Source organism: Streptomyces sp. NPDC046887 (assembly GCF_040644755.1).
Classification (GTDB): Bacteria; Actinomycetota; Actinomycetes; order Streptomycetales; family Streptomycetaceae; genus Streptomyces; species Streptomyces lichenis.
On sequence record NZ_JBEYXH010000034.1, the window covers coordinates 26864 to 79550 of the forward strand.

The 52687-nt window shown below is 73.8% G+C and carries 51 protein-coding genes and 1 tRNA gene; 26 read left to right on the forward strand and 26 right to left on the reverse strand.

Features of this window, described 5'->3' with window-relative positions; genetic code table 11:
• Window positions 1-245: 245 nt before the first annotated feature.
• A complete protein-coding gene (locus ABZ945_RS25625) occupies window positions 246-1331 on the reverse strand; it encodes a magnesium and cobalt transport protein CorA (RefSeq protein WP_361273925.1) in 1086 nt (361 codons plus the stop codon).
• 875 nt (window positions 1332-2206) lie between these two features.
• On the reverse strand, window positions 2207-2629 hold the full coding sequence (locus ABZ945_RS25630) for a YjbQ family protein (RefSeq protein ID WP_361273826.1): 423 nt from the start codon (window positions 2627-2629) through the stop codon (window positions 2207-2209).
• A gap of 79 nt (window positions 2630-2708) precedes the next feature.
• On the opposite strand from ABZ945_RS25630, the gene ABZ945_RS25635 reads away from it, so the two are divergent.
• Complete coding sequence (locus ABZ945_RS25635; RefSeq protein ID WP_361273928.1) at window positions 2709-3782, forward strand: NAD(P)-binding domain-containing protein; 1074 nt, start codon at window positions 2709-2711, stop codon at window positions 3780-3782.
• A 26-nt stretch (window positions 3783-3808) separates the two neighbouring features.
• On the opposite strand, the gene mltG is transcribed toward ABZ945_RS25635, so the two are convergent.
• Both mltG and ABZ945_RS25645 read right to left on the reverse strand, forming a co-directional pair.
• Window positions 3809-4669: an endolytic transglycosylase MltG gene (gene mltG, locus ABZ945_RS25640; protein ID WP_361273829.1), complete on the reverse strand. Its 861-nt coding sequence runs from the start codon at window positions 4667-4669 to the stop codon at window positions 3809-3811.
• Between the two features lie 404 nt (window positions 4670-5073).
• Window positions 5074-6885, reverse strand: coding sequence for an ABC transporter ATP-binding protein (locus tag ABZ945_RS25645; RefSeq protein ID WP_361273832.1), 1812 nt, complete (start codon window positions 6883-6885; stop codon window positions 5074-5076).
• A gap of 184 nt (window positions 6886-7069) precedes the next feature.
• Here ABZ945_RS25645 and ABZ945_RS25650 point away from each other — a divergent pair, with 184 nt between their 5' ends.
• From ABZ945_RS25650 to ABZ945_RS25660, 3 genes are all read left to right on the forward strand, one after another.
• Window positions 7070-7528 carry a MarR family transcriptional regulator gene (locus tag ABZ945_RS25650; protein WP_361273931.1) on the forward strand — a complete coding sequence of 153 codons (459 nt, stop codon included), beginning with the start codon at window positions 7070-7072 and terminating at the stop codon, window positions 7526-7528.
• Between the two features lie 106 nt (window positions 7529-7634).
• Window positions 7635-9506 (forward strand): ABC transporter ATP-binding protein, encoded by a 1872-nt coding sequence (locus tag ABZ945_RS25655; RefSeq protein ID WP_361273835.1) that lies wholly within the window; start codon window positions 7635-7637, stop codon window positions 9504-9506.
• 5 nt (window positions 9507-9511) lie between these two features.
• Entirely contained in the window at window positions 9512-11293 is a 1782-nt protein-coding gene (locus ABZ945_RS25660; protein WP_361273934.1) for an ABC transporter ATP-binding protein, read from the forward strand.
• Window positions 11294-11508: 215 nt separating this feature from the next.
• On the opposite strand, the gene ABZ945_RS25665 is transcribed toward ABZ945_RS25660, so the two are convergent.
• Window positions 11509-12300: a metal-dependent hydrolase gene (locus tag ABZ945_RS25665; RefSeq protein WP_361273837.1), complete on the reverse strand. Its 792-nt coding sequence runs from the start codon at window positions 12298-12300 to the stop codon at window positions 11509-11511.
• A gap of 371 nt (window positions 12301-12671) precedes the next feature.
• Here ABZ945_RS25665 and ABZ945_RS25670 point away from each other — a divergent pair, with 371 nt between their 5' ends.
• Both ABZ945_RS25670 and ABZ945_RS25675 read left to right on the forward strand, forming a co-directional pair.
• The gene (locus ABZ945_RS25670; RefSeq protein ID WP_361273840.1) at window positions 12672-15245 is read left to right on the forward strand and encodes a DUF3516 domain-containing protein; all 2574 of its coding nucleotides are present in this window, start codon (window positions 12672-12674) and stop codon (window positions 15243-15245) included.
• Between the two features lie 30 nt (window positions 15246-15275).
• Window positions 15276-16142 (forward strand): acyl-CoA thioesterase II, encoded by an 867-nt coding sequence (locus ABZ945_RS25675; protein WP_361273843.1) that lies wholly within the window; start codon window positions 15276-15278, stop codon window positions 16140-16142.
• Between the two features lie 10 nt (window positions 16143-16152).
• Here ABZ945_RS25675 and ABZ945_RS25680 read toward each other — a convergent pair whose 3' ends face one another.
• Complete coding sequence (locus ABZ945_RS25680) at window positions 16153-16365, reverse strand: DUF6011 domain-containing protein (protein WP_361273936.1); 213 nt, start codon at window positions 16363-16365, stop codon at window positions 16153-16155.
• A 91-nt stretch (window positions 16366-16456) separates the two neighbouring features.
• Here ABZ945_RS25680 and ABZ945_RS25685 point away from each other — a divergent pair, with 91 nt between their 5' ends.
• Window positions 16457-16945 carry a glutathione peroxidase gene (locus ABZ945_RS25685; protein WP_361273845.1) on the forward strand — a complete coding sequence of 163 codons (489 nt, stop codon included), beginning with the start codon at window positions 16457-16459 and terminating at the stop codon, window positions 16943-16945.
• A gap of 50 nt (window positions 16946-16995) precedes the next feature.
• Here ABZ945_RS25685 and ABZ945_RS25690 read toward each other — a convergent pair whose 3' ends face one another.
• On the reverse strand, window positions 16996-18222 hold the full coding sequence (locus tag ABZ945_RS25690) for an acyl-CoA dehydrogenase family protein (RefSeq protein ID WP_361273848.1): 1227 nt from the start codon (window positions 18220-18222) through the stop codon (window positions 16996-16998).
• 209 nt (window positions 18223-18431) lie between these two features.
• Between ABZ945_RS25690 and ABZ945_RS25695 the strand changes: the two genes are divergently transcribed.
• Window positions 18432-19103, forward strand: a complete 672-nt coding sequence (locus tag ABZ945_RS25695; protein WP_361273850.1) for a TetR family transcriptional regulator — start codon at window positions 18432-18434, stop codon at window positions 19101-19103.
• A gap of 156 nt (window positions 19104-19259) precedes the next feature.
• Here the strand turns inward: ABZ945_RS25695 and def are convergent, their stop codons facing one another.
• Window positions 19260-19808: a peptide deformylase gene (def, locus tag ABZ945_RS25700; protein ID WP_361273852.1), complete on the reverse strand. Its 549-nt coding sequence runs from the start codon at window positions 19806-19808 to the stop codon at window positions 19260-19262.
• Window positions 19809-19940: 132 nt separating this feature from the next.
• On the opposite strand from def, the gene ABZ945_RS25705 reads away from it, so the two are divergent.
• The 5 genes from ABZ945_RS25705 (at window position 19941) to ABZ945_RS25725 (ending at window position 24535) form a co-directional block, all read left to right on the forward strand.
• Entirely contained in the window at window positions 19941-21188 is a 1248-nt protein-coding gene (locus tag ABZ945_RS25705) for a MurT ligase domain-containing protein (RefSeq protein WP_248634236.1), read from the forward strand.
• 23 nt (window positions 21189-21211) lie between these two features.
• Entirely contained in the window at window positions 21212-21940 is a 729-nt protein-coding gene (locus ABZ945_RS25710; RefSeq protein WP_248634235.1) for a glutamine amidotransferase, read from the forward strand.
• Window positions 21941-22133: 193 nt separating this feature from the next.
• Complete coding sequence (locus ABZ945_RS25715; protein WP_361273856.1) at window positions 22134-23159, forward strand: 6-phosphofructokinase; 1026 nt, start codon at window positions 22134-22136, stop codon at window positions 23157-23159.
• A gap of 145 nt (window positions 23160-23304) precedes the next feature.
• Window positions 23305-24264, forward strand: coding sequence for a cytochrome c oxidase assembly protein (locus ABZ945_RS25720; RefSeq protein WP_361273859.1), 960 nt, complete (start codon window positions 23305-23307; stop codon window positions 24262-24264).
• 112 nt (window positions 24265-24376) lie between these two features.
• The gene (locus ABZ945_RS25725; protein ID WP_248634232.1) at window positions 24377-24535 is read left to right on the forward strand and encodes a hypothetical protein; all 159 of its coding nucleotides are present in this window, start codon (window positions 24377-24379) and stop codon (window positions 24533-24535) included.
• A 61-nt stretch (window positions 24536-24596) separates the two neighbouring features.
• On the opposite strand, the gene ABZ945_RS25730 is transcribed toward ABZ945_RS25725, so the two are convergent.
• Window positions 24597-25031, reverse strand: coding sequence for an SSI family serine proteinase inhibitor (locus tag ABZ945_RS25730; RefSeq protein ID WP_361273862.1), 435 nt, complete (start codon window positions 25029-25031; stop codon window positions 24597-24599).
• 427 nt (window positions 25032-25458) lie between these two features.
• On the opposite strand from ABZ945_RS25730, the gene ABZ945_RS25735 reads away from it, so the two are divergent.
• Window positions 25459-26067, forward strand: a complete 609-nt coding sequence (locus ABZ945_RS25735) for a response regulator transcription factor (protein ID WP_361273865.1) — start codon at window positions 25459-25461, stop codon at window positions 26065-26067.
• Here the strand turns inward: ABZ945_RS25735 and ABZ945_RS25740 are convergent.
• From ABZ945_RS25740 to ABZ945_RS25760, 5 genes are all read right to left on the reverse strand, one after another.
• The gene (locus ABZ945_RS25740) at window positions 26042-27904 is read right to left on the reverse strand and encodes an ABC transporter ATP-binding protein (RefSeq protein WP_361273867.1); all 1863 of its coding nucleotides are present in this window, start codon (window positions 27902-27904) and stop codon (window positions 26042-26044) included. The genes ABZ945_RS25735 and ABZ945_RS25740 overlap by 26 nt on opposite strands.
• Entirely contained in the window at window positions 27901-29703 is a 1803-nt protein-coding gene (locus ABZ945_RS25745; protein WP_361273870.1) for an ABC transporter ATP-binding protein, read from the reverse strand. The genes ABZ945_RS25740 and ABZ945_RS25745 overlap by 4 nt, the downstream gene beginning before the upstream one ends.
• A 201-nt stretch (window positions 29704-29904) precedes the next feature.
• Window positions 29905-30033, reverse strand: a complete 129-nt coding sequence (locus tag ABZ945_RS25750; RefSeq protein ID WP_248634227.1) for a SapB/AmfS family lanthipeptide — start codon at window positions 30031-30033, stop codon at window positions 29905-29907.
• Window positions 30034-30091: 58 nt separating this feature from the next.
• Window positions 30092-32704, reverse strand: coding sequence for a class III lanthionine synthetase LanKC (gene lanKC, locus ABZ945_RS25755; protein WP_361273938.1), 2613 nt, complete (start codon window positions 32702-32704; stop codon window positions 30092-30094).
• 323 nt (window positions 32705-33027) lie between these two features.
• A complete protein-coding gene (locus ABZ945_RS25760) occupies window positions 33028-33423 on the reverse strand; it encodes a VOC family protein (protein ID WP_361273872.1) in 396 nt (131 codons plus the stop codon).
• Between the two features lie 84 nt (window positions 33424-33507).
• Between ABZ945_RS25760 and ABZ945_RS25765 the strand changes: the two genes are divergently transcribed.
• The gene (locus ABZ945_RS25765) at window positions 33508-33996 is read left to right on the forward strand and encodes an MSMEG_6728 family protein (RefSeq protein WP_361273874.1); all 489 of its coding nucleotides are present in this window, start codon (window positions 33508-33510) and stop codon (window positions 33994-33996) included.
• A 15-nt stretch (window positions 33997-34011) separates the two neighbouring features.
• Here ABZ945_RS25765 and ABZ945_RS25770 read toward each other — a convergent pair whose 3' ends face one another.
• A complete protein-coding gene (locus ABZ945_RS25770) occupies window positions 34012-34380 on the reverse strand; it encodes an STAS domain-containing protein (RefSeq protein ID WP_361273876.1) in 369 nt (122 codons plus the stop codon).
• A gap of 344 nt (window positions 34381-34724) precedes the next feature.
• On the opposite strand from ABZ945_RS25770, the gene ABZ945_RS25775 reads away from it, so the two are divergent.
• From ABZ945_RS25775 to ABZ945_RS25785, 3 genes are all read left to right on the forward strand, one after another.
• Entirely contained in the window at window positions 34725-35174 is a 450-nt protein-coding gene (locus ABZ945_RS25775; protein ID WP_361273878.1) for a peptidoglycan-binding domain-containing protein, read from the forward strand.
• 367 nt (window positions 35175-35541) lie between these two features.
• A complete protein-coding gene (locus ABZ945_RS25780) occupies window positions 35542-36288 on the forward strand; it encodes a lysophospholipid acyltransferase family protein (protein ID WP_361273881.1) in 747 nt (248 codons plus the stop codon).
• A 262-nt stretch (window positions 36289-36550) separates the two neighbouring features.
• Window positions 36551-36844, forward strand: a complete 294-nt coding sequence (locus ABZ945_RS25785; protein WP_361273884.1) for a DUF4190 domain-containing protein — start codon at window positions 36551-36553, stop codon at window positions 36842-36844.
• Here the strand turns inward: ABZ945_RS25785 and ABZ945_RS25790 are convergent.
• The 8 genes from ABZ945_RS25790 to ABZ945_RS25825 form a co-directional block, all read right to left on the reverse strand.
• Window positions 36806-37618, reverse strand: a complete 813-nt coding sequence (locus ABZ945_RS25790) for an urease accessory protein UreD (protein ID WP_361273887.1) — start codon at window positions 37616-37618, stop codon at window positions 36806-36808. The two genes, ABZ945_RS25785 and ABZ945_RS25790, sit on opposite strands and share 39 nt — an antisense overlap.
• The gene (gene ureG, locus ABZ945_RS25795; RefSeq protein WP_361273889.1) at window positions 37615-38292 is read right to left on the reverse strand and encodes an urease accessory protein UreG; all 678 of its coding nucleotides are present in this window, start codon (window positions 38290-38292) and stop codon (window positions 37615-37617) included. Before ureG ends, ABZ945_RS25790 begins: the two co-directional genes overlap by 4 nt.
• A gap of 57 nt (window positions 38293-38349) precedes the next feature.
• Window positions 38350-39012, reverse strand: a complete 663-nt coding sequence (locus ABZ945_RS25800; protein WP_361273892.1) for an urease accessory UreF family protein — start codon at window positions 39010-39012, stop codon at window positions 38350-38352.
• Window positions 39013-39026: 14 nt separating this feature from the next.
• Window positions 39027-40802: an urease subunit alpha gene (locus ABZ945_RS25805; RefSeq protein ID WP_361273894.1), complete on the reverse strand. Its 1776-nt coding sequence runs from the start codon at window positions 40800-40802 to the stop codon at window positions 39027-39029.
• 28 nt (window positions 40803-40830) lie between these two features.
• On the reverse strand, window positions 40831-41142 hold the full coding sequence (locus tag ABZ945_RS25810) for an urease subunit beta (RefSeq protein WP_361273941.1): 312 nt from the start codon (window positions 41140-41142) through the stop codon (window positions 40831-40833).
• A gap of 16 nt (window positions 41143-41158) precedes the next feature.
• Complete coding sequence (locus ABZ945_RS25815; protein WP_361273897.1) at window positions 41159-41461, reverse strand: urease subunit gamma; 303 nt, start codon at window positions 41459-41461, stop codon at window positions 41159-41161.
• Window positions 41462-41743: 282 nt separating this feature from the next.
• Window positions 41744-41818 (reverse strand) — tRNA-Ala (locus ABZ945_RS25820).
• A 72-nt stretch (window positions 41819-41890) separates the two neighbouring features.
• Window positions 41891-42148, reverse strand: a complete 258-nt coding sequence (locus tag ABZ945_RS25825) for a type II toxin-antitoxin system prevent-host-death family antitoxin (protein ID WP_361273943.1) — start codon at window positions 42146-42148, stop codon at window positions 41891-41893.
• On the opposite strand from ABZ945_RS25825, the gene ABZ945_RS25830 reads away from it, so the two are divergent.
• From ABZ945_RS25830 to ABZ945_RS25840, 3 genes are all read left to right on the forward strand, one after another.
• Entirely contained in the window at window positions 42141-42773 is a 633-nt protein-coding gene (locus ABZ945_RS25830; protein ID WP_361273900.1) for an ATP-dependent Clp protease proteolytic subunit, read from the forward strand. The genes ABZ945_RS25825 and ABZ945_RS25830 overlap by 8 nt on opposite strands.
• A gap of 36 nt (window positions 42774-42809) precedes the next feature.
• Window positions 42810-43094 (forward strand): hypothetical protein, encoded by a 285-nt coding sequence (locus ABZ945_RS25835; RefSeq protein WP_361273945.1) that lies wholly within the window; start codon window positions 42810-42812, stop codon window positions 43092-43094.
• Window positions 43095-43672: 578 nt separating this feature from the next.
• Window positions 43673-44149 carry a C40 family peptidase gene (locus tag ABZ945_RS25840; protein ID WP_248634212.1) on the forward strand — a complete coding sequence of 159 codons (477 nt, stop codon included), beginning with the start codon at window positions 43673-43675 and terminating at the stop codon, window positions 44147-44149.
• Window positions 44150-44181: 32 nt separating this feature from the next.
• Here ABZ945_RS25840 and ABZ945_RS25845 read toward each other — a convergent pair whose 3' ends face one another.
• Both ABZ945_RS25845 and ABZ945_RS25850 read right to left on the reverse strand, forming a co-directional pair.
• The gene (locus tag ABZ945_RS25845) at window positions 44182-44613 is read right to left on the reverse strand and encodes an ATP-binding protein (protein ID WP_361273903.1); all 432 of its coding nucleotides are present in this window, start codon (window positions 44611-44613) and stop codon (window positions 44182-44184) included.
• A 199-nt stretch (window positions 44614-44812) separates the two neighbouring features.
• The gene (locus ABZ945_RS25850; protein WP_361273906.1) at window positions 44813-46063 is read right to left on the reverse strand and encodes an 8-amino-7-oxononanoate synthase; all 1251 of its coding nucleotides are present in this window, start codon (window positions 46061-46063) and stop codon (window positions 44813-44815) included.
• 228 nt (window positions 46064-46291) lie between these two features.
• Between ABZ945_RS25850 and bioB the strand changes: the two genes are divergently transcribed.
• The 4 genes from bioB to ABZ945_RS25870 all read left to right on the forward strand — a co-directional run bounded on the left by bioB (window position 46292) and on the right by ABZ945_RS25870 (window position 50025).
• Entirely contained in the window at window positions 46292-47593 is a 1302-nt protein-coding gene (gene bioB / locus ABZ945_RS25855; RefSeq protein WP_361273909.1) for a biotin synthase BioB, read from the forward strand.
• A 115-nt stretch (window positions 47594-47708) separates the two neighbouring features.
• Complete coding sequence (locus ABZ945_RS25860) at window positions 47709-48929, forward strand: adenosylmethionine--8-amino-7-oxononanoate transaminase (RefSeq protein WP_361273948.1); 1221 nt, start codon at window positions 47709-47711, stop codon at window positions 48927-48929.
• A 20-nt stretch (window positions 48930-48949) separates the two neighbouring features.
• Window positions 48950-49669 carry a dethiobiotin synthase gene (gene bioD / locus ABZ945_RS25865; protein ID WP_361273912.1) on the forward strand — a complete coding sequence of 240 codons (720 nt, stop codon included), beginning with the start codon at window positions 48950-48952 and terminating at the stop codon, window positions 49667-49669.
• An 11-nt stretch (window positions 49670-49680) separates the two neighbouring features.
• A complete protein-coding gene (locus ABZ945_RS25870) occupies window positions 49681-50025 on the forward strand; it encodes a VOC family protein (protein WP_361273950.1) in 345 nt (114 codons plus the stop codon).
• Window positions 50026-50936: 911 nt separating this feature from the next.
• On the opposite strand, the gene ABZ945_RS25875 is transcribed toward ABZ945_RS25870, so the two are convergent.
• Window positions 50937-51713 carry an SDR family oxidoreductase gene (locus ABZ945_RS25875; protein WP_361273915.1) on the reverse strand — a complete coding sequence of 259 codons (777 nt, stop codon included), beginning with the start codon at window positions 51711-51713 and terminating at the stop codon, window positions 50937-50939.
• 250 nt (window positions 51714-51963) lie between these two features.
• On the opposite strand from ABZ945_RS25875, the gene ABZ945_RS25880 reads away from it, so the two are divergent.
• Window positions 51964-52614, forward strand: coding sequence for a class I SAM-dependent methyltransferase (locus ABZ945_RS25880; RefSeq protein WP_361273918.1), 651 nt, complete (start codon window positions 51964-51966; stop codon window positions 52612-52614).
• Window positions 52615-52687: the final 73 nt, after the last annotated feature.

Below are 52687 nucleotides of genomic sequence, written 5' to 3' on the forward strand. Positions count from 1 at the left end.
CACCCCGCGCCGTCGTCCCGGTGGTCCGCGGGGCATGGCGGCTCGCGCCATCCCGGTGGATCGCGGTCGGGCACCGTTCCTCCCGCCGTCCGGTCCATCTCACCTGCCCTTCGCTGCCATTCCATCAAGCCGTCGGGGGCGGCGCGCGCCGAGCCGCCCCCGGCCCCGGCACCGGCCCCGACACGACCGTCCGGCACCGGCGGTGAGTCGGCCCCCAGGCCGCCCAGGCCGGACAGGCGGCCCGCTCAAAGCCAGCCGTTGCGCCGAAACGCCCGATGCACGAAAGCACAGACGGTGACGATCGCCACCAGGACCAGGGGGTAGCCGTACGTCCACCGGAGTTCGGGCATGTGCTCGAAGTTCATTCCGTACACGCCGCACACCATCGTAGGCACCGCGATGATCGCGGCCCACGCGGTGATCTTGCGCATGTCCTCGTTCTGGGCCACGGTGACCTGCGCGAGGTGCGCCTGCAGAATCGAGTCGAGCAGCGCGTCGTACGAGGCGAGCTGCTCGGTCGTACGCAGGAGATGGTCGGCCACGTCGCGGAAGTAGGCGCGGATGTCCTCCGGCACGAGCGTCGTCTGCCGCTCGACCAGCCGCTGTAAGGGGCGGTCGAGGGGTGCGGCCGCTCGCTTCAGTTCCATCAGCTTACGCTTGAGCTGGTAGATGCGGCCGGCCTCGTGGCGTCCGGAGGCCACGCTGAACACCGCGGTCTCGACATCGTCCACATCGCCTCGTACCGCGTCCGTGACCGAGAGGTACTCGTCCACCACCCAGTCCGCGATGGCGTGCAGGACCGCGGCAGGCCCCTTCGCCAAGTGCGCCGGGTCGCTCTCCAGTTCCTCCCGGAGCGGGCCCAGGGAGCCGTGCCCGCCGTGCCGGATGGTGATGACGAAGTCGGCGCCGACGAACACCATCAGCTCTCCGGTGGCCACGACCTCACTGCTCGCGGTGAACTCGGAGTGCTCGACATAACGGACCGTCTTGAAGACGGCGAACAGGGTGTCCCCGTACTCCTCCACCTTGGGCCGCTGGTGGGCGTGGACCGCGTCTTCCACGGCCAGCGGATGCAGACGGAACAACCCGGCCAGCTCGGCCAGCTCGCCGTCATGCGGCTCGTGCAGACCGATCCAGACGAAACCCGCGCCCTCCTTGCGCACCCTCGCCAGGGCCTTCGCGGCGCCGCGGGAGTCCTCCAGCCGCTTTCCGCCCTTCCCGTACGCCACGCAGTTGACGACCGCGCTGCCCAGCGGCGACCGGGCCGGATGGCTCAGATCGACGGGTCGCGGGCGGCCGCGTCGGACGGCGCCGCGAAGGCTGGACAGCATCGACACTCGGGGCCTCCTCGGCCGCAGGAGCGGTCAGTCTGCCATCGATGGATTGCCGCCAGATCACCGGTGGCCCACCGGTCTCCCCGAAGGCAGCAACCCCCGCCGCCCGGCCCCGCGCCTCCTGAGCGACCCCCCTCACCCCAGGAAGCTCACCCGCACCGTCCGCTCCGAGTTGTCCCGGTTCATGTCCGCCAACCTCCCCAAGGACACCCTCAGCGCAGCGGCCCCCACAACGACCGAACCCGAGCGCTGCAATACTGGCCGCTGTGGAGCCTGCCCCAGGCTAGATGCCCCCGGAGGACACGATGCAAGTGAACGAAATCGAGCCCACACTCAACTAGAGCCGCAGCTCAACAAGTGTCGGCCCCGCACCCGCGGGGGTGTTCCCACCGAGAACGAGGAGGCAGCCGTGATCAACGGGTCGGCCCCGCACCCGCGGGGGTGTTCCCTCCTGACCCCGGCACCCGCCCGGCAGCTCGCCGTCGGCCCCGCACCCGCGGGGGTGTTCCGAGCTCACCGAGGCCCGCTGACCCGCCCGCCAGGTCGGCCCCGCACCCGCGGGGGTCTTCCGTTGATCAGCTCGCCGTCCAGGTCGTTGACGGTGTCGGCCCCGCACCCACGGGGGTCTTCCCCGCCAGCTCGTGTCCGCGGAGTACGCGGTGCAGTCGGCCCCGCACCCGCGGGGCTTTTCCGGCGATGACCAGGGGTGCCAATGGCCCCGGCGACGTCGGCCCCGCGCCCGCGGGGGTGTTCCGTGGCCCACTTCCACACCGGTAAGAGTCTGGGTATCGGGCCCGCACCTGCGGGAATGTTTCACGCGCCGCCGCCACCGCCAGCACCGGGTCGGCCCCGCGCCTCCTGAGCGGCCCCCCTCAGCCCAGGAAGCTCAGCCGTACCTGCCGATCCACATTATCGACGTTGGTGTCGACCAGGCAGACCGACTGCCAGGTGCCCAGGGCCAGTTCGCCGCCTACGACGGGGAGGGTGGCGTGTGGGGGGATGAGGGCGGGGAGGACGTGGTCGCGGCCGTGGCCGGGGCTGCCGTGGCGGTGCTGCCAGCGGTCGTCGGCGGGGAGGAGGGTGTGCAGGGCGGCGAGGAGGTCGTCGTCGCTGCCGGCGCCGGTCTCCAGGACGGCGACGCCCGTGGTGGCGTGCGGGGCGAAGACGTTGAGGAGGCCGTCGCGGCCGGCGGCGGCCTCGCGGAGGAAGGCGGTGCAGTCGGCGGTGAGGTCGTGGACGGTCTCGGCGTTGCCGGTGGTGATGTGCAGTACGCGGGTGGTGAAGGCGTCGCTCATGGCTCCATGGTGGCACCGCGGGGAGGGGAGGGGCGGGAAGAGCGGCGGGGGCGGTGTGGTTGGGGTGGGCGTGGATGAGATGACGGCGATGGACGTGGTGGTCGTGGGGGCCGGGCAGGCCGGGTTGTCGGCGGCGTACCACCTGCGGCGGGCCGGCCTGCGGCCCGATACGGACTTCGTGGTGCTGGACCATGCGCCGCGGGCCGGTGGGGCGTGGCAGTTCCGGTGGCCGTCGCTGACCTACGACCGGGTGCACGGGATGCACGCGCTGCCGGGGATGGAGCTGGGCGAGGCGGACGGCGCGCGGCCCTCGTCGGAGGTGATCGGGGAGTACTTCACCCGGTACGAGGAGGCGTTCGGGCTGCGGGTGCACCGGCCGGTGCATGTGGACGCGGTGCGGGAGGGGGACGGGGGGCGGCTGCGGGTGGAGTCGTCGGAGGGGGTGTACGGGACGAGGGTGCTGGTCAGCGCCACGGGGACGTGGGACCGGCCGTTCTGGCCGCGGTATCCGGGGCAGGACCGCTTCGGCGGGTGGCAGCTGCACACGGCACGGTATCCGGGGCCGGAGGCGTTCGCCGGGCTGCGGGTCGTGGTGGTGGGCGGCGGGGCGTCGGGCACCCAGCATCTGATGGAGATCGCGGAGGTGGCGGCGGAGACCACCTGGGTGACCCGGCGGGAGCCGGTGTGGCGGGAGGGCGACTTCGGGGAGGCCGAGGGGCGGGCGGCGGTGGCGCTGGTGGAGGAGCGGGTACGCAAGGGGCTGCCGCCGATGAGCGTGGTCAGCGTGACCGGGCTGCCGCTGAACGAGCGGACCCGGCGGGCCCGGGCGGAGGGGGTGCTGGAGCGGCTGCCGATGTTCGACCGGGTCACGGAGACGGGGGTGGCCTGGGACGACGGGCGGGTGGTGGAGGCGGATGTGATCCTCTGGGCGACCGGGTTCCGGGCGGCGGTGGACCATCTGACGCCGCTCCGGCTGCGGGAGCCGGGCGGCGGTATCCGGATGGTGGGGACGCGGGCGGCTCGGGACGAGCGGGTGCATCTGCTGGGGTACGGGCCGTCGGCGTCCACGATCGGCGCCAACCGGGCGGGGCGCGCGGCGGTGCGGGATGTGATGCGGTTGCTGGGGCGGGTGCCGGTGGGGACGGCCACCTGAGCGGGGGGGGAGGCGGGGCGGACGCGTCAGCTGGTGGTGGTGCGGCGGCGGGTGTTGAACTCCTCGACGTTGGCCAGGTGCTCCTGGTAGTCGGCGGTGAAGCGGGTGTCGCCGGGCGCCACGGAGACGAAGTACAGCCAGTCGCCGGGGGTGGGCTGGGTGGCCGCCCGCATGGCCTCCTCGCCGGGGTTGGCGATGGGGGTGGGCGGCAGCCCGGGGCGGTTGTAGGTGTTGTACGGGTTCTCGATACGGGTGTCCTCGTGGGTGGTGTCCACGGTGTTGCGGTCCAGGGCGTAGTTGAGGGTGGAGTCCATCTGGAGGGCCATGCCCTGGGCCAGCCGGTTGCGGACGACCCGGGCCACCTTGCCCATGTCCGCGGCGGTGTCGGCCTCGGCCTGCACGATGCTGGCGATGGTCACCGCCTCGTAGAGGCCGCCGGTGGGACTGCTGGCGGAGGTGTTCGGGGAGCCGGCGGTGGTGCCGCCCGCGCCGAAGCGGCGGTCCGCGGTGGTCACCATGTAGCGCAGCAGGCTCTCCGGGGTGGTGGTGGAGGTGACCGGGTACGTCGCGGGGAACAAGAATCCCTCGGGGTTGCCCCGGGCAGCGGCCGGCAGCTTGAGGCCGGCCCGGGCCGCGGCGCCGCGGGTGGTGCCGGCGGGGACCGCGAGGGCCTTGTCCATGGCCGCGTAGACCTGCCCGGACCGCCAGCCCTCGGGGATGACCAGCATCCGGGGCTTCTCGGGGGACGGGGCCTGCCTCAGGAGTACCAGCGGTACCAGTACGGCGGTCGCTACGGCGACGGCGAGGCAGCCGACCAGCACCAGTACGCCTCGGCGGGTCATCCGCACCCTTCGCCGCTGACCGTTTTGAGGTGATGTGTTCCACATGGGGGCAAAGTAACCCGCAGGGGGGCGGGAGGAAGGGAGCCTGGGGCGCGGGACACGTCCGATAAGCACACGAACGTGTTGTCGGATGTTCGCCGGATGGTGTGATCCGCGGCGGTTCCGCTGTCCGGTCACCGAGAGGCGCGGGATGCTGACGGTGCGCAAGTGACGGGCTGCAGACCGGAGTTGCGCGAGTCCCACACATGCATCACGCCCAAGGAGAACGCAACACCATGAACCTCATCACCGACCTGCTCGCCGGCGCCTTCCACTTCCTCGGCTGGCTCGTCTGACGGTCGCCCATCCGATGACCGTCGATGTGGCGGTCCTCGGCTGACGACTGGTTCGTCCCGCGTCGCCGCCACCCCGTCCCAGGGTGGCGGCGACGCCTTTTTTGCCAGGGAGGATCAGGGGGAGGCGGCGGGGATGAGGGCGGTGTCGCCGCGGACCAGGGCGGCGTAGCGGCCGTCCTTGGCCAGCAGCTCGTCGTGGGTGCCGCGCTCGGCTATGTGCCCGGAGTCCAGGACCACGATCTCGTCGGCGTCCCGGACGGTGGAGAGCCGGTGGGCGATGGTGATGGTGGTGCGGCCCGCGGAGAGGGCGTCGATGGCCTCCTGCACCGCGTGCTCGGTGTGGGTGTCCAGGGCGCTGGTGGCCTCGTCGAGGATGAGCACCGGCGGGTCGCGCAGGATGGTGCGGGCGATGGCGAGGCGCTGCTTCTCGCCGCCAGAGAAGCGGTATCCGCGCTCGCCGACCAGGGTGTCGTAGCCGTCGGGGAGGGAGGCTATGTGCTCGTGGATCTGGGCGGCCCTGGCGGCGGCCTCGATCTCCTCGTCGGTGGCGTCCGGCCGGGCGAAGCGGAGGTTGTCGGCGACGGAGGCGTGGAAGAGGTAGATCTCCTGGGAGACCACGCCCACGGCCTGGGCCAGGGTGTCGAAGTCCAGGTCGCGGACGTCCACCCCGTCGAGGGTGACCCGGCCCCCGGTGACGTCGTACAGCCGCGGCACCAGATAGCTGAGCGTGGACTTGCCGGAGCCGGTGGGGCCGACGACGGCGAGGCTGCCGCCGGCCGGGACGGTCAGCTCGATGCCGTCGAGCGCGGGGGCGCCCTTGTCGTCGTAGCGGAAGCGCACGCCCTCGAAGCGGATCTCGCCGCGGACGGAGGGGAGGGGGACCGGCCGGGCGGGCTCGGTGATCTCGACCGGAAGGTCCAGGTACTCGAAGATGCGGCGGAAGAGGGCCAGGGAGGTCTGGAGGTCGACGCCGGTGGAGAGCAGGCTGACGGCGGGCCGGAACAGGCCCTGCTGGAGCGAGACGAAGGCGACCAGGGTGCCGATGGAAACCGCGGGTCCGCCGGACTGGAGGGCGAGGCCGGCGGCCCAGTAGAGCAGGGCGGGCAGGGCGGCCATCACCATGCCGATGGTGGACATCCGCCACCGTCCGGCCATGGAGGCGCGCACTTCGAGGCCGGCCAGCCGCTCGGACTCGGCGGCGAAGGAGCGGGTGAGCGAGTCGGCGCGGCCCATGGTGCGGCCGAGCAGGATGCCGCTCACCGACAGCGACTCGGTGACGGTCGCCGCCATGGCCGCCATCTGCTTCTGCCGCTGGGTGGTGATCTTCTCGCGCTCCCGGCCGACCCTCCGGCTGATCCAGACGAAGACGGGCATCAGCAGCAGCGAGACGACCGTCAGCCGCCAGTCGAGCGCCAGCATGGCGACGACGGTGGCGGTGACCGCGGTGAGGTTGGAGACCAGCGAGGTGGCCGTGGAGGTGACCGTCGCCTGCATGCCGCCGATGTCGTTGGCGATCCGCGACTGCACCTCACCGGTCCGGGTGCGGGTGAAGAAGGCCAGCGGCATGCGCTGGAGCTGCCCGTAGACGGCGGTGCGCAGATCGTGCATCACGCGCTGGCCGACCGTCGTGGAGATGAGCGTCTGCAGCACGTTGAAGACGCTGGTCACCACGGCGGTGAGGATCATGCCGAACGCGAGCAGCGTGAGGAGACCGGTGCGGCCCTGCGGGATGGCGGTGTCCAGGATCTCGCGGAGCAGGAACGGAGAGACGACGGAGACCAGCGAGGAGGCGCCGACCAGCAGCCCTACCACGGCGAGCCGGCCGCGGTAGGGGCGGAACAGGCGCAGGATGCGCCGGACCTCCACCGGCGGCTGGTCGGGGTCCGGCGGCGGTGGTGTCCATCGGGGCTTCTCGGGGCGGGGCATGGGCTCCTTCGGGGGAGGGCGGGAGAGGGTGATCGGGAGCAGGGCGGGGCGGTGATCTTTGCAGAGCTTAGCTCACTGTTACCCTACTTCACAATGAGCGTGGTCCTGATAGTATTCCGTCATGGACTCCCCCGCCTCCGGTTTCCCCTCCGCCGCCGGTCATGAGCCCCCCGCCTCCACCCCGCTGCCGGCGCCCGATCCGGACGGGGTGCTGGCCGAGCAGCTGCTGCGGCTGACCCGGCGTATCCACCGCAGCCAGAAGCGGCAGCTGGAGTCCGCCGAGGTGGCGATCACCCCGGCACAGTCCCGGCTGCTGCGCGCGGTGGCCCACCACGAGGGGGCGCCCAGGATGGCGGACCTGGCGGCGCGGCTGGAGGTGGTGCCCCGCGCGATCACCAGCCTGGTGGACGGGCTGGAGGCGAGTGGCCGGGTGCGCCGGGTGGCCGACCCGGCGAACCGGCGGGTGGTGCGGATCGAGCTCACCGAGGCCGGCCGGGAGACCCTGCGCACCCTGCGCGGCGCCCGCCGGGCGGCGGCGGAGGATGTGCTCGCCCCACTGACCAAGGAGCAGCGCGAGGTGCTGGGCGGTCTGCTGTCCACCCTGGTGGACGGAATCGACGGGGTGCCGGAGCGCGGCTGCTGAACCGGGGCCGACCCGGGCCCAGGCGCGGTAAATCGGTTGCCGTCGGATGTCGCCGGGCGGGAGCCTTGCAGGTCTGGACCTGTGCCCGCCGAGACCCTGGGACGTCATGCAGATTCACCACCTCCCCTACCAGGACCCCGGCGTTCCGGACGTCCGGTCGGGGACCCGGTTCCTGGTCTGGCTCGGACGCAACCAGCTCGGCGGGCAGCTGCGTTCCCTGTGCTGGGGGCTGCTGCACTTCGCCGGACTGGCCGCGCTGCCCCTGGGCGTCGGACTGGCCGTGCAGGCGGTCGTCGACCGCTCGGGCAGCGCGCTGGGCTGGTCGGCGGCGCTGATCGCGGCCCTGGGCGGGGCGATCGCGCTCGGCGACACCATGCTGCACCGGACCGCGGTCACCAACTGGATCACCGCGGCCGCCCGGGTGCAGCAGCTGCTGGCCCGCCGGACGGCCGCGCTCGGCTCGGTGCTGACCCAGCGGGTCGCGGCGGGCGAGGTGGTCGCGGTGTCCACCGGGGACGTGGAGAAGATCGGCTGGTTCGTGGAGGCGCTGTCGCGGTTCGTCGCCGCGGCGCTCTCGCTGGTGCTGGTCTGCGTCGGGCTGGTGGTCTACGCACCGGCGCTGGGCTGGGTCGTCGCCGCCGGGATGCCGGTGCTGGCCCTGGCGGTGCTGCCGCTGCTCCCCCGCGCCACCCGGCGGGCCGACGCCCAGCGGGAGAAGGCCGGGTACGCCACCGAGCTGGCCTCCGACACGGTCGCCGGACTGCGGGTGCTGCGCGGCATCGGCGGTGAGGAGCTGTTCCTCGGGCGCTATCGCGCGGCCTCCCAGGAGGTGCGGACGGCCGCGGTGCACAGCGCCCGGATGTGGGCGCTGATCGCCGCCATCCAGGTGGTGCTGCCGGGGCTGATGCTGATCGCGGTGGTGCTGTACGGGGCGAAGCTGGCCGCCGACGGGCGGATCTCGGTGGGGGAGCTGGTCGCCGTCTACAGCGCGGTCGCCCTCACCGCGTACCCTCTGCGGCATTTCGAGGAGATCTCGATGGCCTTCTCCTTCTCCCGTCCCTCGGCGCAGCGCGCGGCCCGGGTGCTGGCACTGTCCCGGACGGACCCGGCCGAGGCGGGGCAGCAGGCCCCCAAGGGCGAGCTGTACGACCCGGTGACCGGGCTGCGCGCACCCGAGGGGCTGCTGACCGCCGTGGTGTGCGGCGACCCGGACGCGGCGGGCCGCCTCGCCGAGCGGCTGGGCGGCCACCCGGCGGGCCCGGACAAGGAAGGCGACACCGCGGACAAGGGCGGTACCGCGCAGTCCGCCGCCGAGGAGCACGCCTCGGTGCAGCTCGGCGGAGTGCCGCTGGACGGGCTGCCGCTCGACCTGGCGCGGACCGCCGTACTGGTGCAGGACAAGGACCCGGTGCTGCTCTCCGGGACGCTGCGGGAGCTGCTGGACGTACCGTCCTCCGGAGCCGTCGAGGTGGACGAGGCGCTGGCGGCGGCGCGCTGCGGGGATGTGCTGGACGCGCTGGCGCAGGCGTCACCGGACGGTGGCGGCGACCCGATGGCGACCCGGATCACCGAGCGCGGCCGTTCGCTCTCCGGTGGCCAGCGCCAGCGGCTGGCCCTGGCCCGCTCGCTGGTGACCGACCCTCAGGTGCTGGTGCTGGACGAGCCGACCTCGGCGGTGGACTCGCACACCGAGGCGCGGGTCGCCGAGGGCGTCCGCCGGCTGCGCGCGGGCCGTACGACGGTGGTGCTGGCCTCCTCGCCGCTGCTGCTGGACGTGGCGGACCGGGTGGTGCTGGTGCACGAGGGCCGGGTGGCGGCGGTCGGCACCCATCGGGCGCTGCTGCGGGACGAGCCCCGCTACCGGGCGGTGGTGACCCGTGAGACGGATGACGAGAAGAAGACGGACGACGAGGACGACCGCGAGTCGGACGACGAGAAGGACAGCCGCGAGCTGGTGGAGAGGGAGGAGCCGGCATGAGCCGGGTGATCGGGGTGGTGCCGCCGGAGTACGACCCGGCGGCACCGGAGACGGCGACGACCCTGCCGGTGGCCGGGGCGGCGACCGTCAACGGCTATGTACGGGAGCTGCTGCGCCGCCATCGACGGGCGTTCGCGCTGCTGGTGACGGTCAACGCGGTCGCGGTGGTCGCGTCGATGGTGGGCCCGGCGCTGCTCGGCGCGCTGGTGGACCGGCTGGCCGAGGGGGCGCGGGAGCTGTATCTGCCCCAGACGCTGGCGGTGTTCGCCGGGGCGCTGGCCGTGCAGACGGTGTTCGTCCGGATGGTGCGGCTGCGCGGGGCGATGCTCGGCGAGGAGATGCTCGCCGATCTGCGCGAGGACTTCCTGGTGCGGTCGGTGAAGCTGCCGCCGGGGGTGCTGGAGCGGGCGGGTACGGGCGATCTGCTGTCGCGGATCACCACGGACGTGGACCGGCTGGCGGAGGCGATGCGGGAGGCCGTACCGCAGCTGGCGATCGGTGTGGTCTGGGCCGGGCTGCTGCTGGGCGGCCTGGCGGTCACCGCCCCGCCGCTGGCGCTCGCGGCGCTGGTGGCCGCGCCGCTGCTGATCGTCGGCTGCCGCTGGTACTTCCGGCGGGCCCCGGCCGCGTACCGCTCGGAGGCCGCCGGGTACGCGGCGGTCGCCTCGGTGCTGGCCGAGACGGTGGACGCGGGCCGCACCATCGAGGCGCACCGGCTGGGCGCGCGGCGGATCGCGCAGTCCGACCGGCGGATCAAGGAGTGGACGGCCTGGGAGCGGTACACCCTGTTCCTGCGCTCGATGCTCTTCCCGGTGGTCAGCCTCAGCCATATGACGGTGCTGGTCGCGGTGGTGCTGGTCGGCGGGGTGGGCGTGCTGCGCGGCTGGCTGGACGTGGGCCAGTTGACCACCGGCGCGCTGCTGGCGCAGATGCTGGTGGAGCCGGTGGGGCTGATCCTGCGCTGGTACGACGAGTTGCAGGTCGCCCAGGTGTCGCTGGCCCGGCTGGTGGGGGTCCGGGAGATCGAGCCGGACGCGGGCGACCCCGGGGTACGGCCGGAGGGCCGGGAGGTGCGGGCCCAGGAGGTGCGCTTCGGCTACCGCGAAGGGGTGGACGTGCTGCACCGGGTGTCGCTGGAGGTGCCGCCCGGCACCCGGGTGGCGCTGGTCGGCCCGTCCGGTGCGGGCAAGTCCACCCTGGGCCGGCTGCTGGCCGGGATCTACGGGCCGCGTACCGGGCGGGTGACGCTGGGGGCGGCCGAGCTGTCCCGGATGCCGGCCGAGCGGGTGCGGGAGCAGGTGGCCCTGGTCAACCAGGAGCACCATGTGTTCACCGGTTCGCTGCGGGACAACCTGCTGCTGGCGCGGGTGGACAGCGGTGACGAGGAGCTGTGGGCCGCGCTCGCCGCGGTGGGCGCCGACGGATGGGCGCGCGCCCTGGCCGAGCGGCTGGACACCGCGGTGGGCTCCGGCGGTCTGGCGCTGACCCCGGCGCAGGCCCAGCAGATCGCGCTGGCCCGGCTGGTGCTGGCCGACCCGCACACCCTGGTGCTGGACGAGGCGACCTCGCTGCTGGACCCGCGGGCGGCCCGCCGGCTGGAGCGCTCGCTGGCGCGGGTGCTGGACGGCCGTACGGTGGTGGCGATCGCCCACCGGCTGCACACCGCGCATGACGCGGATGTGATCGCGGTGGTGGAGGACGGCCGGATCACCGAGCTGGGCGGCCATGACGAACTGGTCGCGGCCGGTGGGGCGTACGCCTCGCTCTGGCGGTCCTGGCACGGGTGACGTGCCCTCCGGGAGGGGCGGGCGGGGGCGGGTGGTGGTCCGGGTGGGCCCGCGGGGGCGCGCGACCGGGCCGCCGCGCGGGGCCCCCGACGGTCCGGGCCGCCGGGGAGGCGGTACCCAGCCGGTTCCGGGCCAGGCCGCGTAGGCCGGCGGGGCGCCCGTAAAGCCCGGCGGAGACCGGGGTCGCCGGCCCCGCCCCCGTATCCGACCCCTGGTCAGATCAGGTTCAGCGCCGCCGCGGCGCCCACCCCGCCGGCGAGCATGAAGACGGGCATGAGGATCTTGAGCTCGACCCAGCTGCCGGCCCGGAAGCGCATCACGGAGGGCGGGCCGAGCGGGTACCAGCGCTTGCCCGCGATGGGCAGGGGCCAGAGGATCGGGCAGCCGGAGATGGTCAGGGCGTCGCCGATGTCATGGACCAGGGCGCCCAGCACGATGGGCAGCCCGATCCAGGCGTACGCCAACTCGGGATCGGTGACCAGCCAGTAGGCGCCGTTGCCGGGCTGGTCGAGCACCCCGGCGAGGATCCAGGCGCTGGTGGCGCCGAGCAGCCAGACCAGCACATCGCTGGAGACCCGGGCGGCCCGCCACAGCAGTCCCTCGACGGCCAGCACCATATGGACGAAGAGCAGGGCCAGCACCGCCCAGCGGCCGCCCTCCACGGCGAGCGTGGAGGCGCCGACTCCGATGAGCAGCGCCCATACCGCGGTGTGGGTGAGGGTGCGGTGGCCGCCGGTGCGGCGGGCGTCCTTCTTGGACTTGGTGATCTTGTAGACGGCGAACGAGATGGCGTCCACGATTCCGCAGAGGGCGCGGGAGAGCGGGCCGAAGGCGCGGGAGATGGTGGCCGACTTGTGGTCCAGGTCAGGGGCGAGCGCGGCACCCGCGCAGATCAGGGCGCCGGCCAGGAGCACCGGCCAGGGCATGGTGTGGCCAGTGGCGGCCGCGGCCGCGCCGACGCCCAGCCAGGCCGCCGCTCCGGACAGCGAGTGCGCCGGCCCCATCATCGGCCCGCTCCCCCGCCCTGCGTCAGACATGCGCCGCCATGAACCAGGCTCCCGCCCCGGGTCAGGCCCCCGCGTCGAACCCGATCCGCACCCGGAACCCGGCCCCCGCCCCGTTCCCGGTTCGCCATCCCGGCCCCCGGCATCCCCCGGCCGACCACCCCGGCGGCCGGTGTCGCCCGGCCCGTCCTGGCAGCGCTCAGCGCCCGTCGGTCCATGTCGCGGTCCCCCGCCCCCGTGTCGTGTGCGCGGCGCGGGACTTCCCCGGTGTGGTGGCGCCGCCACCCTCCGTGTTGCCCGCGAGCCGCTGTCCGTACGCCTGGACGGGCCGCACCGCTCCCGGTGCCGGGCCGCCCCGGGAAGCGTAACGCTTGGTGATCTTCGCGGGAACGGCCGGTTCTCCCTTCGGGGCTCCGGGCAGGCAAGATGGGGGCGTGACCCTTATCGATCAGCTGCCGCCGGACGCCGACCCCGATGCCCTCTTCGAGGCCTTCTCGTCATGGGCGGAGGGGCGCGGTATCACCCTCTATCCCGCGCAGGAGGAGGCGCTGATCGAGGTGGTGTCGGGGGCGAACGTGATCCTCTCCACGCCGACCGGCTCCGGCAAGAGCCTGGTGGCGGCGGGGGCGCACTTCACCGCGCTGGCGAAGGACCAGGTCACCTTCTACACGGCGCCGATCAAGGCGCTGGTGTCGGAGAAGTTCTTCGACCTGTGCAAGCTGTTCGGCACCGAGAACGTCGGCATGCTCACCGGGGACGCCTCGGTGAACGCGGACGCCCCGGTGATCTGCTGCACGGCGGAGGTGCTGGCGTCGATCGCCCTGCGGGACGGCGCGGACGCCGACATCGGCCAGGTCGTGATGGACGAGTTCCACTTCTACGCGGAGCCGGACCGCGGCTGGGCCTGGCAGATCCCGCTGCTGGAGCTGCCCCAGGCGCAGTTCGTGCTGATGTCGGCCACGCTCGGCGATGTCGCGATGTTCGAGAAGGACCTGACCCGGCGCACCGGGCGGCCGACCGCGGTGGTGCGCTCGGCGACCCGGCCGGTGCCGCTGTCGTACGAGTACCGGCTGACGCCGATCACCGAGACGCTGACCGAGCTGCTGGACACCAAGCAGGCGCCGGTCTACATCGTGCACTTCACCCAGGCGCAGGCGGTGGAGCGGGCGCAGTCGCTGATGAGCATCAACATGTGCTCCCGCGAGGAGAAGGACCGGATCGCCGAGCTGATCGGGAACTTCCGCTTCACCACCAAGTTCGGCCGGAACCTGTCGCGTTACGTCCGGCACGGGATCGGCGTGCACCACGCCGGGATGCTGCCGAAGTACCGGCGGCTGGTGGAGAAGCTGGCGCAGGCCGGGCTGCTGAAGGTGATCTGCGGGACGGACACCCTGGGCGTCGGGGTCAACGTCCCCATCCGCACGGTGCTGTTCACCGCGCTCACCAAGTACGACGGCAGCCGGGTGCGCACCCTGCGGGCGCGGGAGTTCCACCAGATCGCCGGGCGGGCCGGGCGGGCCGGCTTCGACACCGCCGGGTTCGTGGTGGCGCAGGCCCCCGAGCATGTCATCGAGAACGAGAAGGCGCTGGCCAAGGCGGGCGACGACCCCAAGAAGCGGCGCAAGGTGGTACGGAAGAAGGCGCCGGAGGGGTTCGTCGCCTGGTCGGAGAACACCTTCGAGAAGCTGATCGCCTCCGATCCGGAGCCGCTGACCTCCCGCTTCCGGGTCACCCACACCATGCTGCTGTCGGTGATCGCCCGCCCCGGCGACGCCTTCACCGCGATGCGCCGGCTGCTTGAGGACAACCACGAGCCGCGGAGGAACCAGCTGCGGCACATCCGGCGGGCCATCGCCATCTACCGCTCGCTGCTGGACGGCGGGGTGGTCGAGCGGCTCGACACCCCGGACGCCGAGGGCCGCCGCATCCGGCTGACCGTCGACCTCCAGCAGGACTTCGCGCTCAACCAGCCGCTGTCCACCTTCGCGCTGGCCGCCTACGAACTGCTGGACCCCGCCTCCCCCTCGTACGCCCTGGACATGGTCTCGGTGGTGGAGTCCACCCTGGACGACCCCCGGCAGATCCTGGCCGCCCAGCAGAACAAGGCGCGCGGCGAGGCGGTCGCGGCGATGAAGGCCGACGGGGTCGAGTACGAGGAGCGGATGGAGCGCCTGCAGGAGGTGTCGTATCCGAAGCCGCTGGAGGAGCTGCTCTGGCACGCGTACAACCTCTACCGCACGTCCCACCCCTGGGTCGGCGACCATCCGGTGTCACCGAAGTCGGTGATCCGGGACATGTACGAACGGGCGCTCTCCTTCACCGAGTTCACCTCGTTCTATGAGCTGGCCCGGACCGAGGGGATCGTGCTCCGCTATCTGGCGAACGCGTACAAGGCGCTGGACCACACCATCCCGGACGATCTGAAGACCGAGGACCTGGAGGATCTGATCGCCTGGCTGGGCGAGATGGTCCGGCAGGTGGACTCCTCGCTGCTCGACGAGTGGGAGCAGCTGGCCAACCCGGAGGTGGAGACCGCCGAGCAGGCCCAGGAGAAGGCCGACCAGGTGCGTCCGGTCACCGCCAACGCCCGCGCCTTCCGGGTGCTGGTGCGCAACGCGATGTTCCGCCGGGTGGAGCTGGCCGCGCTGGACCAGGTGGCCCAACTGGGCGAGCTGGACGCCGAGTCGGGCTGGGACGAGGAGAAGTGGGCGGAGGCGATGGACGCGTACTGGGAGGAGTACGAGGACCTGGGCACCGGCCCGGACGCGCGCGGCCCCAAGCTGCTGTCCATCGAGGAGGACGAGGCGCACGGGCTGTGGCGGGTGCGCCAGACCTTCGCCGATCCCAACGGCGACCACGACTGGGGCATCAGCGCGGAGGTGGACCTCGCCGCCTCCGACGAGGAGGGCCTCGCGGTGGTCCGGGTGACCGACGTCGGGCAGCTGTAGAGACGGATACGGAAGGAAAGGGACGGACGCGTGACCAATCCCGCCGAGAGACTGGTGGATCTGCTCGACCTGGAGCGGATCGAGGTGAACATCTTCCGGGGCACCAGCCCCGAGGAGTCGCTGCAGCGGGTCTTCGGCGGCCAGGTCGCCGGGCAGGCGCTGGTGGCGGCCGGGCGCACCACCGACGGGGACCGTCCGGTGCACTCGCTGCACGCCTACTTCCTGCGGCCGGGCATCCCGGGCGTGCCGATCGTCTACCAGGTCGAACGGGTGCGGGACGGGCGGTCGTTCACCACCCGCCGGGTCACCGCGGTCCAGCAGGGCAAGACGATCTTCAATCTGACGGCCTCCTTCCACCGGGCCGAGGACACCGGCTTCGACCACCAGCTGCCGCCCCGGCTGGAGTTCCCGCGCCCGGAGGAGCTGCCGACGGTGGCCGAGGAGGTGCGGGAGCACCTGGGGGCGCTGCCGGAGGCGATGGAGCGGATGGCCCGGCGGATGCCGTTCGACATCCGGTACGTCGACCGGCTGCGCTGGACGCCCGAGGAGGTCAAGGAGGCCGATCCGCGCAGCGCGGTGTGGATGCGGGCGGTGGGGCCGCTGGGCGACGACCCGCTGGTGCACACCTGCGCGCTCACCTACGCCTCGGACATGACCCTGCTGGACGCGGTCCGCATCCCGGTCGAACCGCTCTGGGGGCCGCGCGGCTTCGACATGGCCTCGCTGGACCACGCGATGTGGTTCCACCGGCCGTTCCGGGCGGACGAGTGGTTCCTGTACGACCAGGAGTCGCCGATCGCGACCGGCGGGCGCGGTCTGGCGCGCGGCCGGATCTACGACCGCGAGGGCCGGCTGTTGGTGTCGGTGGTGCAGGAGGGGCTGTTCCGCCGCCACTGACGCAGACGCGCTACAGCCCGGGCAGGGTGTCCTGCTCGGGATCGCGGCGGCGGGCCGGGATGTCCGGGCCGGACGGATGGAGCTTGGCGTCGCAGGCCGGGCCGAGGCCGGTGCGCCGGGAGTCGGCGCCGGTCAGCGGGCGGCCGCACAGCCCGCAGCGGACGGTGCGGCGTACGCCGTCCGGCTCGCCCTCGGGGGCCGCGTCCGGTTCCAGGCCCGGCAGGGCCTCGTCGTGTGGGGTCACCCGTGCTGTCTACCAGGCGTCCGTGTTTTGATCGAACCCGACCGGCCCCGATGCTTCGAGGAGTTGCCCCATGTCCCTGTACGACATCCCGCTGCGCACCCTGACCGGTGAGCCGACCAGCCTCGCCGCGTACCGGGGGCAGGCCGTGCTGGTGGTCAATGTGGCCTCCCAGTGCGGGCTGACCCCGCAGTACGAGGGCCTGGAGCGGCTTCAGCAGCGCTACGGCGACCGCGGGCTGACCGTGGTGGGTGTGCCGTGCAACCAGTTCGGCGGCCAGGAGCCGGGCACCGCCGAGGAGATCGGCACCTTCTGCTCGGCCACCTACGGGGTGACCTTCTCGATGCTGGAGAAGACCGACGTCAACGGGGCCGGGCGGCACCCGCTGTACACCGAGCTGACGCAGGTGGCGGACGCCGGGGGCGAGGCCGGGGACGTCCAGTGGAACTTCGAGAAGTTCCTGATCGGCCCGGACGGCGCCGTGGTCCGCTTCCGCCCGCGCACCGAGCCGGAGGCCCCGGAGCTGGTGGCGGCGGTGGAGGAGCGGCTGCCGGCGGTCTGAGCCGGGTGCGGGCACGGCCCCCTCGTGGCGAAGGGGCCGTGCGGGCCGGTTCAGCGGATGGGCATCCCGGAGAGGGTGCGGGCCAGGACCAGGCGCTGGATCTCGCTGGTGCCCTCGAAGATGGTGTAGATCGCGGCGTCCCGGTGCATCCGCTCCACCGGGTACTCGCGGGTGTAGCCGTTGCCGCCGAGGATCTGGATGGCCTGGCCGGTGACCTTCTTGGCGACCTCGCTGGCGTACAGCTTGGACATCGAGCCCTCGGCGGAGGTGAAGGGCTTGCCGGTGGTGGCCATCCAGGAGGCGCGCCAGACCAGCAGCCGGGCGGCGTCGATCTGGGTGCGCATATCGGCGAGCTGGAAGGCGACGCCCTGGTTGTCGATGATCGGCCGGCCGAACTGGGTGCGGGTCTTGGCGTAGTCGAGCGCGACCTCGTAGGCGGCGCGGGCGGTGCCGACCGCCATGGCGCCGACGGCCGGGCGGGAGGCCTCGAAGGTGGCCATGGCGGCGTTCTTCAGACGCTCGCCGCCCGCCTTGGCCTTCTCGCGGGCCCGGGCCAGGCGCTGGTCCAGCTTCTCCTTGCCGCCGAGCAGGCAGCTCCCGGGGACGCGGACGTCCTCCAGCACCACCTCCGCGGTGTGCGAGGCACGGATGCCGTGCTTCTGGAACTTCTGCCCCTGGGAGAGTCCGGCGGTGCCCGGGGGCACGATGAAGGAGGCGTGGCCCTTGGAGCCCAGCTCGGGGTCGACCACCGCGACGACCACATGGACGTTCGCGATGCCGCCGTTGGTGGCCCAGGTCTTGGTGCCGCCCAGCACCCACTCGTCCTTGGCCTGGTCGTAGACGGCGCGGGTGCGCATGGCGGACACGTCGGAGCCGGCGTCGGGCTCGGAGGAGCAGAAGGCGGCCACCTTGACGTCGCCCGGGTCGCCGTACATCTGCGGCACCCAGGTGCCGATCTGCTCCTCGGTGCCGTTGGCCAGCACGCCGACGGCGGCCAGTCCGGTTCCGACGATGGAGAGCGCGATGCCGGCGTCGCCCCAGAACAGCTCCTCCATGGTCATCGGGATGCCGAGGCCGGTGGGGTCGAAGAACTGCTGGGCGTAGAAGTCGAGCGAGTAGATGCCGACCTTGGCCGCTTCCTGGATGATGGGCCACGGCGTCTCCTCCCGCTCGTCCCACTCGGAGGCGGCCGGCCGGATCACGTCCCTGGCGAAGCCGTGCAGCCAGTCGCGGACCTGCTTCTGGTCGTCGTTGAGATCGAGCGTGAACTCGGCCATCGTTTCCCTCCCTGCGTGTTACCTGCGGTAACCGCAGTCTGTTACCGGCAAGTAGAATCTGTCAACCGGCGGCTGACCGGCACAGGTGTTACGTTGCGGGGTCCTGAGGACGACCCAAGCAGGACCAGTACGACCAGTGAGACCAGTACGACGAGTGCGACGCGTACGGCCGGCGCCGGCCGGCCCGCGCACGGGCGGGGAGAGACGCTATGGAGACCACACACCGGAGCGAGCCGGAGCGCTCGGCCGAGCGGCGGCGGCAGGAACTGCTGGAGGCCGCGGACCGGGTGGTCCTGCGCGACGGGCCGCAGGCGTCGATGAACGCGATCGCCGCCGAGGCCGGTATCACCAAGCCGATCCTGTACCGGCACTTCGGCGACAAGGGCGGGCTGTACCGGGCCCTCGCCCAGCGGCACACCGACGCCCTGCTCGCCGCGCTGCGCAGCGCCCTGGACGCGCCCGCCGGTCGGCGCGAGCGGGTGGAGGCCACCCTGGAGACCTATCTGGCCGCCATCGAGGCCCGGCCGCAGGTCTACCGCTTCCTGATGCACCCCTCCGAGGACTCCGGCCAGCACACCCCGGCCGGGGAGGGCCAGGGCGGCGCCGAGCACGGCTTCGACATCGGCCGGCACTCCGCCCCGGTGCTGCGCCGGATGGGCGAGGAGCTGGCCCGGGTGATCGCCGAACGGATAGACCTCGGCCCGGGCGGAGACGTGCTGGCCCGGGTGTGGGGGCATGGCATCGTCGGCATGATGCACGCGGCCGGCGACTGGTGGCTGGGTGAACGGCCCTGCACCCGGGCGGAGTTGGTACGGGGCCTGGCGGACCTGCTCTGGGGGCGGCTGGAGGCCGTACCGGACCGGGAGGGCCAGGGGTTCTGAGGGCGCGCCGTGCGGAGACACGACCGCCGCCCCACCCCCGTACGGCCGTACAGCGGTCCCTGGCGCGCCGGGCCCGGACGTACCGTGGGCTCACGGGGCGCGGACCGGCACCGAGGGAGACCCATGGCGGAGGCTGGGCGTCCGAGCGGCAGCGGGCTACGCGGGGCGCCACTCCCAGGGGGCGCGGCGGGCCCGGCGCAGCAGCCGGGTGCGGCGCAGCCCGGTGAGGTGGTCGGCGTAGACGGTGCCGTCCAGATGGTCGCACTCGTGCTGGAGGCAGCGGGCGAAGAACCCGGTGCCCGCCACCCGTACCGGGGCGCCGGTCACATCGGTGCCCTCGACCACCGCGTGGTCGTACCGCTCGGTGCCGGCCTCCAGACCGGCCAGCGACAGACAGCCCTCCGGGCCGCGCACGGTGACGCCGTCGGCCTCCACCAGGCGGGGGTTGACCACATGGCCGAGGTGGCGGACCTCCTCGTCGTCGGGGCAGTCGTAGACGAAGACCCGGGCGTCCACCCCGATCTGGTTGGCCGCCAGGCCCACCCCATGGGCCGCGTACATGGTGGCGAACAGGTCCTCGACCAGCTCGGCGAGGGCGCCGTCGAAGGCGGTGACGGGCTGGCAGGGGGTGTGCAGCACCGGGTCGCCGAACCGCCGCATGGCTCGTACGCGGCCGGAGCTGCCGGGGATCGGCCGGTTGCGCATGGCACCACCCTAATCGCGTCCGTGGAGCCCCTCCTCCGGGCCCACCCGGGGGTTTCGGCAGGTGGCGCGGTTCGGTGCCCGCCGGAGTCTCGATAGGCTGACCCAGGACCCACGCTAGGAGGAACGAGGACGATGGCAGGACACCCCGGCAATCCTGAGCCGCTGTCGCCGCGAGCCAAGCTGGCCGTGACGGCGGGCAAGGCCGCAGCGGCGGTGTCGCGCGCGGCGGGACGCGGCAGCGGATCGGTGATCGGCGGCCGGGTGGCGCTCAAGCTCGACCCCGACCTGCTGGGGCGGCTGGCACAGCACCTGGACGTCGTCCTGGTGTCCGCGACCAACGGCAAGACGACCACCACCCGGCTGATCGCGGAGGCCCTGGGCGCCGCGGGACCGGTGGTGTCCAACGCGCTCGGCGCCAATATGCCGGCGGGCATCACCTCGGCGCTGGCCGGCGGCTCGGACGCCCGGTTCGGTGTGATCGAGGTGGACGAGAAGTACCTGGCCGGGGTCGCCCGGGACGTCACCCCCAAGGCGATCGCGCTGCTCAACCTCTCCCGCGACCAGCTCGACCGGGCCGCCGAGACGCGGATGCTGGCCGAGAAGTGGCGTGAGGGGCTGTCCGGCAGCAAGGCCGTGGTGGTGGCCAACGCGGACGACCCGCTGGTGGTGTGGGCCGCGTCCTCCTCCCCCAACGTGGTCTGGGTGGCGGCCGGTCAGGAGTGGAAGGACGACGCCTGGTCCTGCCCCGCCTGCGGCGGTGTGATGCAGCGCCCCGGCGACGACTGGTTCTGCGGCGAGTGCGGCTTCCGCCGCCCCGCGCCCAGCTGGGTCCTCAGCGGCGACCACGTCCTCGACCCGCACGGCTCGGCCTGGCCGATCCACCTCCAGCTGCCGGGCCGGGCCAACAAGGCCAACGCCGCCAGCTCGGCGGCCGTCGCCGCCGTGTTCGGGGTGCCGCCGCAGGTGGCACTGGAGCGGATGTACCAGGTGCAGGCGGTGGCCGGACGGTATGACACGGTCACCTTCCTGGAGCGCGAGATCCGGCTGCTGCTGGCGAAGAACCCGGCCGGCTGGCTGGAGACCTTCTCGCTGATCGACCCGCCGCCCACGCCGGTGATCCTCTCGGTCAACGCCCGCGGCGCGGACGGCACCGACACCTCCTGGCTGTGGGACGTCGACTACACCCGGCTGGCCGGGCACCCGATCTCGGTCATCGGCGACCGGCGGCTGGACCTGGCCGTCCGGCTGGAGGTCGCGGGCCTGGACTTCCGGGTGTGCGAGACGCTGGACGAGGCGGTGCAGCTGGCCCCGCCCGGGCGGATCGAGCTGATCGCCAACTACACCGCGTTCCAGGACGTCCGCCGCCGCGTCGGCAACTGACCCCCCTCGCAAAGGACATGAGCATGAGCGACAGCAGTCTGCGGCTGGTGTGGGTCTACCCGGACCTGCTCAGCACCTACGGTGACCAGGGCAACGCCCTGGTGGTCGAGCGCCGCGCCCGGCAGCGCGGGCTGGATGTGCAGCGGGTGGACGTGCGCAGTGACCAGCCGATCCCGACCTCCGGCGACATCTACCTCATCGGCGGCGGTGAGGACCGCCCGCAGCGGCTGGCGGCCGAGCGGCTGCGCCGGGACGGCGGGCTGAACCGCGCGGCGGAGAACGGCGCGATCATCTTCTCGGTCTGCGCCGGCTACCAGATCCTCGGTCACGAGTTCATCAACGACCTCGGCGAGCGGGAGCCGGGCCTCGGGCTGATCGACGTGATCTCCACCCGAGGCGAGGGCGCCCGTTGCGTCGGCGACGTGCTCGCCGACATCGACCCGCGGCTCGGGCTGCCGCAGCTGACCGGGTTCGAGAACCACCAGGGCGTCACCCACCTCGGCCCGACCGCCCGCCCGTTCGCCCGGACCGTGTTCGGCAACGGCAACGGGACCGGCGACGGCACCGAGGGCGCGTACAACGAGACCGTCTTCGGCACGTATATGCACGGGCCGGTGATGGCGCGCAACCCGCAGATCGCCGACCTGCTGCTGAAGCTGGCGCTGGACGTCAACGCGCTGCCGCCGACCGACGACCGGTGGTACGAGGCGCTGCGCGACGAGCGGATCGCCGCCGCCTCCCAGCCGGCCTGACGCACGGACCACGAGGGACCGGCAGCCATGGACGGCTGCCGGTCCCTCGCCGTTGTCGTCGGTTCGCAGGAAGTCCGTCCGGTGGCTGGACTTCAGGATTCGGCGCGGCCACCGTACGCCGGTAGGGTGGCGGGGATTCCAGCCGGACGACGTGGTCCGGGAGTCGGCCCACGTTGCAAAGGTATTTCGGGCTATGCGCATAGGTGTGCTCACCTCCGGTGGCGACTGCCCCGGTCTGAACGCCGTCATCCGCTCCGTCGTGCACCGCGCGGTCGTCGACCACGGGGACGAGGTCATCGGCTTCCACGACGGCTGGAAGGGTCTGCTGGAGGGGGACCACCGCCCGCTGGACCTGGACGACGTGGCCGGCATCCTGGCCCGCGGCGGGACCATCCTGGGTTCCTCCCGGGTGCAGCCCAACCATCTGGTGGACGGGGTGGAGCGGGCCAAGGGCCATGTCGCCGACCTGGGCCTGGACGCGATCATCCCGATCGGCGGTGAGGGCACCCTGAAGGCGGCGAACATCTTCGCCGAGGCGGGGCTGCCGATCGTCGGCGTGCCGAAGACGATCGACAACGACATCGCCTCCACCGACGTCACCTTCGGCTTCGACACCGCGGTCGGGGTCGCCACCGAGGCGCTGGACCGGCTGAAGACCACCGCCGAGTCGCACCAGCGGGTGCTGATCGTGGAGGTCATGGGGCGGCACACCGGCTGGATCGCCCTGCACTCCGGGATGGCGGCCGGCGCGCACGCCATCGTGGTCCCCGAGCGTCCCTTCGACATCGAGGAGCTGGCGGCCAGGGTGGGCGCCCGCTTCGAGGCGGGCAAGCGGTTCGCCATCGTGGTGGCCGCCGAGGGCGCCAAGCCGCGCGAGGGCTCCATGGAGTTCGACGAGGGCGGCAAGGACATGTACGGCCATGAGCGGTTCGCCGGGATCGCCCGGCAGCTGTCCGGGGAGCTGGAGCGCCGGCTGGGCAAGGAGGCCCGCCCGGTGATCCTCGGCCACGTCCAGCGCGGCGGGACGCCGACCGCGTACGACCGGGTGCTGGCCACCCGGTTCGGCTGGCACGCGGTGGAGGCGGCGCACCGCGGCGAGTTCGGCATGCTGACCGCGCTGCGCGGCACCGACATCGTGATGGTGCCGCTGGCCGAGGCCGTGAGGACGCTGAAGACGGTGCCCACCGAGCGGTACGCCGAGGCCGAGACGGTGCTCTGAAATCCTCCCGGATCCCCAGGGACCCGCCCCCGGTCGCAGCCGCGTCCGGGGGCGGTTCTAGTCTGGTGCGGCAAGCAGACGTCCGGTGGCCAACGGTGGCCAACCGGGCGTAGCGGACATACCAGTACGAACCAGGAGCCGGCGGATGGATCACAGCGGGCACGGCATGACCATGGACCTGCCGCCGTTCACGCTGGGGCGGGGCCTCGCCTACTCACCGGACACCTTCTTCCTGGTCGGCTGCCTGCTGGCGCTCGCCCTGTACGGCTGGGGCGTGGCGCGGCTGGGGCGGCGCGGGGACGCCTGGCCGATGGGCCGCACGGTGGCCTTCGCCGTGGGTGTGCTGAGCGTGGCGCTGGTGACCTGCACCGGGCTGAACGACTACGGCATGGTCATGTTCAGCGTGCATATGGTCCAGCACATGGTGATCAGCATGCTGTCGCCGATCCTGCTGCTGCTGGGGGCCCCGGTCACCCTGGCGCTGCGGGCGCTGCCGGTGGCCTCCCGGCGCGGCGCCAAGGGGCCGCGGGAACTGCTGCTCGCGCTGCTGCACAGCCGCTATCTGCGGATCGTCACCCACCCCGCGTTCACCATCCCGCTGTTCATCGCCAGCCTGTACGGGCTGTACTTCACCCCGCTGTTCGACTTCCTGATGGGCTCCAAGCCGGGCCATGTCGGGATGATGGTGCACTTCCTGGCGGTGGGGCTGGTGTTCTTCTGGCCGATCATGGGCGTGGACCCGGGCCCGCACCGGCCGGGCTATGTGATGCGGATGCTGGAGCTGTTCGCCGGGATGCCGTTCCACGCCTTCTTCGGCATCGCGCTGATGATGGCGAGCGAGCCGATGGTCGCGGCCTACCGGAACCCGCCGGCCTCCCTGGGCATCGACGCCCTGACCGACCAGAACGCGGCGGGCGGCATCGCCTGGGCGTTCAGCGAGATCCCCTCGGTGCTGGTGCTGATCGCGCTGGTCTACCAGTGGTACCGCTCCGAGCAGCGCCAGGCGGTGCGCAAGGACCGGGCGGCCGACCGGGACGGCGACAAGGAGCTGGCGGCGTACAACGCCTATCTGGCCTCGCTCCGGACCCAGACCCGCGGGCGGTAGCCGACCGGGACCCGCTGTGCGGAACGGCGGAATCCGGCTGTCCGGACGGTGGCGCGGAGGCGGCCGTCCGGGTGACCATGGAGGAGTGGTCGCGGCCGGGAGGAGAGCCCGTATGTCCGGTTCCACGAAGACGATGAGTGTGCTGACCGTCGGGGTGCTGGTGCTCACCACGGCGTACACGGTGGCGCTCGGCAGCAACGGCTGGCTGTGGTTCGGCTGGGTGGTGCTGGGCCTGGTGACGATCGGGGTGGCGGCCATCCGGGACGCCTGACGGCTTCCTGGTGGCTGATGTGGTCCGGTAGCGGTCTTCGCCACCGGACCGTTGAGGTGTGTCAGAAACGGAAGAGCGCCCCGGTGGCGGTCTGCATCTGACAGGCGTTGCCGTAGGACTTCCGCCAGTCGACGGGCAGTCCGCGCCACTCCCCCGCCGCGCGGACGGTGACCGGGTCGAACCGCTTGGTACAGGGGCGTTCCTCGCCGCTCAGCTTGTCCAGGTTTCCGCGCGCGGTGTCCAGGGCGGCGCAGGCGGCCTTGGCCTCGGGGTGCGGGCCCGAGGGCACCGGGGCGCAGCTCAGCCGTACGCCGCGGATCCAGCTGTCGCCCGAGCCGGAGACGGTGAGGAACAGCCCCTCGGGGGCGGCCTCGGCCGTGGCCCCGGGCTGGGCCGAAAGGTCCACGGGGTCGGTGTCGGCGTGCGCGGGGAGGGCCGCGGCGCAGCTGAGCAGGGCGGCCGCGGCGGCCGCGGCGGCGATGGTACGGAGGGTCATCTCGTACTCCCGGGAGTCTGTCGTGGGACCCGGCCCGTCCGGTGGGGTGCGGGGGCCGGGCAGCCGGGGGTGGCCGGCAGGAACAGCGGTACCCGCGGTCGCGCGGGTCCGGGCGTGGCGCGCCGCAGCGTCCCGCGTACGGCCCACCGGCCCGCCCCGGCATATCCCACGGACGGCGTACGGACGGCGTGCGCACCCGCGGGAACGCCTTTACCAGCTCCCGGCGCGTGTACGCGGCAGTTGCGCGCGGCACACGCGGGCGCGGTTGATGCACGTAGGGCGCAGGGGTCGCATAGCTGCTACCGACACATGCCGCGATACACGGCGGCGGGAGGTTCCGTTCCGGCCACCCTGGGCAGTCGCATGGGTGACCATACGGATGCCCGGAGTGATCACGCGCCGGGTTGACGACCGGGAGGGGATGGCCATGACGAGGGTGCTCGTGCTGCACAGCGTCAGCCTGATGCGCTCCGCGCTGGCGGCGCTGCTGAAGACGGAGGGCTCGTTCGAGGTGAGCTCCGCCGGCTGGCGGTCGGCCCGGCGGTACGTCGGCGCGTTACGGCCGGACGTCTGTGTGGTGGACCTGGACTGTCCGGGTACCGCGGTGCTGCTGGAGGGCGGCGAGAGAGACGGCGAGGCGTGTCCGGTGCCGCGCGCCGGGCTGCTGGTGCTGGCGTCGGCGGGACGGCCCGGGGCGCTGCGGAGAGCCTTCGAGGCCCGGGCGCTGGGGTTCGTGGACAAGCACGGCTCCCCGCAGCGGCTGGTCAGAGGCATCACCAAGGTGGCGGCGGGCGAGCGGTTCGTGGACGAATCGCTCGCTTTCGGCTTTCTGGAGGCCTCCCGGATGCCGCTGACCGCGCGGGAGCTGAGCGTGCTGGCGCGGGCCGCCGAGGGCGAGTCCATAGCGGAGATAGCGCGCGGGCTGCATCTGTCCAACGGGACGGTGCGCAACTACATGGCGTCGGCGACGCGGAAGGTGGGGGCCCGCAACCGCATCGACGCCATAAGGATCACCCAGGGCGCCGGCTGGGTGTGACCTCCGGGTCCCGGGGGCGCTCCGCGGTGGTGGACGTACCCCGGGGCCGGTGCGGCGCCGGCGGGTCCTCGGGCCCCCAGCGGCCGACCAGATCGCGGTACAGCTCCGAGCGGTCGAGGAGTTCGCGGTGCGGGGCGCACCGGGCCCGGTCGCCGTCCAGCACCAGGACCCGGTCGGCCCGTACGGCGGAGCTGATGCGGTGGGCGACCACCACCAGGGTGCCGGGGCGGGCGGCGAGCGCCCGTTCGGCCCGCTCCTCGGTGTCCGGATCGAGATGGCAGGTGGCCTCGTCCAGCAGCAGCAGCGGGGCCGGGGAGAGATGGGCGCGGCCCAGGGCCAGCCGCTGGCGCTCGCCCGCGGAGAGGCGGCGCGGGTCGAGGACCGCGTCCAGCCCGCCGAGCCGCCGGACCAGCTCACCGAGGTCCAGGGCCCGGACGGCCGCGGCGACCTCGGCCGGGCTCGCCTCGGGCCGGAGGTAGCGGAGGTTCTCGCGGACGGTGCCGGTGAACACGTACGCCTGCTGGGGCAGGAGGGCACGGCGCAGCTCCGGGTGCGGCGGTCCGTCCGCCCCGGCCGGGGCGCCGGCGACCCGTACGGTGCCCCGGTCGGGGGCGAGCGTCCCGGCGAGCAGGGCGGTGAGGGTGGACTTGCCGATGCCGCTCGGTCCGACGACCGCCAGGTGCTCACCCTCCGCCACCGTGAGGTCCAGCCCGGCCAGTACGGGGCGGGCCCCCGGCCCGTACGCGAAGGTGACCCCGCGCAGCTCGGCGGCGGGCGCCCGGACGGCCGGAGCGGGCACCAGGGCCGGGGACGGCGGTACGGGGACGGGGACGGGGGCCGTCACCGGGGCGGGCGCGGGTTCGTCGGGGCGGCGGGTGAAGCGGTCCAGGACGACCAGCAGCCGGGTGCCCGCAGTGCCGAAGGCGGTCATCAGCTCGTGCAGCGCGGGCAGCAAGGCCTGCACCAGATAGGTGAGCGCGCCCAGCAGCGCGCCCGCGGTCATCCCGCCGTCCAGCAGCCAGGGCGTGGCCAGCAGCAGCGCCACCACCGGCAGCCGACCGGCGGCGCCGAGCGCCAGCGCCCGTACCGCCGCCCAGCGGGCCAGCGCCCGGGAGAGCCGGGCCTCGGCGGCGATCAGCTCTCCGGTGCCGGCGGCCACCCGCGCCCCGGCGCCGCTCGCCGCCACATCGCGCAGCCCCGCACCGATCGCCCCGACCCGCGCGGACAGCGCCTCGTCGGCGTCCAGATAGGCCCGCTGGGCGGCGGCCATCGGCGGGAAGGTGGCGGCGAACAGCGCCAGCCCGGCCAGCAGCGGGGGCACCACGACCAGCAGCAGCGCCGGCGCCAGCGAGGCCATGCCGAGCAGCGCGCCGGCCGTGGTGAAGACGAACGAGCGGGCGGTCAGCACCAGTCCGGCGAAGCTGTCCCGGGCGATCTCGGTCTGGTGGGTGAGCCGGGAGACCGCGGCGGTCGCGCCGGCGCGCGCCGGGTCGGCGAGGGCGGCGCCGAGGGCCTGGTCCACCGCGCGGCGCACCAGTCCGTCCCGGAGCGGTTCGACCAGCCCGGCCAGCCCGGTGAAGACCCCCCGGACGGCGAGCCCGCCGAGCAGCACGGCGGCCGCCGCCACCGCGAGCCAGAGCAGTCCGGTGCCGGTACGGCCGGCCAGGAAGCCGTCGTCGAGCGCCCGGGCGACGCCGTAGCCGCCGAGGAAGGTCTGCGCCGCCTCCAGCAGGGACCAGCCGGAGAGCGCGAGCAGCACCCGGCGGCGTCCACGCAGGAAGCGGCGGCCCTCGGGCAGCACCCGGCCCAGGGCGCCCCGCTCACCGGACGCGGTCACGGGGTCGGTCCTTGGGTGTCGTGGTCGGCTCCGGTGAAGACGGCCCGGTAGTCGGGGTCCCGCCAGAGCTGCCGGTGCGGTCCGGTGGCGCGTATCCTGCCGCCGTCCAGCCAGACCACCAGATCGGCGCCGATCGCGGTGGAGAGCCGGTGGGCGATGACCAGCCGGGTGCCGGGGCGGACCTCGCGGGCGAGTGCGCGTTCCACCTCCCGCTGGGTGACGGTGTCCAGGCCGGACATGGCGTCGTCCAGCACCAGCAGCCGTCCGGCGTGGGCGAACGCCCGGGCCAGGCCGAGGCGTTGGCGTTCGCCGCCGGAGAGCGGGGCGTCGGCGAGGAGGGTGTCGTAGCCGTACGGGAGCCGCTGGACGAAGCCGTCGGCGCCGGCCGCGCGGGCGGCGGCCCGTACCGCCTCCGGAGCGGGCCGCTCGGCGCCGAAGGCGATGGCGTCGGCGACGGTGGGCCCGAAGAGCGCGGGCCGGGCGAAGGCGTGGCCGACCTCGCGGCGCAACTCCCCCTCGGTGAGCCGGTCCAGGGGCACCCCGTCGAGCAGCACGCGGCCCTCGTCGGGGTCGGTGAGCCGGCCCGCGACCGCGGCCAGCAGCGACTTGCCGGAGCCGGAGCGGCCGACGACCGCCGCGGTGGCCCCGCCGGGCACGGTGAGGGTGAGGGCGTCCAGGACCCGGTGGCCGTCCCGGACCACGGCGACCCCGCGCAGTTCCAGGGTGCCGGGCCCGTCGGCGGGCAGGGTCAGCGGGCCGTGGGCGACCGGGGGCAGGGTGGCGGGTCCGGCGGTGCGGCGGGCGGCGGCCCGGCCCCGTACCAGGGTGGCCAGGACGGCGGCCACCGCGCCGATGCCTGCGGCCAGCGCGGCGTACCGGGAGGCGGCGACCAGTTCGCCGACGCCCAGGTGCCCGGCGGCCAGCCGGATGCCGCCGACGGCCAGCACCAGGCAGACCAGCAGCGGCATCAGCACCCCGCTGCGGGCGACGGCCTGTCCGTAGACCAGCCACATGGCCCGGCCCTCGGCGCCGAGGAGGGGCAGGTCGGCGAGGATCCGGCGCCGTTCGCGTGCGGCGGTGGAGGCGGCGGCGACGGTGGAGGCGCCGTCCAGCACCTCGGCGAGCCGGTCGGCGATGGCGGCCTGGACATGCTGGTAGCGGCCCACCGCCTGGGAGGAGGAGCGGGCGAACGCCCGGAGCAGCAGGATCAGCAGGGGGACGCCGAGCAGGAACGCGGCGGCGGTCCACGGGTCGATCAGCACCAGGGCCACCAGGGCGCCGAGCGGCGGGAGTACGGCGGCCAGCGCGCCCGCGGCGGCGGCCGGGACGGTGCCGGCCTCGGTGGCGTTGGCGGTCAGCCGGGTGGCCAGGTCGCCGGGGGCGAAGCGGGCGGTGGCGCGGCCCGGGTCGGCGCCGAGCAGCCGGTCGAGCGCCCGGGTCCGCAGCCAGGCGGTGGAGCGGGCGCCCACGGTGCCGTTCAGCAGGGCGGTGGCCGCGTCGAAGAGCACCTCGGCCACGATGAGCGCGGCGCAGAGCGCGACCCAGCGGGTGGCGTCCGGGTCGCGGCTCAGCAGCAGGTCCAGGCTGCGGCCGAGCACGGCGGGCTCGGCGAGGGAGGCCGCGGCGGAGGCGAGGGAGCAGAGCAGGATGACCGCGGCGCGTCCACCGCTGTGGCGCAGCGCGCCGCGCAGCTCGCGGTCGCCGGCGGCCGTGGAGTCGGCGTCCGGGACCGTCTCGGCGTCCGGGACCGTCTCGGCCGCCGGGGCCGGGCCGGCGCCCTTGGCCGGCGCAGTGGTCATCGCGGCGGTGCCCTCCTGGTGGTGGTGCCCGGGACGCGGATACGGCCCGCGCCGGCCCGGTGAGCCGGGCACGGTACGGGCCGCCGCGCCGGCCGCAGGCGGAGGCGGCCGACCGGAGAGCCCGGGCGGCCACGAGGGCCGCCCGGGATCGGTGTCCGGGACCGGCCGCACGGTGTCGGCACCGCGCGGCCGGCCGGAGCGTCAGTTACAGGTGGTGACGGAGAGGCTGCTGTCACCGCAGAGCAGCAGGCTGGCGCGGCTGCCGGTGGCGACGTCGCCGGTGGCCTCGTCCTTGGGGGTCTCCATCGACTGCAGGTCGAGAAGCGTCATCGTCTTTTCCTTTCGATCATGGGGACAGAGTGCGGTTGTGGTGCTGGTGGTGCTTTTTTCACGATCCCTGGCGGGGACCGGTCTGTGGGCGCCGCTGAGGCGGCGGGAGGAACGGCAGGTGCACGTCTCCGGAGGAGGCGGCGCTGCCGAGGGCGAGCAGGCAGCCGGCGGTGCCGGTGGCGAGGTCCATGGAGAGCCGCATCATCTGCTCGCCGGGGAAGGCCAGTTCGCCTCGGTAGGGCACGGCGTGCCGGGCGAGGGCGTCGATCTGGCGCCGGATGTCCTCGGGGGCGGTGCCGGGGCCGGGCGCGGTGGTCCGGCTGAGGTGGAGCACCATGCCGGCCGCGCCCCGGAACAGCCCGGGCTGGGCGTAGAAGGTGGCCTGGGCGGCCTGCACGATCTCCCGGCGGGCCCGCTCGAAGTCGGGGTCCTCGCGGTGGGCGAGGTAGTCGTCCAGCACCATGCCGATGCCGACGCTGCCGGCTCCGAGGTACGGCATGGTCCGCCAGCCCTCGTCCACCTGGAGGGTTCCCGAGGCGCTGGTGACGCAGCGGGCGAGGTCGCGCCGCAGGGCGTCGGCGGCCCGGTCGAGCAGGGCGGGGTCGCCGGTGCGCTCGTACAGCCGGAGGAAGAGCAGGGCCGGGCCGGAGGCTCCGTACAGCAGCCCGGCGCGGTTGATGCCGGGGATGGCGGCGGCGACCAGTTCGGCGCAGCGCAGGGCGGCACCGTGCAGGGCCGGGGTGCCGGTGGAGGCGGCCAGGGAGTCCAGGGCGAGGCCGAGCCCGGCCAACCCGCTGTGCAGGTCGGGGGCGATGTCCTGCCAGGGCCGGGCCTGGGCCGACTCGGCCAGTTCCAGGGCCTGTTCGGGGTGGCCGAGGCGGTCCAGGGTCCAGGCGACGCCGGCCAGTCCGTCGTAGAAGCCGACCGGGGTGCCGGACTCCGGCTCCTTGGTGCGGCGCAGCAGCCACTCCTCGGCGTCCAGGTGCGGGGGCGCCCCGGTCTCGGCGAGTGCGTAGAGGATGCCGGCGGTGCCGTAGCCGAAGGTCAACCCGCCGCCGGCGGCGGCGAACTGGGCGATGTCGCCGGGGAAGAACCGGTCCTCGCGTTCGGGTGTGGCGGAGGCGTGCACGGCCCGGACCATCGAGTCGCGGCTGCGCGGCCAGTCGCCGGGCTGGACGGGCAGATACGGTCCGTCCGTGCGGTCGGGTGCGCCGCGGGTGATCTCGGCGACCGCCTCGTCCAGGAAGGCGCGGTCCACCGGGAACTGCTCGGCGGCGATGTCGGCCAGATGCCGGGCCTTGGTGAGGTCCAGTGGAAGCAGGCTGGTCAGCGGCAGGAAGAGGGCGAGCCTGAGGCAGGCCAGGGCGTAGCGGTCCACGTCGAAGCCGCGCCGGTCGGCGGGGGCGACGAAGCCGGGGTTGGCGACGGTCTGCCGGCGGCCCTCGTCGATATGGGCGGCGGCCTCGAAGTCCAGGAGGGAGACGGACTGCTCGTCCTCGGCGACCATGATGTTGAACAGGTGCAGGTCGTTGAAGACCACCCCGCGGGCGTGCACCGCGTGCACCGCCTCCTCCACCAACCGGTAGATGCGCAGGGCCCATTCGGTGTAGTCGGCGAGCGTCTCAGGGCTCGGGTCGGCCTCGATGAGCGGATGGCGCCGGGCGAAGAAGGTGTTGAGGGGCTTGCCCTCCAGGAACTCCATCGCCAGGAAGTGGTGGTCGCCCACGGTGAAGGTGCCGCGCACCTCGGGGGTGCAGCCGAGCCCCGACAGCCGTTCCAGCGCGGTCTGTTCGCGCCGCAGCCGGGCGACCGCGTCGGCGCCGTCGGCGGCCAGTCCGGCGTGCGGCCGGGCCTCCTTGAGGACGACCTTCTCCCCGGTGGTCCGGTCCCGGCCGACGTACACGCCACCGCCGTTGGAGAAGTGCAGGGCGCTCTCGACGGTGTACGGCAGTTCGGTGACGGTGACCGCGGTGCGGGCGTCCAGGTGCGGGGCGAGGAAGGCCGGCGGCTGGACCCAGTCCGGTATCTGGAAGACGGGACCGCGCAGGTCGGGGACGAGCCGCCCGTCGGGGCGCTGCACGGCGGGGCGCAGTTCGCCCTGGTCGTCGTAGCAGTGGCGGCGGGTGAAGCTGCCGTAGCGGACGTGCACCGGTCCGGCGCCCCAGCGCAGATCGCTGAGGATGTACGGGCCGGGCTCGCCGTCCAGCAGCGCGGCGAGGTCGTCGGCTATCCGCCCGCAGCTGTCGTCGTCGGCCGGGTAGACGGTGATGAACTTGCCGCTGGCGGCCCGGTCGGCGTACTTGGCGTTGCGGTTGTGCAGCAGATAGCGGCTGGGCACGAACTTGTAGGCGATGCGGCGCTCCTGGCAGTAGCCGGCGACCCGGGCCAGGATCGACTCGGCGTTGCCGAGGCAGGCCGAGACATGGATCTTCCAGCCCTGGGCGGGGAGCGCGCAGTCGACCGGGCGCAGTGCCAGCCAGTCGCCGCTGCGGTGGCGCTGCCAGCCCTCGGGGACCGGGGCGAGCGCCGCCTCGTACTGGGCGCCGCGGCGGTCCGCGGCGGTGGCCTCGGCACCCGAAGTGCCGTTCGCGGCCGGGTCGGTGGCGAGCCGGTGGGGAGCGTCGTAGAAGTGACGGTCCGCGTCGCAGAAGGCGGCGTATCCCTTGATCACATCCATCCACTCCCTCGGTCGGCGGTACGCGCACGGTCCGGCTGCCGCACTCCGGCGCCTTGGGGCCGAGGCCCGTTCGCGCCGTTGTGCTGACGAGTAAGACGATGTCATCCGGCGGAGGTGGGCCAACAGTCACACACGTCAGCAACCAACCGTGCGGAACGCATGAGTAACCTTCCGTTCACAAAAGCCGGGCGTCCCGTGGGGCCGCCGGGGAAACGACCGACGGGCGCCTCCGCCTCTGCGGAAACGCCCGTCACCTGGTGCTTCACCCCGCTCCTCGTATCCCCGCGGGCGGGTGCACCGGTCCTCCCGAGGGCCCGTCAGTCGCCGCTGCGGCCCTCCCGTGCGGCCAGGACGAAGGAGTGGCCGGCCGGGTCGGCATAGGTGCGGACATCACGCGGGCCGGAGTTGCCCCGGGTCTCGATGGGGCGGGCGCCCAGGCTCACCGCCTCGCGTTCCGCCTCGTCCATGTCCTCCTCGGCCACCAGGATGTGCAGATGGGCCTGTTGGGAGTCGTCGGGGCGGGGCCAGCTCGGCGGGGCGTAGCCGTGGTCGCGGCGGATGGCGATGCGGTTGCCGTCCTGCCCGATGACCTCGACGAAGTCGGGGTCGGCGCCGCGGTGCACGGTGGCGTCCAGCAGCTTGGCGTAGAAGTAGGCGAGATCCTCGGGCTCGGCGCAGTCGAGGACCAGGACGCTGGTCTTGGGAGTGGTCATGCCCTGCTTGTGCCCCCGTTGGCCGTGCACACCCGGCCGTACCGGTACGGGGTTCCGGTAGCGGGCGGGGTAGGGATGGGGCTTATGCAGACCTTTCTCCCCTTTCCGGGGTTCACCGAGTCGGCCGAGGCCCTGGATCCGCGGCGACTGGGCAAGCAGCGCGTGGAGGCGGTGCAGGTGTTCCGGGGGCTGACCGTGCCCGGCTACGGCTGGCGCCGCCATCCGGCGGTGCGGATGTGGCGGGGCTATGAGGAGGCGCTGGTGCGCTACGGCCTGGAGGTGTGCGCGGTGTGGACGGCGGCCGGGCGGGCGGACACCTGCGCGGCGATGCTGCGAGAGGGCTTCGCCCGCTGGCGGGAGGAGCGGGGTACGGCCGACCAGGGCGTACGGGACCAGGACCGGCTGGCGGAGGACGGCGAGCTGCCGCCGTGGCTCGGGCTGCCGTCCTTCCACCGCAGCCACCGCTCCCAACTGCTGCGCAAGGACCCGGGCTTCTACGGGGAGCGGTTCCCCGGGGTGCCGGACGACCTGCCGTACCTCTGGCCGGGCTCCGACCGCGACCCGGAGGCGTAGGGGCGGGCCGGCGGGTCACGGGTCGCGGGGCCCGCCGGTGCACGTGGCGGCGCCCGCGGTCTCGGCCAGGTCGAAGAAGCCGGCCGTACCGGTGACCTCGAAGAGCCGGTGCACGCTGCGGCTGAAGGGCCCGGCCACCACCATCGGCCGCCCCTGGCCGCGGTGCGCGCGCTGGGCTGCGAGCAGCACATGCAGCAGGGTCGAGTCGGCGAAGTCGGTGCCCGACAGGTCCACCACGGTGCGCTCGGCCTGCTGCTCCAGGGCCACGCCGAGCGCCGTCTCCAGCTCGGGCGCGCGATCGTGGTCGGCTTCGGCCGGTACCCGTACGACGAAGGCCCGGCCCTCCGTCCCGCCGACCGGGGCGCCCCGCTCGTCCTCGTACATGCTGGTGAGCCGCTCCTGTCGCCCTCTCCACCACCGCGGTGGCGCCCCGGCCGGTGCTCGTCCGGCCACCGGGAGAATGTCCTTGGGGCAACTCTTGCGCAGCCGCACAGGATGCCGCAACAAGCACTTGCATAGCGGACCTTGATGCGGTAAGAGAATCGATCCCGCCCGCGGGCCCACCGAGCGCTGGACTCGGCCCTGGCCGGTACGGGACGGCGATGGCACGAGACCGAATATGTACTGGCTTCGGCCGAACTGTCCCGGCGATCCTCGAACGGGTGCGGATGTCCGGTGACGGCCGTCGCGTCACCCGCTCCGCGAAATCCGTTCGGAAAGAGGAACGCATGCGATCTTCTCTGGCGAGGTCACTCGTCACCACAGCAGCCATCGTCGGGATCTCCGCCGGGAGCCTCGCGGGCGCGAGTACGAGCCTCGCGGCCCCGCTGCACGCCGCGAAGCCCGCGGCCGGCAGCCCTCGCGTCGCCCTCGCGGTGAACAACCTCGGCCTGGACGACGCCCGGGCCAGGAACTGGCAGCTCTGCCTGAACGCCTGGGGCTTCGACGCGGGCACCGTCGACGGACAGCTGGGCACCAACAGCTGGAAGGCGGCCCAGCGGATGCTCAACGCCTGGGGCCACAACGCCGGCACCGTGGACGGGGCCGTCGGCCCCAACACGATCAGGGCGCTGCAGAGGTTTCTGAACGCCGTCGGCGAGAACGCCGGAGCGGTCGACGGGATCGCCGGAGCGCAGACCAGGGCCGCCTTCTGGAACTACAACCGCACGGGCTGCTGAGCCCCCGCACTGCCGCGGGGACCCGTCGGGCGGAACATGCCCGGCCGGGCCCCCGCGGCGGCCGGGCGACGACGTGATCGGCGCCATCGCCGTGCCTTCCCCGCCGGACGGAGAGCGCGGGCGCGGGCGGATGGACGGGCCGGTGCGCGGGGAGCAGACTGGACGGAGGCTCACCGGGGAATCGGCAATCCCAGGGGACGGTCCGTGAGCCCGTGCCCGTGACCGAGCGGAGGTGGCGGCAGCGGGCCGCCGAGGCGGCCGCGCGCGGCGGGACCCGTGCGCGCCCCGCTCCCCCGCCCCGAGGCGTCGAACGCCGGAGTGTGCGACCGCGACCCGGTCGCCCGCCCGGCAGAGCGAGGAGCCGTCCGTGTTCTACCAGTTGCTGAAGCACGTACTGCTCGGGCCGCTGCTGCGGCTGCTGTTCCGGCCCCGGACCGAGGGCCTGGAGCATGTCCCCGGGAGCGGCGCGGCGATCGTCGCCGGCAACCACCTGTCCTTCTCGGACCACTTCCTGATGCCGGCCATCCTGTCCCGCCGGATCACCTTCCTGGCCAAGCGGGAGTACTTCACCGGGTCCGGGATCAAGGGACGGCTCACCGCCGCGTTCTTCCGCAGCGCCGGGCAGATCCCGGTCGACCGGTCCGGCAAGGAGGCCGGAAGGGCGGCGATCCGGGAGGGCCTGGGGGTGCTGGCGCGGGACGAGCTGCTGGGCATCTACCCGGAGGGCACCCGCTCGCACGACGGGCGGCTCTACAAGGGCAAGGTGGGCGTGGCGGTGATGGCGCTGACGGCCGGGGTGCCGGTGGTGCCCTGCGCGATGGTCGGCACCTTCGAGATCCAGCCGCCGGGCCGCCGGCTGCCGAAGATCCGGCGGGTGACCATCCGGTTCGGCGAGCCGCTGGACTTCTCCCGCTACGCCGGGATGGAGGGCGACAAGGCGGTGCTGCGAGCGGTGACCGACGAGATCATGTACCGGATCCTGGCCCTCTCCGGCCAGGAGTACGTGGACGAGTACGCGGGCGTGGTCAAGCAGCGGGCCGCCGAGGCCGTCGAACGGGAGCGGCCGCACCGACCGCACCGGCGCCTCCCGGGCCCCGGCCACGGGCATCGCTGAGCCGGGGACGGCCGGCCCGGAGGCGGTCCCGGCCACGGCGCTCGCCGCGCTGGGGCCGGGGTCCGCGCCCAGGTCCCGGCAAGCCAAGGGCCGGGGCCCGGGGCCCCAAGGTCAGTGGTCTAGGGTCCGGAAGGGTGCATTCCGGTCACCCGGCCGGATACCGCCCTTGCCATTTTCGCGGAACTTCCTTACGGCAGGCATGAGCCCGTCACATCCGGCAACACGGGCTTTCACAAGTTCCCGTCGAGCAGGGAGAGTTCACATGGCCGGTTACGGCACCAGCGGCACCCACGGGCAGGCGCGTTCCGGTACGAACGGACTCGCCATCGCCGGTCTCGTCTGCGGCATCGTCGGTATCTTCTTCGCCAACATCATCCTCGGGCCGCTGGCGATCATCTTCGGCGCGGTGGGCCTCCGCCAGGCCAAGGCCGGCAAGGGCGGCAGCGGGATGGCCAAGGCGTCGATCGTGCTCGGCATCATCGATGTCGTCCTCTTCATCGTGCTCATCGCGATCGCCTCATCGAACGGCGGCATGAGCTGGTACGTCGGCGGCTGACCGGCGCTCCAGCGCTTCCAGCGCCGCGTCCAGGGTGCGCCGCAGCAGCAGCGCGTCCGGGGCGACGGCGGTGACCAGCACCCCGGGCCCGGCCAGTGGGACGAGACAGGCGCTCTCCCCCAGCATCCGCGGCTCGACCGGATCGGTGCCGAAGCACCGGTCCACCACGAGGAGTTGTCCCACGGCCCGGTGCCCCGCCAGCACCGCCCCGCCGTCCCAACCGCCCGGCGCCCCCGGACCGAAGTGCAGTTCCTGGTCCAGCAGGGGGCGTCCGGCACGGTGGACGGTGAGGCGGGTGGCGAGGGTGCCGGGCTCCTCGCCGTACCGGCCCAGCACCTGCTCCTCGCGCAGCACCAGCCGGGCGGTGGGCGCCAGCTCGACCCGGGTGCGCATCCGCAGCCGCGAGCCCTGGGCGCACACCAACTGCTCGGGCAGCCAGCGCAGTTCCGCGTCCTCCCCGACCCGTAGCCGGACGTCGTAGTGGGCCTCGGCGCCCGGGTCGCGGCCGGGCAGGGCGACGGTCGCCGCGGCCGAGTCCACGGTGAGCCGGGCCCCGTCGCGTACCTCCGTCTCGATGGCCAGCCGGTCGCCGCCGAGCGGGGCGGTCATCGCCCCCACCACGGTCACCCGGCTGCCCGCCCGGGTGGCCCGGGTGCGCCGCAGCGCCAGCGGGCCGTCCCCGGCGAGCAGCGGCAGCGAGCCGTCCGCGGCGGCCGCGATCCGGGCCGTGGCCCGTACCCCGGCCGGCGCCTCGGGCTGGACGGCGGCGCTCATCCGGTCCACGCGGCGAGCTGTTCGCGTACCCAGTCGGCGACCGGCGCCACCCCCTGCGGGCCGGTCAGCGAGGTGAAGAGCACCGGCAGGTCGCCGCGCTGCTCCTTGGCGTCCCGGGCCATCCGCTCCAGATCGGAGCCGACATACGGGGCGAGGTCGGTCTTGTTGACGATGAGCAGGTCGGCCGTGGTCACCCCGGGGCCGCCCTTGCGCGGGATGTCGTCCCCGCCGGCCACGTCGATGACAAAGATCTGCGCGTCCACCAGCCCCTTGGAGAAGGTGGCGGTGAGGTTGTCGCCGCCGGACTCCACCAGGATCAGATCGAGCGGGCCGACGGCGTCCTCCAGGTCCTCGACCGCCTCCAGGTTGGCGGAGATGTCGTCGCGGATGGCGGTGTGCGGGCAGGCACCGGTCTCCACGGCCTGGATCCGCTCGGGCGGCAGCACCGCGTTGCGCAGCAGGAACTCGGCGTCCTCGCGGGTGTAGATGTCGTTGGTGACGACCGCCAGCGACAGCCGGTCGCGCAGTTCGCGGCAGAGGGCGGCGACGGTGGCGGTCTTCCCCGAGCCGACCGGGCCGCCGAGCCCGATCCGCAGCGCCCGGCGGCTGCCGTCGGGGCGGTGGGCGTCGGCGCTGACGGCGGCGGGGGCGTCATGGGAGTGGTGCAGATGCATACGGGTCTCTCCTTGCGGGTGAATGCGTGAAGTCGTGAAGGTGTGAAGGCCGGGGGCTCAGGAGGCGAAGAGGCGGACCGGCCAGCCGGCGTGCGCCTCGGCGGTGATGTCCAGCAGCGGGGCGGAGGCGGCCGGCAGCTCGTCCACCGAGCCCCGGGCGGCCGCGGCGGCCCGCTCGGCCACCGCGTCCATCTCGGGTGCCAGCCGGGCGAGCACCGCGGTCGCTTGGAACGGGTCCAGGCCGAGCAGCCGCACCACCGCCGTGGCGGGCCCGCCGACCGTCTCGTAGGCGACGGCGTACCCGGCGTCCAGCGGTGCCAGCCCGGCGGACCGGGCGGCAGTGCCCAGCACCACCGGCTGGTGGGCACCCCGGGGGAACGCCTCTGCCAGGGCGTCGAGTTCGGGTCCGGGCCAGGCGGCGCGGGCGGCCCGCATCAGCTGCCGGCCCAGTCTGCGGGCGGCGGCCCGCAGGGCGGGCGAGGGGGTGCGGGCGTCGGCGGCCTCGTCGAGCTTCGCGGGATCGTGGCCGTGCGCCGCCGCGGCGGCCAGCGCGGCGGAGGTCAGCCCGGTGGTGTGCAGCCGGCCCCGGCAGAACGCCTCCAGGGTGGCGGCGTCGCGGATCCGGCCCGCGGCGACGGCCGCCTCGGCGCCGCCGGAGTGGGCGTGCCCGCCGGCGGGGAACCGTCCGTCGGCGAGCACCAGCAGTGCGGAACGAGTCATCTCCGGGCCCGCGCTCAGAAGAGGAAGTAGCGCTGAGCCATGGGCAGTTCGTCCGCCGGCGCCGGATCGACGGGGTCGCCGTCGATGGTCACCGTGAAGGTATCGGGATCGACCTCCACCCGGGGCAGCGCGTCGTTCTCCCGCATGTCCGCCTTGGTAACCGAGCGGGTGGAGCGGATGGGGGTGAACTCCTTGCCGAGCCCGAGCCGTTCGGGCAGCCCGTCGGCGATCGCCGCCTCGCTGGTGAAGTTGACCGAGTTGCCGGCCGGGGCGGCGCCGACGGCACCGAACATGGGCCGGGGCAGCACCGGTTGGGGCGTCGGGATGGAGGCGTTGGCGTCGCCCATCTGCGCGTACGCGATCTGCCCGCCCTTGATGACGGTCTGCGGCTTCACCCCGAAGAAGGCCGGGTCCCAGACGACCAGGTCGGCGAGCTTGCCCGGCTCGACCGAGCCCACCTGGTGGTCCAGGCCCTGGGCGACCGCCGGGTTGATCGTGTACTTGGCGACATAGCGGCGCACCCGGTGGTTGTCGGCCCGCCCGTCCCCGGGCAGCGCGCCGCGGCGGCGCTTCATCACATGGGCGGTCTGCCAGGTGCGCAGGACCACCTCGCCGACCCGCCCCATCGCCTGGGAGTCCGAGGAGATAATCGAGATGGCGCCCAGGTCGTGCAGCACGTCCTCGGCGGCGATGGTGGAGGGCCGGATCCGGGACTCGGCGAAGGCCAGGTCCTCCGGGACGGCCGGGTTGAGGTGGTGGCACACCATCAGCATGTCGAGATGCTCTTCGAGGGTGTTGACGGTGTGCGGCCGGGTCGGGTTGGTGGAGCTGGGCAGCACGTACGGCTCGGAGACCACCGTGATGATGTCCGGCGCGTGCCCACCTCCGGCGCCCTCGGTGTGGTACGCGTGGATGGTGCGGCCCGCGATGGCGGCGAGGGTGTCGCCGACGAACCCGGCCTCGTTGAGGGTGTCGGTGTGGATGGCGAGCTGCGCCCCGGTCTCCTCGCAGACCCGCAGACAGGCGTCGATCACCGCCGGGGTGGCCCCCCAGTCCTCGTGGATCTTGAACCCGAGGGCCCCACCGCGCAGTTGGGAGTGCATGGCCTCGGCCGAGACGGTGTTGCCCTTGCCCAGCAGCCCGATGTTGACCGGGTAGGCCTCCAGCGCGGCGAACATCCGGGCCAGGTGCCAGGGCCCGGGGGTGACGGTGGTGGCCTTGGTGCCCTCGGCCGGTCCGGTGCCGCCGCCGACCAGGGTGGTGATGCCCGAGGTGAGGGCCTGCTCCACGACGGTGGGCGAGATGAAGTGGATATGGGTGTCGATGGCCCCGGCGGTGACGATCTTCCCGTTGCCGGCGATGATCTCGGTCTCCGGGCCGATGACCAGCTCCGGGTGGACGCCGTCCATGGTGTCGGGGTTGCCGGCCTTGCCGATGCCGGTGATCCGGCCGTCCCGGATGCCGATGTCGGCCTTGACGATCCCCCAGTGGTCGATGACCACGGCGCCGGTGATCACGGTGTCCGGGGCGCCCTCGGCCCGGGTGGTCCGGGCCTGCCCCATGGACTCCCGGATCACCTTGCCGCCGCCGAACACCGCCTCGTCACCGGAGCGACCGGGCCCGCCGCAGCGGTCCTCCTCGATCTCCACCAGCAGATCGGTGTCGGCCAGCCGGATCCGGTCGCCGGTGGTGGGCCCGAACAGGTCGGCGTAGACCGGGCGGGCGATCCGCACCGTGGAGACGGCGGCGGAGGCCCGGGAGGCCGGCGTCACGGAGTTCTGCTCAGCCATCCCGCTTACGTCCCTCATATCGTTCATGTCAGTCATCGAGGGCGCCTCCGGTCTCGCCGCGCAGCCCGGGCACCACGCGCCGGCCGGCCAGCGGGACGAGTTCAACGTCCACCGGGATGCCGGGTTCGAAGCGCACCGCGGTGCCCGCGGCGATGTTCAGCCGCCGACCGCGCGCGGCCGGACGGTCGAATTCCAACCCCGGGTTGACCTCGGCGAAGTGGTAGTGGGAGCCGACCTGGACGGGCCGGTCGGCGGCGTTGAGCACGGTGAGGCGGGTGACCGGGCGGCCCTCGTTGAGGGGCACCGGCTCGTCCGCGTACAGGATCTCCCCGGGGATCATCGGCCCGCCCCGCCCGTCAGACGATCGGGTCATGGACGGTGACGAGCTTGGTGCCGTCCGGGAAGGTGGCCTCCACCTGGACGTCGTGGATCATCTCCGGGATGCCGTCCATGACGTCGTCGCGGGTGAGCACCTTCCGCCCGGAGGACATCAGTTCGGAGACGGTCCGCCCGTCCCGGGCGCCCTCCAGGATGTGCGCGGTGATCAGCGCCACCGCCTCGGGGTGGTTGAGCCGCACACCGCGCGCCCGGCGCCTGTCGGCCACGTCCGCGGCGACATGGATGAGCAGGCGTTCCTGCTCGTGCGGGGTCAGTTGCACGGTTCACCTCACAGTCTCCCGCCCGGACGGCCCCGAGCGCAGCGGGACCCTATCCGGCTTCAACACTCTGTTGACCTGGCAGAAGAGTGTGACCGAGAGATATTTCAAACTCGGGCAGAAGTTTTTCCGGGAGGTTAACGGGAGTTTTGCCGACCCATGGTCAACACGCCGCAGCGGCCGGTGGGTGCGTGAGCGCATACGGCCGGACCGACGCACGGCCGTGCGGGCAGCACCGTGCCCCGGGTCCGCGATCACGGACCCGGGGCACGGGGAGAACAAGGGGGCGGGGCGACCGGATTCGAACCGGCGTCCTCCGAGATGCCATCGCGGCGCACTACCTCTGTGCTACGACCCCGCCTTGGCGATGATCATACGGGCCACCGGGGCCCCGGTCACCTGAGTCTCCGCCGGGGCGCGCAGTCGCGCGCCCTACCGCCCCGGCGGGGCACCGCCCGGGCGGTGCTCGGCGGCGATACCGAACCGCCCCCGCTCCCCCGCCCCCGGCGCGGCAGCCGCGTCGCCGAAAGTCGAGACGGTCCGCACCGCCTGCTCCTCCGCCTCCCCGGCATCCTCCTCCGCGAGGGCTTCCAGCCGCTCAAGGTCCGCCGCGGACACCAGGGCGACCAGCGGCTTGCCGTGGCGCGTGACCACCACCCGCTCCCCGGCGTAGACGACGCGGTTGATCAGCCCGGCCGTTCCGCCGGCCGCCTATGGCGCCCGCTACGTCCTGCCCGAGTTCACCGAGCGCACCGGTGACGGCCTCCGCACCCTCGATCCGTACTCCGCGCTCCTCGACGGGCGGATCGTCACCCTGGGCACCCTCCTCGACGACACCGCCGCCGGGGACCTCATCGCCCAGCTCCTGTACCTGGAGTACGCCGGTCCCGATCAGGAGGTGTCGCTCTACGTCAACTCCCCCGGCGGCCCGATGGACGCCATGACCGCCGTGTACGACACGGTGCGGGCCATCGGCTGCGAGGTGGCGACGGTCTGCGTGGGACAGGCGGCCACCACCGCCGCTCTGCTCCTGGCCGCGGGCACCCCCGGCAAGCGGCTGATCCTGCCCAGCGCCCGGGTGGTGCTGCGCGAGCCCGCGTTGCCCGAGCCGCTGCGGGGGCACCCCTCCGACCTGGAACGGCACGCCGACGAGGTGCTGCGCCGGCGCGAGCAGCTGGCCGGGATGCTGGCGCACCACACCGGCCGGCCCCGCGACCGGGTGGACGCCGACCTCTCCCGGACCACCGTGCTGGACGCCGAGGCGGCGGTGGCCTACGGACTGGCGGACCAGGTGACCACCCGTCGGGCCGGGTGAGCTGCGGTGCGTGCCGAGGAGGCGCCGCTGCCCGCGATGACCCGGGCGGAGGGCGCGTACATCGACGGCTGGCTGGCCGCGGTGGATCTGCTGGGCCGCGCCAACCCGGCCCGGTGCGCGCACACCTATGGCGCGCTGCGGGCCGCGCAGGCGCTGGTGCGGTGCGCGGTGGAACTGCGCGACGCCGTGGCGCTGATGCATGAGCGGGGGGAGAACGAGGTGCACACCGAGACGCTGGCGCGCGCCCTGCGGGTGCTGGACGGCGAGCGGCGGGCGGGCCGGGTGACGGTTCCTCAGGCTCCGGATGGCCCTCCTACGTAGAGGCCGAGGAGGGGAGGGAACGATCCGGGACGAAGGGGGGTGGGTCGGACGCGGTGGAGTCTCGCCCGGACGGCCGCCGGGTGCCCGGAAACCGCTCGCTCGTTCGGCTCAGGCATCCGGGGGAAATCCCCGCGGTGCGAGTTGCGGACGGCCCCTCGAAGGCACTCGCCGGACCCGGTCGCGCCGCAGGTGAACCGGGGTGTGGCGGCGTGTTTCTGTCGCCTCGCCAGGACGCGTTTCCGGCGTGTCCACCTGAACGGGCCAGTCGTGAGTAGCCTCACAAAACACCATTTGGGCTCGGTAATCGGCCGGTCGATGGGTCAAGATCCCTGACGACGACAAGCCCCCGCCACCGCGGCGGGGCGGTCCGGGCGGACGCCGAGTCCTGCCGCCGCCACGGATGACTGGTCGACAGGAAGTGGATCGGCAGGAGTGGAGGACCCAGGCAGTACGGGTGGCCCACCGACGTTCGTCGGGCCGGTCGCCCTCGGGGTGAAGCCGCGTCAGCGGCCGGGCGTCTTCGTCTAGCCCGAACCCGACAGGTCATCCTTCACAGGCGGACTGACGAAGGGTTGCGCATGACCGCGCAGATTCATGTCCCGTCTCTGCTGTCCCGGGCCGGCGCCGTCTCGGTACTCACCCTCGCCGCCGTGAGCGGGCCGCTGCTGGCACCCGGCGGCGCTCCGGAGGCCCAGGCCGCCACCTCCCACGCCTCCAAGGCGCTGAAGACGGCCGCGGCCAAGAAGGGCGCCCCCTACGCGTACGGAGCGACGGGCCCGTCCCGGTTCGACTGCTCCGGGCTGACGCTCTACGCGTACAAGAAGGCGGGCAAGTCGCTGCCGCGGACCGCGCAGCAGCAGTACAACAAGACCCGGCACCTCGCCAAGTCCAGCCGCCAAAAGGGCGACCTGGTGTTCTTCCACCGCGGTGGCAGCGTCTACCACGTGGGCATCTACGCGGGGAGCAACAAGATCTGGCACTCGCCGAAGTCCGGCGCGGTGGTGCGACTGGAGAAGATCTGGTCGAAGTCGGTGAAGTACGGCCGGGTGCGCTGACCCGTCACCGCCGCCCCCTCCGGCGGTCCCCGTCAGGTCTGGACGGTGACCGTCCAGGGCAGCGCCACCCACACCGTCTTGCCGCCGTCCGGGGTGGGCGCCACGGAGAGCCGGCCCCCGTTCTCCTTGGCCAGCCAGCGGATGATGACCATCCCGCGGCCGTTGTCCTGCTGGACCGCGGCGGGCAGCCGCTGCGGTCGGCGCGGATGGCTGTCGGTCACACCGACACGTAGCTGCTCGTCTCGTTCCAGACGGAGCCGCAGCGTGTAGGTCGGCGACTGGCCGAAGGTGTGCTGGACGGCGTTGGTGGCGAGTTCGGAGACGATCAGCCGCACGGTGTCGGCGGTGTCGTGCTCGTCGGGTAGTCCCCACTCGGCGAGCACGCCCGCCGCGAATCTGCGGGCGGTGGCCACCGTGGCGGGATCGCTCGCCAGGGTGACGGATGCTTCCTGATGGTCTGCCATGGCGAGGCTGTCCCTTTCCCACCGTGACCGGTCGCGCTGGGAGGCACGGTCCTGGATGTGTTTCGCGCCACACTGCCACCTCTGTCGTAGCGGGTGGGGACGATCCCCCAAGATACGCACAAGTCTGTCGCTCAAAGCGGTGAACTCTGCTACGCAGGGCCGTTTTCCGGCGCCGTCGCCTCCGGGCGGCCGACCGCCGTCAGGCCCCTCGGGGCGTGGCGTCCGGGGCGGTACGCAGGACCGTGCCGACGGCGGTACCGATCTGCTCCGCCGTCAGGTCGGCCCGGGCGGTGAGCCGCAGCCGGGAGATCCCGTCCGGCACCGACGGCGGGCGGAAGCAGCCGACGGCCAGCCCGGCGGCCCGGCAGTCCGCGGCCCAGCGGACCGCCGTCTCCGGTGACGGGGCGCGTACCGACACCACCGCGGCGTCGGGCCGGGCGGCGGTGAGACCGGCCGCGGTCAGCCGTCCGTACAGCTCGGCGGCGACCGTACGGGACCGGCCCGCCAGCGCCGGCTCCGCGCGCAGCAGCCGCAGCGCGGCCAGCGCCGCCCCGGCCGCGGCGGGGGCCAGACCGGTGTCGAAGATGAAGGTCCGGGCGGCGTTGACCAGATGGGCGATCACCCGGGCCGGGCCGAGGACGGCACCGCCCTGGCTGCCCAGCGACTTGGAGAGGGTGAGCGTGGCGACCACGTCCTCCGCCCCCGCCAGTCCGGCGGCGTACGCGCTCCCGCGGCCGCCCTCGCCGAGCACCCCGAGGCCGTGGGCGTCGTCGGCGACCAGCGCCGCCCCGTGCTCCCGGCACACGTGGGCCAGCGCGGCCAGCGGGGCGGCGTCCCCGTCCACCGAGAACACCGCGTCGGTGACCAGCAGCGCCCGGCGGCCCGGCTCCCGGCCCAGTGCCTTGGCCGCCGCCTCCGGGTCGGCGTGCGCCACCACCTCCGTCTGGGCGCGGGAGAGTCGGCAGCCGTCCACGATGGAAGCGTGGTTCCCGGCGTCCGACAGCAGCAGCGAGCCGGGCGCGGTCAGCGCGGTGAGAACGGCCAGATTGGCCGCGTACCCGGAGGAGAAGACCAGAGCGGCCTCGAAGCCGCAGAAGTCGGCGAGCTCGCGTTCCAGTTCGGTGTGCAGCTCGGTGGTCCCGGTCACCAGGCGGGAGCCGGTGGAGCCGGCGCCCCAGCGGTGCGCCGCCTCGGCGGCGGCCGCGGTCACGGCCGGGTGACGGGTGAGGCCCAGGTAGTCGTTGCTCGCCAGGTCGAGCAGGTCCGAGTCGGCCGGACGCGGCCGTACCGCCCGGACCAGCCCGGCGGCGGCGCGCCGGCGGGCCTCCTCGTCGGTCCAGTCGAACGCGCCCCGAGCCGGGCCGGTCGACGGGGAAGGGGACGGGATGGGCGAGATGGTGGCCCCCCGGGGCACGGTGGCGGTCGTGGGCGGCGGCGGAGCCTCGGTCATCTTCGGGTCCCTGACGGTACGGGGCGGACGGGCACCGCCCGTTCGGGTGGAAGGGCGCGGCCCCACGTCGATGCGCACGGAAGAGTGCGCGGCCGATTTGTAGGCAGTGCACAAGACCCTAGCCGGGCCGCACCGGCAGCGGCGTGTGGCCATGCACACACCGCGGGGCCGCTCCTTTGTGCACTTTCTCCTTGGCCGAGTGGGGCGGCGTAGGCCAGGATCACAGCCATGGACCTGCTGAACACGCTGGTGGACAAGGGGCTTCGGCGCGAGCTGCCGACCCGCGAAGAAGCACTCGCCGTGCTGGCGACCTCCGACGACGAGCTGCTGGACGTGGTCGCGGCGGCCGGAAGGGTGCGCCGGCAGTGGTTCGGCCGGCGGGTGAAGCTGAACTATCTGGTCAACCTCAAGTCCGGACTGTGCCCCGAGGACTGCTCCTACTGCTCGCAGCGGCTCGGCTCGAAGGCGGAGATCCTCAAGTACACCTGGCTGAAGCCGGAGGACGCCTCCAAGGCCGCGGCCGCCGGGGTCGCCGGCGGGGCGAAGCGGGTGTGCCTGGTGGCGAGCGGGCGCGGCCCGACCGACCGGGACGTGGACCGGGTGTCGAAGACGATCCAGGCCATCAAGGACGACAACGAGGACATCGAGGTGTGCGCCTGCCTCGGGCTGCTGTCGGACGGGCAGGCCGAGCGGCTGCGGTCGGCGGGTGCCGACGCGTACAACCACAACCTCAACACCTCGGAGAGCACCTACGGGGCCATCACCTCCACGCACACCTACGCGGACCGCGTGGACACCGTGCAGAAGGCGCACGCGGCGGGCCTGTCGGCCTGCTCGGGTCTGATCGCGGGCATGGGCGAGAGCGACGAGGACCTGGTCGACGTGGTCTACGCGCTGCGCGAGCTGGACCCGGACTCGGTCCCGGTCAACTTCCTCATCCCGTTCGAGGGGACGCCGCTGGCCAAGGAGTGGAACCTGACGCCGCAGCGCGCGCTGCGGATCCTCGCCATGGTCCGCTTCGTCTGCCCGGACGTGGAGGTACGGCTGGCGGGCGGCCGCGAGGTGCATCTGCGCAGCCTCCAGCCGCTGGCGCTGCACCTGGCGAACTCCATCTTCCTCGGCGACTACCTCACCAGTGAGGGCCAGGCGGGCAAGGCGGACCTGGAGATGATCGCCGACGCCGGTTTCGAGGTGGAGGGCGCCGGTACCACCACGCTCCCCCGGCACCGTTCGACCGTGCTCGACGAGGCCCAGGCGGCCGGCGGCTGCGGTTCTTCGGGCGGCGGCTGCGGCCCGGCGGCCGACACCGGTGCCGGTGCCGAGCACCGTGGCTGCGGTGGCTGCGGCGGCTGCGGTTCGTCGGGCGGCGGGCTCTGCGCCCCGGAGCCGACCGGGGTGCCCGAGCCGGTCGCGGCGGGCGCCGGTGCGGAGGAGCCGCGCCCCGCGTCCGTACCGGCCGGAGCGGCGCGTACGGACCTGGTGGCGGTACGCCGCCGGGGCGCCGGCACGGACCTCGCGCCCAATGCCTGAGCCGCTGGCCGATCAGCCGGCTGCCTCCGGGCGCCCCGGGGGTCCGCAATCACCGCTGACCGGCCCGGAACTGCTGGCACTGGACCGGGCCCATGTCTGGCACCCCTACGGGCCGATGCCCGGCCGGGAGGAACCCCTCCTGGTGGCCTCCGCCTCCGGGGTCCGGCTGCGGCTGGCCGAGCCGGTGCACGGCCGGCGGGAGCTGGTCGACGGGATGTCGTCCTGGTGGTCGGCCATCCACGGCTACCGCCACCCGGTGCTCGACGCGGCGCTGCGGGAGCAGTCGGAGCGGATGAGCCATGTGATGTTCGGCGGGCTCACCCATGAGCCCGCCGTGCGGCTGGCGGCCCGGCTGGTGGAGATCACCCCCGAGCCGCTGCGGCATGTCTTCCTCAGCGACTCGGGCTCCGTCGCCGTCGAGGTCGCCATCAAGATGTGCCTGCAGTACTGGCGTTCGGTCGGCCGCCCCGGCAAGCAGCGGCTGATGACCTGGCGCGGCGGCTACCACGGTGACACCTGGCAGCCGATGTCGGTGTGCGACCCGGTCGGCGGAATGCACCAGCTCTGGTCCGGGGCGCTGCCCCGGCAGCTTTTCGCCGACGCCCCGCCGGCGGGGTACGAGGAGGAGTACGCCGAGCGGCTGCGCGCGGCGATCGCGCGGCACGCCGACGAGCTGGCCGCGGTGATCGTGGAGCCGGTGGTGCAGGGCGCCGGCGGGATGCGCTTCCACGACCCGGCCTATTTGCGGGTGCTGCGGGAGGCCTGCGACGCGTATGGCGTCCTGCTGGTGTTCGACGAGATCGCCACCGGCTTCGGCCGCACCGGCACGCTCTTCGCCGCGGAGCAGGCGGCCGTCGCCCCCGATGTGATGTGCCTGGGCAAGGCCCTGACCGGCGGCTACCTGACCATGGCCGCCACCGTCTGCACGAGCCGGGTGGCGGACGGCATCTCCCGCGGCGAGGTCCCGGTGCTGGCGCACGGGCCGACCTTCATGGCCAACCCGCTGGCCGCCGCGGTGGCGGGCGCCTCGATCGACCTCCTGCTGGGCGGTGACTGGGCCGGGCAGGTCAAGCGGATCGAGACGGGGCTCGCCGAGGGCCTGGCCCCGGCCGCCGAACTGCCCGGCGTCCGGGATGTACGGGTGCTGGGGGCGATCGGGGTGGTGCAGCTGGACCACCCGGTGGACATGCGGGCGGCGACGGCGGCCGCGGTGCGCGAGGGCGTGTGGCTGCGGCCGTTCCGGGACCTGGTGTATGTGATGCCGCCGTATGTCACGGAGGACGAGGACCTCGCCCGGATCTGCCGCGCGGTCCGCGCGGCGGCCCGGCAGGGCTGAGAGAGAGTAAGGACGGACCCATGTCGGTGATGGTGGTCAGCGGGACCGGGACCGAGATCGGCAAGACCGTGGTCACGGCGGCGCTCGCCGCGGCGGCCCGGGCGGCCGGGCGGTCGGTGGCGGTGCTGAAGCCGGCGCAGACCGGCGTCGAGCCGGGTGTGCCGGGTGACGCGGACGAGGTGGCCCGGCTGGCTGGGCCCGGTGTCACCCCGGTCGAACTGGCCCGGTTCCCGGAGCCGTTGGCCCCGGAGACGGCCGCGCGCCGGGCGGGCATGGCGCCGGTGGGCCCGGCCGAGGTGGCGGAGGCGGCCCGGAAGCTGGCGGAGGAGTACGACCTGGTGCTGGTGGAGGGCGCGGGCGGGCTGCTGGTCCGCTATGACGCGGACGGCGGCACCCTCGCCGACGCGGCCGCGCTGCTGGGCGCCCCGGTCCTGGTGGTGGCGCCGGCCGCGCTCGGCACGCTCAACATGGTGACCCTGACCGCCGAGGCGCTGCGGGCCCGCGGGATCGCCCAGGCCGGGGTCGTGGTGGGGAGCTGGCCGGAGCGGCCGGGGCTGGCCGAGCGGTGCAATATGACGGACCTGCCGGTGGCCGCGGGTGCCCCGCTGCTGGGGGCGGTGCCCGCGGGTGCGGGCGCGCTCGCCCCGGCGGCGTTCCGCGCGGCGGCCCCGGAGTGGCTGGCGCCGGTGCTCGGCGGCGACTGGGATGCGGAGGCCTTCGCCCGCGCCGTACGCTGCTGATCATGACTGCTCTGCGCGCGAAGGTCGAGGAAATCGTGTTCGACTGCGCCGACCCGGCGGCCCTGGTCCGCTTCTGGGCGGCGCTGCTCGGCGGCGATCCGGTGGACCGCTCCCCCGACTGGTCGTACGTCGATCCGCCGGACTTCATCCGGATCGCCTTCCAGGCCGTACCGGAGGGCAAGGCCGCCAAGAACCGGCTCCATCTGGACCTGAACGCCGGGGACGTGGCGGCCGCCTCCGACGCGGCGGTGGCCTTGGGCGCGACCCGGTCCGGCGGGATCGTCACCGACGACTGGGGCCACTTCCAGGTGCTGACCGACCCCGAGGGCAACGAGTTCTGCTTCGTCTCGGGCTGAGGGGCGGCCCGTTGGGCCGCGGGTGCGCGCGTCTCTGCGGACTCGGGCGGAGCGCGTCTACGGACTCGGGGCGGAGGTGGACGGCGGCCGGTCACTGGTGCGGCGCGGCCGGGGGCGCGGCGCCCGGGGCCGGGTTCTCGGGCGCGTAGGCCGGCTGCGGTACCCGGCCGAGGGCGCGGAGACGGGGGTACGCGGCCCCCGGAACCGACCCGGTCCGCGTACCGAAACCCGCCCCTCCTCGGCCACGCGCCCGCGTACCGGGACCTGCGACACCGGCCCCGCAGCCACGTACCGGGACCCGCGACACCGGCCGCGCGCCCGCGTGCCGGGACCCGCGCCCCTCGGCCGCGCGCCCGCGTACCGGGACCCGCGAGACCGGCCGCGCGCCCGCGTACCGGGACCTGCGACACCGGGCCGCGCGCCCGCGTACCGAATCCCGCCCCTCCTCGGCCGCGCGCCCGCGTACCGGGACCCGCGACACCGGGCCGCGCGCCCGCGTGCCGGGACCCGCGCCCCTCGGCCACGCCCGCATATCGGGACCGCGAAACCGGCCACGCACCCGCGTGTGAGAGCCCGCAGCTCCCTCGGCCACGCACCGCCCCCGGCTGCGCACCGCGCGCGGCCGAAGCTCCGGGTCCGCGGCCGCCGGGATCGCGGGTACGCGACGGGGGTCGGGGGCTCAGGGTGCGTCAGCGGGCCCCGGTACGGGTACGCGGCCCGGCTCGTCGGTCGGCGGCGGTCCGCCGGGGACGCGCTCGCGGCTACGGGGCAACCGGAGGCACGGGTCCGCAGCGGGGGTCGCGGGTGCGCGGCCGGGGTCCGCAGCGGGGGACGCGGATGCGCGGCCGGGCTCCGCGGCCGGAGGCCCGGGGCGCCGCCCTGCCGGGGTCCGGCATCCGCAACCAGGGCCCTCAGGTGCGCAGATAGGACGCGCCGTTGAGATCCACGATCGTCCCGGAGGCCCAGACCGCGGCCGGGGAGGCGAGGAAGTGCACGGCCGCGGCGATCTCCTCGGCGGTGCCCACCCGCCCGAACGGGCTCTCCGTACGCAGCGCCTCCCCCGCCTCACCGGCGAGCTTCGCCGCCTGGCGCTCCGTGGCGACGAACCCCGGCGCGACCGAGGTCACCGCGATGCCGTGCGGGGCGAGCGCGACGGCCATCGACTGGCCGAAGGCGTGCAGCGCCGCCTTGGCGGCCCCGTAGGCGGGGAACTCCGGCTCACCCCGGAACGCCCCGCGCGAGCCGACGTTCACGATGCTGCCCGACGCCCCGCGGTCGATGAGGTGGCGGGCCACACCCCAGGTGAGGTCCGCGGCCGCGAGCAGGTTGACGTCCGTCATCCGGCGCCAGACCGCCCGCCACTCCTCCAGGGACACCTCCGCCACCGGGTGCCGGTTGCCGGCCGACGGCGCCACGGCCGCGTTGTTGACCAGCACGTCCACCCCCTCGGCACCACCGTCGCGGAGCCCTTCCACCGCCGCGGTCACCACCCGCTCGGCCGCCCCGGGCTCACCGAGGTCGGCCTCGATCAGCACATGGCCGGTGCCGGGCAGCAGGCGCAGGGTCTCCTCGGCGTCCTCGCGGCGGCTGGCGTACTGGACGGCGACCCGGTCGCCGCCCCGGGCGAACGCCGTCGCGACCGCCCGTCCGATGCCCCGCGACCCCCCGGTGATCAGCACACCCCTCATCGCTGCCGCCCCAGGGGCCGGAATCCGTCGGTCGAGCCGGACGCGCACGGGGGCGTCGGCGGGCACAGCAAGCGTGGCGACATGCCCCGATCCTGCCACCCCGGCCCTCCACCCCAGGAGGGGCGGCGGGGCTGACCTTGGCGCGATCCGGGAAGGATCCCCGTAGCCGAACCCTTCACCCGACCCCCGTCAGCGGTCCCCGCAGCCGATTCCCCGGGCCGCCGCTCGCCACCGACGCAGGAGGGCCGCGATGCGAGACCCCGTACACCACCCCCTCTTCGCCCGCTTCTACGAGCGGATCAGCGTGGCCGCGGAGACCCGGGCCGGAATCGCCGCGCACCGTGCGGAGCTGCTGGCGGGGCTGTCCGGCCGGGTCATCGAGATCGGCGCGGGCAATGGACTCAACTTCCCGCACTACCCCGGCCAGGTCTCCGAGGTGGTGGCGCTCGAACCGGAGCGGCGGCTGCGCCGGGCGGCGGTCGCGGCGGCGTTGCGCGCCGAGGTGCCGGTGGACGTGGTGCCGGGCGTGGCGGAGGCGCTGCCGGTGAAGAGCGAGGCCTTTGACGCCGCCGTCGCCTCGCTGGTGCTCTGCTCGGTACGGGACCTGCCGCGGGCCCTGGCCGAGCTGCGCCGGGTGCTGAGGCCCGGCGGACAACTGCGGTTCTTCGAGCACGGCCGGGCCGAGGGGCGGGCGCTCGCCACCGTGCAGCGGGTCGCGGACCGCACGGTGTGGCCGCTGCTGTTCGGTGGCTGCCACACGGCCCGGGACCCGCTGGCCGCGCTGTCGGCGGCCGGGTTCGAGATCACCGGCTTCCGGCGGCTACGGGTGCCGGAGGGCGGCGTACCGTTCCCCTCCTCGCCCTGCGTCCTGGGCACCGCGCGCCGACCGGCGGCCGACTGACCCACGCGAAGCCGGCGGGCACCGGGCCCGGTGCCCGCCGGCCCCGCAGCTGGCCGGCCGACGCGGTGGCTCC

What these genes read in the sequence shown, in the direction of transcription:
- ABZ945_RS25835 (WP_361273945.1), top strand. Translation starts at nt 42,810, where the DNA reads ATGACCCGGGCGGAGGGCGCGTACATCGACGGCTGGCTGGCCGCGGTG.
- ABZ945_RS25840 (WP_248634212.1), top strand. Translation starts at nt 43,673, where the DNA reads ATGACCGCGCAGATTCATGTCCCGTCTCTGCTGTCCCGGGCCGGCGCC.
- ABZ945_RS25875 (WP_361273915.1), bottom strand. Translation starts at nt 51,713, where the DNA reads ATGAGGGGTGTGCTGATCACCGGGGGGTCGCGGGGCATCGGACGGGCG.
- ABZ945_RS25655 (WP_361273835.1), top strand. Translation starts at nt 7,635, where the DNA reads ATGCAGATTCACCACCTCCCCTACCAGGACCCCGGCGTTCCGGACGTC.
- def (WP_361273852.1), bottom strand. Translation starts at nt 19,808, where the DNA reads ATGCGCAACCGGCCGATCCCCGGCAGCTCCGGCCGCGTACGAGCCATG.
- ABZ945_RS25745 (WP_361273870.1), bottom strand. Translation starts at nt 29,703, where the DNA reads ATGACCACTGCGCCGGCCAAGGGCGCCGGCCCGGCCCCGGCGGCCGAG.
- ABZ945_RS25685 (WP_361273845.1), top strand. Translation starts at nt 16,457, where the DNA reads ATGTCCCTGTACGACATCCCGCTGCGCACCCTGACCGGTGAGCCGACC.
- ABZ945_RS25770 (WP_361273876.1), bottom strand. Translation starts at nt 34,380, where the DNA reads ATGTACGAGGACGAGCGGGGCGCCCCGGTCGGCGGGACGGAGGGCCGG.
- ABZ945_RS25710 (WP_248634235.1), top strand. Translation starts at nt 21,212, where the DNA reads ATGAGCGACAGCAGTCTGCGGCTGGTGTGGGTCTACCCGGACCTGCTC.
- ABZ945_RS25800 (WP_361273892.1), bottom strand. Translation starts at nt 39,012, where the DNA reads ATGACTCGTTCCGCACTGCTGGTGCTCGCCGACGGACGGTTCCCCGCC.
- ABZ945_RS25735 (WP_361273865.1), top strand. Translation starts at nt 25,459, where the DNA reads ATGACGAGGGTGCTCGTGCTGCACAGCGTCAGCCTGATGCGCTCCGCG.
- ABZ945_RS25665 (WP_361273837.1), bottom strand. Translation starts at nt 12,300, where the DNA reads ATGATGGGGCCGGCGCACTCGCTGTCCGGAGCGGCGGCCTGGCTGGGC.
- ABZ945_RS25625 (WP_361273925.1), bottom strand. Translation starts at nt 1,331, where the DNA reads ATGCTGTCCAGCCTTCGCGGCGCCGTCCGACGCGGCCGCCCGCGACCC.
- ABZ945_RS25845 (WP_361273903.1), bottom strand. Translation starts at nt 44,613, where the DNA reads ATGGCAGACCATCAGGAAGCATCCGTCACCCTGGCGAGCGATCCCGCC.
- ABZ945_RS25790 (WP_361273887.1), bottom strand. Translation starts at nt 37,618, where the DNA reads ATGAGCGCCGCCGTCCAGCCCGAGGCGCCGGCCGGGGTACGGGCCACG.
- ABZ945_RS25765 (WP_361273874.1), top strand. Translation starts at nt 33,508, where the DNA reads ATGCAGACCTTTCTCCCCTTTCCGGGGTTCACCGAGTCGGCCGAGGCC.
- ABZ945_RS25630 (WP_361273826.1), bottom strand. Translation starts at nt 2,629, where the DNA reads ATGAGCGACGCCTTCACCACCCGCGTACTGCACATCACCACCGGCAAC.
- bioD (WP_361273912.1), top strand. Translation starts at nt 48,950, where the DNA reads ATGTCGGTGATGGTGGTCAGCGGGACCGGGACCGAGATCGGCAAGACC.
- ABZ945_RS25690 (WP_361273848.1), bottom strand. Translation starts at nt 18,222, where the DNA reads ATGGCCGAGTTCACGCTCGATCTCAACGACGACCAGAAGCAGGTCCGC.
- ABZ945_RS25805 (WP_361273894.1), bottom strand. Translation starts at nt 40,802, where the DNA reads ATGGCTGAGCAGAACTCCGTGACGCCGGCCTCCCGGGCCTCCGCCGCC.
- ABZ945_RS25880 (WP_361273918.1), top strand. Translation starts at nt 51,964, where the DNA reads ATGCGAGACCCCGTACACCACCCCCTCTTCGCCCGCTTCTACGAGCGG.
- ABZ945_RS25725 (WP_248634232.1), top strand. Translation starts at nt 24,377, where the DNA reads ATGTCCGGTTCCACGAAGACGATGAGTGTGCTGACCGTCGGGGTGCTG.
- ABZ945_RS25645 (WP_361273832.1), bottom strand. Translation starts at nt 6,885, where the DNA reads ATGCCCCGCCCCGAGAAGCCCCGATGGACACCACCGCCGCCGGACCCC.
- ABZ945_RS25810 (WP_361273941.1), bottom strand. Translation starts at nt 41,142, where the DNA reads ATGATCCCCGGGGAGATCCTGTACGCGGACGAGCCGGTGCCCCTCAAC.
- ABZ945_RS25715 (WP_361273856.1), top strand. Translation starts at nt 22,134, where the DNA reads ATGCGCATAGGTGTGCTCACCTCCGGTGGCGACTGCCCCGGTCTGAAC.
- ABZ945_RS25785 (WP_361273884.1), top strand. Translation starts at nt 36,551, where the DNA reads ATGGCCGGTTACGGCACCAGCGGCACCCACGGGCAGGCGCGTTCCGGT.
- ABZ945_RS25695 (WP_361273850.1), top strand. Translation starts at nt 18,432, where the DNA reads ATGGAGACCACACACCGGAGCGAGCCGGAGCGCTCGGCCGAGCGGCGG.
- bioB (WP_361273909.1), top strand. Translation starts at nt 46,292, where the DNA reads ATGGACCTGCTGAACACGCTGGTGGACAAGGGGCTTCGGCGCGAGCTG.
- mltG (WP_361273829.1), bottom strand. Translation starts at nt 4,669, where the DNA reads ATGTGGAACACATCACCTCAAAACGGTCAGCGGCGAAGGGTGCGGATG.
- ABZ945_RS25860 (WP_361273948.1), top strand. Translation starts at nt 47,709, where the DNA reads ATGCCCGGCCGGGAGGAACCCCTCCTGGTGGCCTCCGCCTCCGGGGTC.
- ABZ945_RS25705 (WP_248634236.1), top strand. Translation starts at nt 19,941, where the DNA reads ATGGCAGGACACCCCGGCAATCCTGAGCCGCTGTCGCCGCGAGCCAAG.
- ABZ945_RS25760 (WP_361273872.1), bottom strand. Translation starts at nt 33,423, where the DNA reads ATGACCACTCCCAAGACCAGCGTCCTGGTCCTCGACTGCGCCGAGCCC.
- ABZ945_RS25720 (WP_361273859.1), top strand. Translation starts at nt 23,305, where the DNA reads ATGGATCACAGCGGGCACGGCATGACCATGGACCTGCCGCCGTTCACG.
- ABZ945_RS25750 (WP_248634227.1), bottom strand. Translation starts at nt 30,033, where the DNA reads ATGACGCTTCTCGACCTGCAGTCGATGGAGACCCCCAAGGACGAGGCC.
- ABZ945_RS25730 (WP_361273862.1), bottom strand. Translation starts at nt 25,031, where the DNA reads ATGACCCTCCGTACCATCGCCGCCGCGGCCGCCGCGGCCGCCCTGCTC.
- ABZ945_RS25775 (WP_361273878.1), top strand. Translation starts at nt 34,725, where the DNA reads ATGCGATCTTCTCTGGCGAGGTCACTCGTCACCACAGCAGCCATCGTC.
- ureG (WP_361273889.1), bottom strand. Translation starts at nt 38,292, where the DNA reads ATGCATCTGCACCACTCCCATGACGCCCCCGCCGCCGTCAGCGCCGAC.
- ABZ945_RS25850 (WP_361273906.1), bottom strand. Translation starts at nt 46,063, where the DNA reads ATGACCGAGGCTCCGCCGCCGCCCACGACCGCCACCGTGCCCCGGGGG.
- ABZ945_RS25635 (WP_361273928.1), top strand. Translation starts at nt 2,709, where the DNA reads ATGACGGCGATGGACGTGGTGGTCGTGGGGGCCGGGCAGGCCGGGTTG.